Here is a 57,239-nt window from a genome sequence, read left to right on the forward strand (position 1 = left end):
GGTGTGCATCAGGCCCCGGCGCGTCTCCTCCGGCTCGGGGGAGCGGGCGGCGTCGGCGCCCCTCAGCTCCAGCCAGTCGCCCGGATAGCGCACCAGGTGGTCGGTCAGGGCGGTGCTGGTGCCCAGCACCCGGCACAGCCGGGCACGCAGGTCCCGGTCCTCGCGCAGCGCCCCCAGGACCTCGGCTGGGTCGGGGGTGAACTCCAGGATCCGGAGCAGGCCGAGCAGGGCCTGGTCGGGGTCGGGGGCCGCCGCGAGGGCGCCGATGATGTCGGTGTCGGTCCGGGCGTCCAGACCGGCCTCCTCCACCAGCCGCAGGGCCCGGGTGCTGTCGCTGAAACCGCGCCTGGCGAGCGCACCTGCCGTCATATTCGTTCTTCCGTCCCTTGCCACGCGTCAACGGTAACCGTGCGGTCGGCGGGTGGGCGTTCGCGGCCGAGCCCGCCGCTCCCGTCCCCGGCGACCGGTACAGGGTCCCGGCAGCGGGTCGGGGCCGGTATCCGAACGGATACCGGCCCCGAGGGGGAGGGCGCGCGGGGCGCGCCGCTCCGGGGAGCTACCGGGTACGCCCCGGCGGCCGGGTGCTGCTTAGACGTCGTAGTAGAGCTCGAACTCACGCGGGTGCGGACGCAGACGCAGGGAGTCGATCTCCTCGGTGCGCTTGAAGTCCACGTAGGTCTCGATGAGGTCCTTGGTGAACACACCGCCCTCGAGCAGGAACTCGTGGTCGGCCTCCAGGGCCTCCAGGGCCTCGTCCAGCGACGCCGGGACGGTCGGGATGGCCTGGGCCTCCGCAGGGGGCAGCTCGTACAGGTCCTTGTCGATCGGCTCCGGCGGCTCGATCTTGTTCTTGATGCCGTCGATGCCGGCCATCATCATGGCGGAGAAGGCCAGGTACGGGTTGGCCGACGGGTCCGGCACGCGGAACTCGATGCGCTTGGCCTTCGGGTTCGAGCCGGTCAGCGGCAGGCGGATGCAGGCCGAGCGGTTGCGCTGGCTGTAGACGAGGTTGATCGGGGCCTCGTAGCCGGGCACCAGGCGGTGGAAGGAGTTCACCGTCGGGTTGGTGAAGGCCAGCAGCGCTGAGGCGTGCTTGAGCAGGCCGCCGATGTAGTAGCGGGCCGTGTCGGAGAGCTGGCCGTAGCCGGACTCGTCGAAGAACAGCGGCACGCCGTCCTTCCACAGGCTCTGGTGGCAGTGCATGCCCGAGCCGTTGTCACCGAACAGCGGCTTGGGCATGAATGTGGCCGTCTTGCCCGCGGCGTTGGCGACGTTCTTGACGATGTACTTGTACAGCTGTACGCGGTCCGCGTGCTGGAGCAGGGTGCCGAACTTGATGCCGATCTCGGCCTGGCCCGCGGTGCCGACCTCGTGGTGCTGGAGCTCGACCTCCACACCGGCGTCGATCAGGGCCCGGGCCATGTCCGAGCGCAGGTCGCTGTAGTGGTCGACCGGCTCGACCGGGAAGTAGCCGCCCTTGTAGCGGGGACGGTAGCCGCGGTTGCCGCCCTCGATGGTGGAACCGGTGTTCCAGGCACCCTCGATCGAGTCGATCTCGTAGTAGCCGGTGTTGGACCGGGTCTCGAACTTGACGTCGTCGAAGATGTAGAACTCGGCCTCGGCACCGAAGAAGGCGGTGTCGGCGACGCCGGAGCCGCGCAGGTAGGCCTCGGCCTTGCGGGCGACGTTGCGCGGGTCGCGGCTGTAGGACTCCAGGGTCAGCGGGTCGTGGACGAAGAACGTCATGTTCAGCGTCTTGTGCTTGCGGAACGGGTCCAGCACGCCGGTGCTCAAATCCGGGAGCAGCAGCATGTCGGACTCGTGGATGGCCTGGAACCCGCGGATCGAGGAGCCGTCGAACATCTGGCCATCGGTGAACGTCGACTCGTCAACGTTCTCGGTCGGGAGGGTAACGTGGTTCACGCCTCCGAACAGGTCCGTGAAACGGACGTCGAGGAACTTGACGTCCTCTTCTCGGATATAGGCGAGCACCTCGTCGACGCTGCTGAACAAAACGAACCTCCGTGCAGTGGCTGAGACGGTGGACCGGGGCCCGCCCCATCGCGGACACGTCGGATCGTGCGCCGTCTCCCGGCTTCGTTATCGAAGCTAGGAGGGGGTGGTTTCCGCGCCATGTCTCGATTGTTTCCTGCATGTTACGGAGCTGGTCGTTTTTGCAGACCAAGGCATCTGACCCGGTGATTCCGCCCCGTACGTGCGAAAACAGGACGCTCTGCAACGCTGGTCGTGACCCCCGGCACCTGCCCGCGGGCGAGGCGTCATGCCCGACCGACCGGCCCGAGCGCGGGTGTGCCGGGTGCCCGGATACCGTGGAGGTATGAGCGACGAGAGCCGGGGCGCCACCACCGCCCCCGGGGACGAATTCCAGTACCGGGGCAACCGGCTCGGCCTACCCGAGGACGGCACGGGCTCGGTGCCCGGGATCCTCCGCCGCCTGGTCGGCCTCGCCCTGGACTGGGCGCTGGCCCTCATGCTGGCCTGGGCGGCCTACAGACTGGGTCTGGTCGGCTCCGGCCTGTCCTCCCAGGAGGAGGTCGTCCCCATGGTCAGCAATACCGCCCTCATCGTCTTCGCGGTCATGAGTATTCTCCTGCTCACTCTTTTCGGCACCACCGTCGGCCGCCGCACCGTCGGGGTCGGGATCCGCGCCACCGGCGAGCGCTCCTGGCCCTGGTTCGTCTCCATGACGGTGCGCACCCTGCTGTTGTGCCTGGTCATCCCCGCTGTCGTCTACGACCGTGACACCCGTGGACTGCACGACCGGGCGGCGGGAACGGTCGCCACCCGCTACTGAGGCTCGACGCCGGTGTCCCCGGCGCGTGCGGGTGTGCCGCACACGTGTGCGCACCCCTTTCGAGCTGCTGTTAGCATCCGTTCATCGTCGGGCGTGTTCCGTGGGAGCCGTCTGTCGCCTGGAAACCACTGCGCCGCAGGCGTGGACCGAGAGTGGCGGAGGGCGGTGGGAGGGCGTGTATCCAAGGGACACATCCGGGGCCGGGGCGGACCGAAGCCCCCACGGCCTGATCACCGCCCCGAGCACATCGCATCCGTCCGAAGGTTCGCATGGCTGGAAAACGCTCCGCCCCCCGCCCCTCGGGCGCACTCGACGCCATGCGGATGTCCGCAGGGCAGTGGGTCGCCTGCGCCGTCACCGCGCTGGCCATCGTCGCCAGTCTCGGCGGCTACGGCTGGTACCAGGGCATCGTCGGCAACATCACCACCACGCAGGTGGACACCGACACCTGGGACCGGCCCACCAGCGTCGAGGGCATGATGAACCTGCTCATCATCGGCTCCGACGTCCGCTCGGGGGAGAACGCCGACTACGGCGAAGCCGAGGGCGAGCGTCCCGACACCATGCTCATCGCCAGCATCAACGTCGACAACGGCGCGGCCACCCTGGTCAACCTGCCCCGCGACCTGGTCGTGGACCTGCCCTCCTGTGAGGCCACGGAGGGCTATGAGGGCATGAACGCGCACAGCGGCATGATCAACTCGGCGATGACCTTCGGCGGGATCGGCTGCCAGTGGCAGACGGTCGAACAGGTCACCGGCGTGCACCTGGACCACTTCGTCATGATGGACTTCACCGGGTTCAAGGACATGGTGGACGCCATCGGCGGTGTGGAGATGTGCGTCCCCCAGCCGATCGACGACCCCAAGGCGCACCTGACGCTGGACGCGGGGAAGCAGACGCTCAACGGTGAGGACTCGCTGGGCTTCGTGCGCTCCCGCTACGGCCAGGGCGACGGCAGCGACCTGTCCAGGATCGACCGCCAGCAGGAGTTCATGGGCGCCATGCTGCGCCAGGTGCTCAGCAGCGAGGTCATGACCAGCCCGGTGACCATCACCAACTTCCTCGGCGCCGTCACCGACTCGGTCACCACAGACGAGGAACTGACCGTCGACACCATGACCGACCTCGCCATCTCCATGCGCGAGGTCGACCTCCAACGAGTCCAGTTCGTCACCGTGCCCAACGGCCAGCACCCCGATGATCCGAACCGGCTGGCCATGAGCGCCGATGCTCCCGCGCTGTTCGAGGCGATCAACTCCGGCGCCGCCCTCGCGGACGGCGACGAGGAGGAGGAAGAGGACGCGGAGGGGGACTCCGGCGAGTCCGCTCCCGCCCCTTCCGAGATCTCCGTGCAGATCATCAACAACGCGGGCATCAACGGCCTGGCGGGCGAGGTCGAGACCGTCCTGCTCGGCGAGGGCTACAACGTCACCGGAAAGGGAAACCCGGTGAACCGGGCTCCGATCAACACCACGGTCTACTACGCGCCCGGCCAGGAGGCGGCGGCCGACCTGCTGGCGGGTTCGCTGGAGAACGCGGTCACCGAGGAGGTCGCCGACCTTCCCCAGACCCTGGAGCTGGGCATCGGACAGGACTGGGGCGGTTTCACCGGAGGCGGGGGCTCCTCCGAGTCCGAGGTCTCGGTCACCGAGGACCTGGGCGGCATCACCGCGAAGAACGAGGAGAGCGCCTGCTGACCGGAGTCTGACGGTCGAGTGCGATCTGACACGGTACGTACCTTCCGGTACGATCCGGCCGTTACGTCCGTGTCGCCGTACGCGTTGCGCGCGCTGACCCTCCGACCGGACCTCCCCAGTCCCATACCGGATCGCAGGTGCCTCTTGGCTCCCATAAACGTGTCCCCGGCCCCGGCCAGGAAGATGAGTCCCGGCCAGTGGGTGGCGTGCGGGGTGACCGGTCTGCTCATCGCGGCGAGCCTGACCGTCTACGCGGGATACCGCGACACCCTCAGCATCGACACCGAAGAGGTCAACACCGATGCTTGGGGCGACCGCCCCGAACAGGTCGCGGGTATCCACAACATCCTGTTGCTGGGCGGAGACGAGGAGTCGGGCGGCGAACGCCCCGACGTGCTGGTCATCGTCAACATCAACGTGGACAACGGCGCGGTGACCATGGTCAACCTGCCGCGCGACCTGATCGTGGACATCCCCCAGTGCGACCCGGTCGGCGATTCCCCCGGCTGGCCCGGCGGACTACAGCAGATCAACCACGCCGCGACGTACGGCGGCCTGGACTGCCTGGGCAACACCGTGGAGGAGACCACCGACATCCACCTGGACCACATGGTGACGGTGGACTTCTCCGGGTTCGAGAACATCGTGGACACCATCGGCGGCGTCGAACTGTGCATCCCCAAGGATCTCGAAGACGAGAAGGCACACCTGGAGCTGGACGCGGGGACGCAGACCCTCAACGGCGAGGAGGCACTCGCGCTGGCCCGCTCCCGCCAGAGCACCGAGAACAGCGACGACATGGGGCGCATCAAGAGTCAGCAGCGGCTGATCGGCGCCATCCTGCGCGAGGTCACCAGTGGTGACACCCTGTCCAGCCCCACGACGCTCTACGACTTCCTGGGCTCGGTCACCGACAGCATGGTGACCGACGACGGGTTCACCGTGGACAAGATGGCGGAGCTGGCCATCGCCATGCGCGAGGTGGACCTCAGCCGGGTCAACATGGTGATGGCGCCGGTCGTGCAGTCCCAGACCCACGAGTACAAGGTGGACCTCCAGCGGGGCCCCGCCGAGGAGCTGTTCGCCGCCGTGGCCGCCGGTGAGGTGCTGCCCGAGGAGGAGAGCGGGGACGGGGGCGCCAAGGGGGAGTCCGAGGAGTCTGAGGAGCCCGCCGTCGAGCCCGGCGACGTGTCCGTGCGGGTGCTCAACGGCACCTTGGAGACCGGTCTGGCCGAGACCTTTCAGGGGCTCCTGGCGGACCGGGGCTTCACGGTCACCGGTTTCGGCAACCCCGGACCGCGTAACCCGCAGCAGAGCACCATCTACCACGCTCCCGGCCAGGAGGCCGAGGCACGGACCCTCGCCGCCGCCCTCGACACCGTACGGACCGAGGAGGTGGCGGGCCTGGGGGAGGAGCTGGAGCTGGTGATGGCGGAAAGCGACTGGGAAGGTCTGGCCGGCGACGGATCCGACACGGCCGCCACCGGCGCGGACGACGCCCTGACCGGCCTGGAAGCCGCCTCCGCCGCCGAGGACGAGGTCTCCTGCGAGTAGTCGCCCCGCAGCGGTCCGAAAGGGCCCGTGAGCACCCCGAGGTGCCCGCGGGCCCTTTTCGCGGCCCGGAGAGGCCTGGGGCCGTGACAGGCCGGGGCGGGGCGGAACCCGGACCGGACATGACGGACTGCGGCATATCGTTTATCGTTATTATCGATAAGCGATATGCGAAAGGTATGTCATGTCCAGGTGGAACCAGCTCCGCTGGAGCCGGTCCGACAGCGTCCTCGTCCAGCTCCTCCTCATCGTCTGTACCGGGCTCAGCGGTCTCAGCATGGTCCTCGCCCTCACGTGGGTCGCCTCGCTCCTCCCCGTGAGCGGAAGCGCGGTGCCCAACACCATCACCGTCTGGGCCCCGGACGAGGCGTCCGAGCCCCGGGCCGACGTGGCCACCGCCAGCGATGACTACGAGGCCGCCCCGGGCGGAACACTGCAACTCACCTTCCACGACCCCACCGCCCTGGAGCGGTTCCTGTTGGCCGTGCCCGTTCTGCTGGGCGCCACCGCGGCCCTCGTGGTGATGGTCATGGTGCTGCGCGTCCTCCAGAGCCTGGACAAGGGGGACCCCTTCGTCCCCGCCAACGTGCGCCGCGTCTACACCATCGCCTTCACGGTCCTGGCGGCCTCCGTGCTGATCCCCGTGGCCAGGACTGCCTGCGAGGGGGTCCTACAGACCCGGGCCTTCGGCATCGACGGTTTCGTCTTCGCGTTGGGCGTCCCCGGCGGAAACGGAGTCTCCCTCGCCTACGTCTTCGTGGGCTTCGTCCTCACCGCGCTGGCCGAGGTCTTCCGCCGGGGCACCCGGCTGCGCGAGGACGTCGAAGGGCTCGTCTGATGCCGTCCGAGGAGGCCGCCGGGGTGCGCGTGCACCTGGACAAGCTTTTGGCCGAACGCGAGATGACCCTGACCCGGCTGGCCGAGCGGGTCGGCGTCACCGTCGTCAACCTGTCGGTGCTCAAGAACGGCCGCGCCAAGGCGATCCGCTTCTCCACCCTGGCCGCCCTGTGCCGCGAACTCCACTGCCAGCCCGGCGACCTGCTCGGCTACGGCCCCGGAACGGAGCCCGGGGAGCCCGGCTGAGCACGGGACGCGCACGCGAAGGGGGCCGTCGCACCGGTGGGTGCGACGGCCCCCTCACGCGTGTTCGGCCCGCGGGCTAGGGAGTGTTTTTAGAAGGCTTTCGGGTCAGCGAGCGGCCGTTTGGGCCATCTCTCGCAAGACGATGTGCGAAGTTCAGCCCGGTCGTGCTTCACGAGCGCAGAGGCGTAGCGAGAGGCAGCCCGGTGGACGCGAGCCCGAAATGATGCAAAAAACACGACCTAACCGCCCGCCTGGCCGCGCATGCCCCTGGGCATCTTCGCGCTCTTGGGCATGGGGCCCTTGGGCATCTGCATCTTGGAGGGCAGCGCCTTGAGCCGGTAGTTCAGCTCGGCGGTCCCGGCCTTGTCCAGGTTGCGGGGCAGCTTGACCAGCGTGCGCTGGAGCTTGGAGACCGGCACCTGGCCCTCGCCGTTGCCGACCTTGAAGTCGTAGATGGGGGTGTCGTAGGACACGCGCGCGACACGCTTCTTCTCACCGGCGATCAGCGGCTTGAGGCGGCCGGGGTCGCCCTCGCCGACCAAGACCACGCCGGGGCGGCCCACCACGCGGTGCACGACGTCCATCTGCTTGTTGGCCGCCACGCCCGGCTCGACCACCCAGTTGCCGCGCATGTTCTCCAGGATCGCCATCCCCGCCCCCAGGCGCCCGTCCAGGACCTTGTACTGGACGCGCTGAGCGGAGCGGGTGAAGATGATGAAGCCGACCAGGAAGGCGACCGGCAGGCCGGTCAGCGGCCACAGGATCCACGAGCCGGTCCAGATACCGATCCCGACGAAGGCCGCGAGGATGACCACCGCCACGGTGACCGCGATCGGGATGCTGCGCGGGCTCTGCTGGTGGACGACCTTGGCGACCATGCCGATCTGCTTCAGCCGGCCCGGCTGCTTCTCGGCCCCGCCCTTGCCCTGGGCCGTGTTCTGTGAACCCTTTTTCGCCATCGTGCTCTCAGGCAGCGCACGCCGACACCGGATCGGCGGGGAAGGAGATCCCTGGGCTGCCTTGCCTCCTCTTCGCGGTCGACCTGGGTGCGGCGCCTTACGGCGCCACCAACGGGGCGCCTCTCCTCACCAGGATATGTGGACGTGCTCCTGTATGAGGAACGGTGGCCCGCGGGCCACCGTTCCAGGTTGGTCACGACTCGGGCGAAAAACCCGTTACGCGTTGTTCGCCAGAGCGGCGTTCTCGGCGTCACGCTTCTCCCGCGCCTGCTTGTACAGGCGGCCCGCGCGGTAGGAGGAGCGCACCAGTGGACCCGACATGACACCGGCGAAGCCGATCTCCTCGGCCTCCTCGCTCAGCTCCACGAACTCCTCCGGCCGTACCCACCGGTCGATCGGGTGGTGCAGCTTGGAGGGGCGCAGGTACTGGGTGATGGTCAGCAGGTCGCACCCGGCCTCGTGCAGGTCGCGCATCGCCTCGCTGATCTCCTCACGGGTCTCGCCCATGCCCAGGATCAGGTTCGACTTGGTGACCAGGTTGTCCGCGCGGGCCTCGGTGATCACCTTGAGGGAGCGCTCGTAGCGGAACCCCGGACGGATGCGCCTGAAGATCCGCGGCACCGTCTCGATGTTGTGCGCGAGCACCTCCGGACGTGAGCCGAACACCTCGGCCAGCTGGTCCGGTTCGGCGTTGAAGTCGGGGATGAGCAGCTCCACGCCCGTGTCCGGGTTGAGCTCGTGGATCTTGCGGACGGTCTCGGCGTACAGCCAGGCGCCGCCGTCCTCCAGGTCGTCACGGGCCACACCGGTGACGGTGGCGTAGCGCAGCTCCATGGTCTTCACGGAGTTGGCGACCTTGGTCGGCTCCATACGGTCCAGGGGACTGGGCTTGCCGGTGGCGATCTGGCAGAAGTCACAGCGCCGCGTGCACTGGTCGCCGCCGATGAGGAACGTCGCCTCGCGGTCCTCCCAGCACTCGTAGATGTTGGGGCACCCGGCCTCCTGGCACACCGTGTGCAGGCCCTCGCTCTTGACCAGGGACTGGAGCTCGGTGTACTCGGGCCCCATGTGCGCCTTGATCTTGATCCACGGCGGCTTCTTCTCGATGGGGGTCTCGCTGTTGCGTGCCTCCACGCGTAGCAGCTTGCGGCCCTCAGGAGCGATGGTCAACGTGAACCCGTTCCCTTCTGTGCCCCGTGACGGGGACCCTTCCGCCCCTTGTGGGGGCGCTTCGTCCCTGCGGGGACTGGCTCATGATGTGGTGTGTCATCCACGGGCGGTGGTGTCGGAGAGCAGTTCGGCGCCGTCGGCGTGGCTGTACCCCTCCGCGCCGAGAATGTCCGCCAGGTGGCGTTCCATCCGCGGTCGCACGTCGGCCACGGTCACGTCGCGCCCCAGCTCGGCGGAGAGCGAGGTGGTCCCGGCGTCGGTGATACCGCACGGGATGATCCGGTCGTACCACGACAAGTCATTGTTGCAGTTCAACGCGAGTCCGTGCATACCGACCCCGCGGGCGATCCGGCAGCCGATGGCGGCCACCTTGCGCTCGACCAGGCCGCGCTCGGGATCGGCGTCCAGCCACACCCCGGTGCGCCCCTCCACCCGCCTGCCGGTCAGGCCGTACTCCGCGATGGTTCGGATGATGGCCTCCTCCAGCATCCGCACGTAGGCGATCACGTCCACGGGGTCCGGCATCCGGACGATGGGGTACACCGTCAGCTGTCCGGGGCCGTGCCAGGTGATCTTGCCGCCCCGGTCGATGTCCACGACGGGCGCCCCGGGATCGGTGATGGGACGATCCCACCTCCCGGTGCGCTTTCCGGCGGTGTAGACGGGCTCGTGTTCCAGGAACAGGACGGTGTCGGCCACCTCATCGGCGACGCGGCGCTCGTGGAGCCACTTCTGTAGATCCCAGCCCTGGTGGTACGGGACGGGAGTGTCGCCCAGCCATGCGTAAACGAGATCACTCACACACCCACCTTACGCCCCGGTTGAGGGCGCGGGTCTGGCCAGGATGTCGGATAGCGCACTGTCGAGGGAGGGCAGGGCGAAGGAATATCCGGCCTTGGCCAGGCGTTCGGGCACGGTCTTCAGGTCGGTCAGCGCCGTCTCCTCCGCGAAGTCCCCCAGGGTCGCGCGCAGCACCGCCGCAGGGACCGGCAGGAGCACCGGGCGCCTCAGGACCCTGCCCAGCGCCTGGGAGAAGGCCGTGTTGCTCACCGGTTCCGGCGCACACATGTTCACCGGTCCGGTGACCTCGGGGTGCTCCAGCAGGAAGCGCACGGCCCCGATGTGGTCGCGCATGGCGATCCAACTCATGTACTGCGTGCCTGTTCCCAGGCGGCCGCCCAACCCGGCCCGGTACAGCGGCAGCAGCGTGCGCAGCAGGCCGCCCGAGCGGTCGAGCACCACCGCGGTGCGCATGTGGGCCACCGACAGGCCCGCTTCGCGGGCAGGGGTGGTGGCCTCCTCCCAGTCCTGGCACACTCCGGCCAGGAACCCGGCGCCCGGCGGGCTGTCCTCAGCGGCCGCGTGCCCGCCGGTGTCGCCGTAGTAGTGCGTTCCCGACGCGGCCAGCAGGCGCGGGGGAGGGCTGTCCATGCCAGCCAGCGCCTGGCACAGCGTGCGGGTGCCGCGTATCCGGCTGCGCCGGATGAGGCTGCGCCGGTGCCGTGTCCACAGGGCCGGGCCGATCGGAGCACCGGCCAGGTGCACCACGGCGTCGGTCCCGTGCAGGGCCACGGTGTCCACCCGTCCCTGTTCGGGGCGCCACTCCGCCTCCTCCACGCCCGGCGGGTGCTGCCCCCGCGGCAGGTGTCGCACCATGCGCACCACCGTGTGTCCGTCGTCGAGGAGGGACGCCTCCAGAGCCCTGCCGATGAGTCCTGATGCCCCCGTGATAGCCACTCTCATGGTCCAGGGTCTACCCGCAGGATCCCGTGACTCGCTTGAAGGGGGCCACCGAAGGCGTCTCCCGGGGCACCCGCCGGTTTTTCTTCGGCTTTTTCCGCGAAAGAGCTGCGGAGGAGCACCCGGTTCTTCTACCTTGAAGGTGGGACAGGAACTCCGCGTCACCGCGGAGATACTGTGGGCGACGCGCTGTCGGGCTGGCTGCCGCGCGCCCGACCACAGACCTTTGATGATGGGGATCATCAGGGGATGGTGATTGGTGGGGTAGAAAGGCGGGGCGGTGCCGTGAGGCACCGCCCCGCTGTTTCCGGCTTCGCGGCCGGGGCGTGTCCGGTGGGTGTGCGCCGAACCCGAGCTAGCCCGGGTAGGGGCGCCGCTCCCGGGCCTCGCGCAGGGCCAGCGCCCACCACGCCAGTTGGCGCAGCATCCGCTCCACGGCCGCCTCCGCCGCCGACATGTCCATCACCGGCTCGCCCCCGGCGCCGAACATCGTCTGCGCGTTGTGCAGGCTGACCGTGTCTCGGACCGTGGCGGTGTGCAGCTCCGAGAAGACCGACCGCAGCTGCTCGATGGCCCGCAGCCCTCCCGACATCCCGCCGTAGGAGACGAACCCGACCGCCTTGCCGAACCACTCCTGGCGCGCGGCGTCGATGGCGCTCTTGAGCTCACCGGGGTAGCCGTGGTTGTACTCGGGGGTCACCACCACGAACCCGTCGGCGGCGTCCACCGTCCGCGCCGACTCCGGAGCCATCGGTCCCCCGTGGCCGTCCGCCGGGCTGATGTCGTCCACGTCCAGGAAGTCGAACTCCACGTCCGGGTCCGGGTACTTGACGGCGCGGTCCACGAACCAGCGCGAAACGGCGGGTCCGGTGCGGCCTCTGCGGTTACCACCGAGGATGACCGCGATCCGAAGGTTGTCCATGTGGGTCCTTGCTTCTTGGTGCCGTCTCGGCCCACGGGAGAGCGGGCACGTCGGGCGGGCACGCGCGGACCGGCTCTGCCCTGGCGGGAAAGGAGCCGCGCGGCGCACCGTCGGTTCTTCGGGACGGGCCAACGCTAGAACCTCAACAGTGCCTGAGGTCAAATCGGGCCAGTCCAGGAGGGCTGCCTGGAGAAGCGGTCCCCGAAGGACGACGCCGGGCCGGGTGCCTCGGGACGGCACCCGGCCCGGCGGGGTCACGCGGGAGGGGTCAGGCCAGGCCCACCTCGTTCTCGAAGGCGCCCTCCTCCAGGCGGCCCTTCAGCGCCTGGAGGAAGCGCCCGGCGTCGGCGCTGTCGATCAGGCGGTGGTCGTGGGCCAGCGACAGGTACACCATCGAGCGCACCGCGATCACCTCGTCGCCCATGGACCGGTCCTCGACCACGACGGGACGCTTGACGACCGCGCCGGTGCCCAGGATCGCCACCTGCGGCTGATTGATGATCGGAGTGCCGAACAGCGCGCCGGTGCAGCCGGTCTCGGCGATGGTGAACGTACCGCCGCCCAGCTCGTCCGGGCCGAGCTTGCCGGTGTGGGCGCGCTCGGTCAGGTCCGTGATACTGCGTGCCAGGGGGCTCAGGCCCAGCCTGCTCGCCTCCTTGACCACCGGGGCGAGCAGGCCGCGCTCGGTGTCCACCGACACGGCGAGGTTCTCCACGTCGTGGTAGGTCACCTCCTGCTTGTCGCTGTCGACCACCGCGTTGAGCTTGGGGTGGGACCGCAGGGCCTCCACCGCGGCCAGCGCGAAGAACGGGAAGAAGTCCAGCGAGATGCCCTCGCGCTCGGCGAAGCGGTCGGCGGCCTGTTCGCGCAGGCGGGCGATCTTGGTGACGTCCACCTCGATGACCTGTGTGGTCGTGGCCGAGACGTGCAGCGACTCCACCATCCGGTCCGCGATGGACAGGCGCAGGCGGCTGAGCTTCTCGGTGCGGCCGCGCAGCGAGGCGTCGTCCCCCACCTTGCTCGGGGTCGAGGACGGGGCCGGGGCGGCGGCGCGCGCGGCGTTCTGCTCCTCGGCGGCCCTGAGCACGTCCTGCTTGCGCACGCGTCCGCCCACGCCGGTGCCCTCGACACGGCCCAGGTCCACGCCGTGCTCGGCGGCGAGCTTGCGCACCAGCGGCGTCACGTAGGCCTCGGTCCCGGAGTCGGTGCCCGAGGCCTGGCCGGTGCCGCTGAGGGTCCCGATGTCCACGGACGGCGCGTCGTCGGTCTGTTCCTTACGCGCGGCGGGTGCGGCCTTGGGAGCGGGCGCGGGCTTCTCCGCGGCGGGCTCCGGCGCGGGCTTCTCCGCGGCGGGCTCGGGCTGCGGTTCGGCCCTGGGCGGCGCGGGCGCCTCGGAGGTGGCCGGGGGCTCGTCACCGGTACCACCGATGACGGCGATCTCCGCGCCGATCTCCACGGTCTCGTCCTCGTCGACGAGGACCTTGGTGAGTACACCGGCCGCCGGTGATGGGATCTCGGTGTCCACCTTGTCGGTGGAGACCTCAAGGAGCGGCTCGTCTACCTCGACGGTGTCGCCGACGCTCTTCAGCCACTGTGTGACAGTGCCCTCGGTGACGCTCTCACCCAGGGCCGGCATGGTCACCGACGTCTTGGGGCCGTCGGAGGAGGACTCGGACGGCGCGGACGGGGCGGGCTCGGGTTCGGGCTCGGGTTCAGCCGCGGGCTCGGGCTCGGGTTCAGGCTCGGGGGCGGGTTCCTCGGCCGCCTCCGGCTGGGATGTCTCGGCGGCGGGCTCGGCGCCCCCCTCGTCGGCACTCTCGCCCTCGCCGCCGATGATGGCGATCTCCGCGCCGATCTCCACGGTCTCGTCCTCGTCGACGAGGACCTTGGTGAGTACACCGGCCGCCGGTGATGGGATCTCGGTGTCCACCTTGTCGGTGGAGACCTCAAGGAGCGGCTCGTCTACCTCGACGGTGTCGCCCACGTTCTTCAGCCACTGGGTAACGGTCCCTTCGGTGACACTCTCACCCAGGGCGGGCATGGAAACGGAAGTCGGCATGGGTTCCTCGTTGGATCTGGGCGCGGTCTCTGCCCAACCCCTTGACTGGTGGGCAGCGCGGATATGTGCGGGGGCGGGCCTTGGTGGCCCGCCCCCGGATGGTGCGGTCAGTCGTGAACGTGAAGCGGCTTGCCCGCCAGCGCCAGGTGTGCTTCGCCCAGCGCCTCGGACTGGCTTGGGTGCGGGTGGACCAGTTGCGCCACCTCGGAGGGCAGAGCCTCCCAGTTGTAGATCAGCTGGCTCTCGGCGACCAGCTCGCCGACACGGCTGCCGACCATGTGGACGCCCAGTACCCGGCCGTCCTTCTCGGCGATGACCTTCACCGCGCCCTGCGTTTGCAGGATCTGGCTCTTGCCGTTGCCCGCGAGGCTGTAGTCCATCTCCACGATGTCGTGGCCGCGCTCCTTGGCGACCTCGGAGGTCAGGCCCACGGACGCGACCTCGGGCTCGCAGTACGTGACGCGGGGAACACCGTCGTAGTCGATCGCGGGCGGGTTCTGCCCCGCGATGTGCTCGGCGACGAAGATGCCCTCGGCGAAGCCCACGTGGGCGAGCTGGAGGGTGGGGATGAGGTCGCCCACGGCGTAGACGTTGCCCACGCCGGTGTGCAGGTTCTCGTTCACCTGGACGAAACCGCGGTCCAGGGTGACGCCCTGCTCCTCATAGCCCAGGCCCTCCGAGACGGGTCCGCGGCCGATGGCGACCAGCAGGATCTCGGCGTCCAGGGTCTTGCCGCCCTTGAGGGTGACGGTCACGCCGGAGTCGGTGGTCTTGACCGACTCGAACGGGGTGCCCAGCTCGGACTTGATCTTGCGCTTGCGGAAGGCGCGCTCCAGCAGCTTGGAGCTCGACTCCTCCTCCACGGGCACCAGGTGGGGCAGGGCCTCGACGATGGTGACGTCGGCGCCGTAGGAGCGCCACACACTGGCGAACTCCACACCGATCACGCCGCCGCCCAGGACGATGACCGACTCTGGGACACGGTCCAGGTTCAGGGCCTGGTCGCTGGTCATGACCTTCTCGCCGTCGATGTCCAGGCCCAGGGTCTTGGGCTTGGAACCGGTGGCCAGCAGGATGTTGCGGCCCTTGTAGACGGTGCCGCCGACGGTGACCTCGTCCTTGCCGGTGAGCTTGCCCTCGCCCTCCACGACGGTGATCTTACGGGACTTGACCAGGCCGCTCAGGCCCTTGAACAGGCCGCTGACCACCTTGTCCTTGTACTTGTGCACGGCCTCGATGTCGATGCCCTCGAAGGTGGCCCTGACACCGAAGTTCTCGCTCTCCTTGGCGGAGTCGGCGACCTCGGCCGAGTGCAGCAGGGCCTTGGTGGGGATGCAGCCGCGGTGCAGGCAGGTGCCGCCGAGCTTGTCTTTTTCGATCAGGACGACGCTCATGTCCAGCTCAGCGGCGCGCAGTGCCGCCGCGTAGCCGCCGCTGCCGCCGCCAAGGACGACGAGGTCGAAGGTGCCGCCGCTCTCACTCACGGGAACGAACTCCTTGTTGTGGCTGGTGATGGGTGGTGGGACCACGGCCGGGAACTGGGGAAACGGGGGGCGGTGTCCGCGGCCGTGGCGCCGGGGAGGAGCGGGTGCTCTGGCTCACAGGGCCCCCGCCCCGTCCACGGGGACTACCTGGCGTACTCCTCGGCGATGCGGACCAGGGTGCGTGTGCCCGCGCCGGTGCCGCCCTTCGGGGTGTAGCCGTGCGGGCCGCCATGGTTGAAGGACGGACCCGCGATGTCGAGGTGCGCCCACTTGACGCCGTCCTCGACGAACTCCTTGAGGAAGATGCCCGCGGAGAGCATGCCGCCCCACCGCTCGCCCGCCACGTTGGCGATGTCGGCGACCGAGGAGTCCAGACCCGAGCGCAGCTCCTCGGGCAGGGGCATCGGCCAGGAGGCCTCGCCCGCGGTGCCCGCGGCGGAGACGATCTCGCCGCGCACGTCATCGTCGTTGGACATGACCGCGAACACGCGGGTGCCGAGCGCGACCAGCTGGGCGCCGGTCAGGGTGGCGATGTCCACGACCAGGTCGGGCTCGTCCTCCTGCGCACGGACCAGGGCGTCGGCCATGACCAGGCGCCCCTCAGCGTCGGTGTTGAGGACCTCGACGGTCTTGCCGCCGTAGATGCTCAGCACGTCGGAGGGGCGCTGGGCGGTGCCGCTGGGCATGTTCTCGGCCACGGCCAGGTAGCCGATGGCGTTGACCTTCAGGCCCAGGGCGGCGATGGCGCGCATGGCGGCGAGTACGGAGGCGGCACCGGCCATGTCGGACTTCATCCAGTCCATCGAGCCCGCGGGCTTGAGGGACAGGCCGCCGGAGTCGAACGTGATGCCCTTGCCGACGAAGGCGATGGTTCGGGTGGCTTCCGGATGGGTGTGGGAGAGGCGGACCATGCGAGGCGGATTGACCGAGCCCTGGCCGACACCGGTCAGGCCGCCGTAGCCGCCCTCGGACAGGGCGCGCTCGTCCAGGACCTCGATCTGGAGACCGTTCTGCTGGGCGATCTCCTGGGAGGCGGAGGCCATGTCCTCGGGGACCAGGTCGGCCGGGGCGGTGTTGACCAGGTCGCGCGTGAGGTTGACGGCATCGGCCAGGACGGCGGCGCGCTCGGCGGCGTTCCCGGCGTCGGAGGCGGAGGAGGCCAGGACCAGTTCGGTGGTCGTGTCGGCCTTCTTGCCGTCACCGGTGCGGTACCGGTCGAAGCCGTAGACGCCCAGCCGGGCACCGAGGGCGACGGCCTCGGCTTCGGCGGCGGTCTGCGCGGGCAGGGCCAGGACGACCCGGCCCGCGCCCTCGGGGCGCGAGTTCAGGGAACGCAGCGCGGCACCGGCCGCGCGGGACAAGGTATCGGAGTCGACAGGGCCCTCGGCGGGCGCCGGGCCGAGACCGACCGCGACGACGACCGGGGCCTTGACGGCTCCGAGGGAGGCAATGGTGTGCACCTCCTCGGGTGCGCCGCTCGCTCCCAGGAGCGACAGGGTCTGGCCGAGGCCGCCGGAGAAGGCGGCGTCGACGTCATGCGCGCCCGACGCGGGTTCCGGAGCGTCGCCTCCGGAGTGGTAACCGACGACAACTGCGTCGGCGTCGAGCGAACTGGGGGTCTCCGTATTTACTGACAACGACGTGCTCACATCCCTGATGCTAGTCGCCCCGCGCGCTCGGCAGCGACGCGGCGCCCCGGGGTGAAAGGGGCTCTGACGCGGCGCTGTGCGCGATCACGGAATGCGGGGGTTCCCCGGGGCGGCCCCGGTCCGCTCGGGCGGGGAGGGGGGCTCTGGCCGCCGGTGGAGCGCGTCGTGCGCCCTCTGCCGGGGGCGGCGATTCCCCGCACGTGGAAAGCATGAAACCCGATGTGAAAAAATGTGATGATGACGACACCGGGGTTCCCGGAGACTACCCGCTGGTAGGAAACCGCCTGGTGAGAACCGTCTCCCACGCCGGGACCGGGATTTCACCCCCAGGCGGAGGCCGCTGCGGCCACCACGAGTACCATCGTCGCCGCCGACTCCACCAGTGCGCCCAGCACGTCTCCGGTGACACCGCCCAGCCGCCGTACCGCCCTGCGCAGCACGCCGCCCGCCACGAGCAGGCCCGCGGCCGCCGCGAGCACGCACGCCGGCGCGAACGCCGGTGCGTGCGCCCAGCCCGCCAGGCACACCGCGACCGTGAACGCACCGGCCACCAGCGCACCCGGCCAGCGCACGGTCCCCGCCACGAACGCGCCCAGTCCCTCGGGCCGTGCCGACGGCACGCGCGGCGTGCACGCCAGCGTCACCGCGAGCCGTCCCGCCGTCCCGGCCGCCGCCGCGCCCGTCAGAGCCGCCCAGGGCGAGGCCGCCGCCAGTTGGCCCAGTGCCAGCACCTGCGCGCCCAGCACGACCACCAGGGTGATCACGCCGAACGGACCGATGTCGGAGCGCCTCATCACCTCCAGGGCACCCTCGGCCGGTCGGCCGCTACCCAGTCCGTCGGCCAGATCGGCGAGCCCGTCCAGGTGCAGCCCCCGGGTCAGCAGCGCGGCCAGGCCAACGGCGAGCACCGCCGCCAGCGGCCCGGACAGCCCCGCCGCCGCACCGAGTACGGCCACCGCACCGGTCAGGCCGCCCAGGAGCGCGCCCAGCACGGGTGCCCACACCATCGCCCATCCGGCGGCGGGGAGGTCCACCCGCTCCACCCGCACGGGGAACACGGTGAACGTCCCCAACGCCATCCGTGCGCCGGCGGCCGCGTCGGCGGGGCCGGAGCCATGGGCGGGGTCCGGGGGGCCGCCGTGGGCCGCACCGGTCACGGAAGCTCCATGACACGGCCCGCGGTCACCAGCGCGACCTCCTCGGACTCGGCGCCCACCCGCTGGTTCAACCGGCCCAGATGGTCGCGGAACAGTCCCCCCGCGCGTGTCGCGGGCACCACGCCCGACCCCACCTCGTTGGTGACCGCCACGACGTAGGCCTGGGTGGAGCGCCAGGCCTCCAGCAGTTCGCGCACCTCGGCCTCCACCCGCTCCTCGGCGTTGGGGGGAGGGGTCTCCTCCCACAGTCCGGCCTCGCCCATCACCCAGGTCAGCCACGTGCCCAGGCAGTCCACCAGTACCGCGCCCCGGGACCGTTTGAGCACCCCTGCCAGGTCGGTGGTCTGCTCGGTACGCCACCACCACGGGCGGCGCCTTATGTGCCGGGCCACGCGGTCGGCCCACGCGGGGTCCTTCACCGCGTCCGGTCTCGGACCGGTCGCCGCGTACAGCACCTTCGGCTCGGCCATCAGGCGCAGTTCGGCCTCGGTGGACTTGCCCGAGCGGGCGCCCCCGGTCACCAGCGTCCTGTGCGGGCCGTGCGGCCGCGACTCCGGCCATACGACGGGCGGGCACGACAGGACCTGCCCGTCGCCCGGTACCAGGGCGCCCCACAGTCGCGCTCGCCGGGCGAACTCCGCGGGGGAGCGGACACGGTGGTCGCCGCCGACCGCCACGACGGCCGTGGTCACCCCGATCACCCCTGAGCGGCGCAGCTCGCCGATCACCTCCGGGCGCCGCGCCGCGTCCACGATGACCATGTCCACCTGCTGGTCGGGGCGGATCGAGGAGTAGCCGGAGGAGCCCTCCGCCCGTGCCTCCACCGGCGGGACGCCGGGCAGGGGACCGGGACCCGTGCGGGCGCACAGCAGCCTGCCGCCGTCGGGGCCCTCCACCAGGACGCCGTCGGGTGTCGGAGCCACTGAGTACCCCGGAGGTACCGTGCCCACCGCACCCGCCTCACGGATACGGAAGCGGTCGTCCACTGTCACGCGCAGGGGCAGACGCCGCTCCGCGAGGGCCTTTTTACAGGAGGCGCAGGTGCACTGCGGGGCGGGCCACCCCGCGTGACCGGCCGTCCCGGGAAAACGGATACGCACCCAAAGAGTAAACCGCATGCTCCACCAAGCCTTGGTCAGCTGCTCGGCCCTGAAGGACCGGGCTCGCTGGTAGAGGCCCGGCTGGCTGCCGGACCGACCTCCCGCGTCCAGACAGTTCCCAGGAACCGTCGTTCGCGCAGACCCCGGTAGGTGAGCTCGCGCAGACCATGGTCGCTCATCACGTCCTGTTCGTGGGCCAGGCGCGCGGCCTGAGTGGCGTGGTGGTTGGGCCCGCTTCCAGCGCCGTCGCCTGCTCGGGCGAGGGCGTGAGCTTGAGCCGCACCACGATCGTCGGCACGCCCACCATCGTGTCCCGGGCCAGTGACGGAACGAGACCGCATACGCTCCGGCCAGAGTGACGTACACCACTTTTCGCTCGATACGGCCCGCGTTGGCGATTCCTCCCGGGTCTGAAGGCCCGGGGCTCCTCACCAAGGCAAGCTGAAGGGGCATCCTGGACCCAGGACGCACTCCCGATCAGTCTTTAGGAACGGTGGTCGAACATGGCGTGGACCTGGCGGTACTACGGAGCCGAGGGTTCCGGCCCGGCGGGGCGGGGCCTGCCCTCCGAGTCGTTCACCTCGCGGGGAGACGCGGAGAGCTGGCTGGGTGAGAACTGGGAGGAGCTCGCCGAGGGCGGCGTGAACCGGGTCGCCCTGTGGGAGGGCGACAAGGAGGTCTACGCGATGTCCCTGGAACCCGTCGAGTAGGTCGGCCCGTCGGGGACGGACGCGAAGGGCCCCGGCCACCCCGGGTGGCCGGGGCCCGACGCGCGCAAGCGCGACGGCCGGGTGCGTCCGGGCGGTGCTTTCCCCGGGGCTCCGCCCCGCCCCGTGTCCACGACCTAGCCGCGGATGTTCTCCGGGCTCTTGGTCAGCGCCGGGTCGCGCTGGACGCTGTCGCCGAGGACCTCGTCGATCCTGGCGAGCAGCCCTTCGTCGAGCTTGACCCCGGCGGCCTTGACGTTGTCCTCCACCTGCCCGGGGCGGGAGGCGCCGATGATCGCGGTCGACACGTTCGCGTTCTGTAGCACCCAGGCCACGGCCAGCTGGGCCAGGGACAGGTCCACCTCGGCGGCCAGCGGCTCCAGCTTCTGCACGCGTTCCAGCAGCGTCTGGTTCTCCAGCGGGCCGCGCAGGAAGTGCCCGCTGTTGGGGTCGGTGGCGCGCGAACCGGCGGGCAGTTCCTGGCCGGGCTTGTACTTGCCGGTCAGGACTCCGCCGGCGATCGGCGACCACACGACCTGGCCGATGCCCTCGCGCTCGGAGAGCGGGACGACCTCGGCCTCGATGACCCGCCACAGCATGTTGTACTGCGGCTGGCTGGAGACGATCCGGTCGAAGCCCATCTCGTCGGCGATCTTGAGCGCCCGCTCGATCTCCTCGGCACGCCACTCCGACACACCGATGTAGAGGGCCTTGCCCTGGCGGACCAGGTCCTCGAAGGCCCGCATGGTCTCCTCCAGCGGTGTGGAGTAGTCGAACCGGTGCGCCTGGTACAGGTCCAGGTAGTCGGTTCCCAGACGGCGCAGGGAGTCCTCGGCGCCGCGGATGATGTGCTTGCGGGACAAGCCCTTGTCGTTCCTGCCCTCGCCCATGGGCCAGAAGACCTTGGAGAAGATCTCCAGCCCGTCCCGGCGCTCGCCCTTCAGGGCACGGCCGAGCACCTCCTCAGCCCTGCCCTGGGCGTAGACGTCGGCGGTGTCGAACGTGGTGATGCCGGCGTCCAGTGCCGCGCGGACACAGGCCTTGGCCGTGTCCTCCTCCACCTGGGAGCCGTGCGTGATCCAGTTCCCGTAGGCGATCTCGCTGACCATGAGACCGCTGTTGCCTAGATGCCGAAAGTCCATGTCAAGCACTCTAATAGGGAATTGCGGCGCTTCGCGAGGTTTTCCGTCGCGTGTGCGAGCTCGGGTGGGAACGCTCCCGTAGGGAGGCGAAGTGAAGGGCCGGTGCGGACACCGGCCCTACTCACACTGATCGGTTCGGGGGACGGGGAAGAGGGACCGCGTCTCGTGCTTGACCGCGAGCTCGCGACCCCGGGCTGCCTCAGCATCCGGGCGGACACTTCCTAGCGCGCGCCGCGCGGGGTGGGGTCCTGGCGGACCTTGATCCGAGGCTTGGGCAGGCGCAGGCGGCGGAACTGTATCTGGCGCATGACCGAGTACCATCCGATCCCCTTGACGGCCGGGTCGTTGGGGAAGTACTCGGCGGCGCGCTTCTTGACCGTCCGGGATATCAGGACTCCCTCGGTCACCATCGTCACCATCATCACCGGCCACATCACGTAGATGACGACGGTCTGGAAGACCGGGTTGTTGAAGAGCACCAGGACGAGGAGCAGGACCGAGAACGGCAGGAAGAACTCGCTGGCGCTGCGGCGGGAGTCGACGAAGTCGCGGGCGAAGGCCCGGGCCTCACCGAGGTCCTGCTGGCGGTAGTAGCGCGCTTCGTCCTTGGGCACGCCCTTGGGGGCGTTGGAACCCCGGGCGCTTGACCCGCGTTGACGTTCAAGACGTTCCCGGTAGGCCCGGTAGGCCTCCTTGCGGGTCTCGGGCGCCTTCAGCGGTCTGCGCGGGGACGTCTCAGATTCCCTGCGCTTTGGGGTGGGGACACCCTTCTTGGGGGTATATCCCTTAGGTTGGGTGGCCTCAGTGGCCTCAGGGCTGGCGGATTCGGCAGTGGCCGAGTCCGGGGCTGCGGAAGCGGAGCGACGTCGGAACACACCCACAGGGTAGCCGCTCGTCGCATTATGGCGACCGCGGGCCAGAGCGCGTAGGGTTGGGCAAAGCGCCCGCTGGGAACAGCCGATGTACGCACCGAGAAGGGGACGGCCACGCTGATGAGCGTGTTTCAGCGACTTTCGATGGTCTTCAAGTCCAAAGCCAACAGGGCTTTGGACTCGGTCGAGGACCCCAGGGAAACACTCGACTACTCGTATCAGAAACAGCTTGAGCTCTTGCAGAAGGTACGTCGTGGTGTGGCCGACGTCGCGACCTCCCGCAAGCGCGTCGAGCTCCAGATCCAGCAGTTGGAGCAGCAGTCCGGCAAGCTGGAGAACCAGAGCCGGGCTGCCTTGACCCAAGGGCGGGAGGACCTCGCCCGCGAGGCCCTGAGCCGTCGCTCCGGCCTGAGCACGCAGATCGAGGGTCTGCGTGAGCAGCACGCCAACCTCCAGGGCGAGGAGCAGAAGCTCACGACGGCGGCGCAGCGTTTGCAGAGCAAGGTGGACTCCTTCCGTACGCGCAAGGAGACCATCAAGGCCAACTACACCGCTGCCCAGGCCCAGACGCAGATCAGTGAGGCCTTCTCGGGGATCTCCGAGGAGATGGGCGACGTCGGCATGGCCGTCCAGCGTGCTGAGGACAAGACCGCCGACATGCAGGCCCGCGCGGGCGCCGTCGACGAGCTGCTCGCCTCCGGCGCGCTCGACGACGTCACCGGCACCGCTCGGGACGACATCCAGGGCGAGCTCGACCGCATGGCCAGCACCACCGGCGTCGACGCCGAGCTGGAGCGCATGAAGATGGAGCTCGGACAGGGCAGTGGCGACTCCGCCCCGCAGATCGAAGGCGGCAACGGCGCTGGCAACACCGGCAACAGGGAGGGCGCGTGATCGTCCGCATCATGGGTGAGGGCCAGCTCGACCTCACCGACGCTGACCTGGAACTGCTCAACTCCTTCGACTCCAAGCTGGAGTCGGCCATTGAGGCGGACGACGAGGCCACGTTCCGAGAGGCTCTGCACGACCTGTTGGAGAAGGTGCGCGAGGACGGCAGCCCGCTGCCGGCCGACGCCCTGGAACCCTCGCAGTTCATCCTCCCGCACGCTGACGCCAGCATGGAGGAAGTGCGGGAAATGCTGCGGAACGACGGGCTCATCCCCGGCTAGAACCGGTCCAGGCGCACTGTTTCCGTCCAGGTGTGCCCGGACAGGATGAGCGGACCCCGACAGGCCAGGCCACGGCCGGTCGGAGTCGCGCTCGGTGCCTGCGCGCGCATGTTTCCAGGCCGCCGTGACCTTGGCAGGGTCACGGCGGCCTTGTCGTGTGCGGGGCCGTTACACCGGTGGCCGCTGTGCGGGTCCGTGGGACGCGGCGGACGGGGACGTCCGGCCGTCCGTGAATCGTGTCCGGCCGTCCAGGAACCGGGACCGGTGCCCCTCCCGTTGGAGTGGTAGGGGAGATGTGGTTCGGGGGACCACAGGTGCCGCGGCGGAGGAAGAGACCGAGAGGACAGCGGGGGCGGAACACGCTGTGAACCGCTTTAACCCCTTTCTCACCTGAGAGAACTAGACTCCGAGACAGTCGACGTGTCGGCGGAGAGGACTACGGCATGGCCGGTTCCAAGTTCAGACCTGACCGAGGGCTGACGACTCGCATGGTGATGACCATGAGCCTCCTCGCCCTGGTCTACATGGCCTTCATCGCCGGGCTGGTGCTGGTCGGACTCAACGTGTGGCTGGTCCTGCTCATCGTCGCCGGATTCGCGCTGTTCAGCTACTTCGCCTCCGACAAGATCGCCATGTTCTCCATGGGCGCCAAGGAGGTCACCCCCCAGCAGGCACCCGATCTGCACGCCGTGATCGACCGGCTGTGCGCCATGGCGGACATGTCCAAGCCCCGCGTGGGGATCGCCGACACCGACGTCCCCAACGCCTTCGCCACCGGGCACAACGAGAAGTCCGCGGTCATCTGCGTGACGACCGGCCTCGTGCGCCGCCTGGAGACCTCCGAACTGGAGGCTGTCCTGGCACACGAGCTGTCCCACGTAGCCCACCGCGACGTCATGGTGATGACCATCGCCGGCTTCCTCGGCATCGTCGCCGGGTTCCTCACCCAGGCCGGGCTGCGCTTCGCCATGTTCAGCGGGGGAATGCGCGGCAACAACAACGGGCCGGCCCCGGCCGTGGTCGCCCTGCTCGTCGTGTTGGTCAGCGCGGTCGCCTGGGTGCTCAGCTTCCTGCTCACCCGGGCGCTGTCGCGCTATCGTGAGCTGTCCGCGGACCGTGCCGCCGCATACCTCACCGGACGCCCGTCCATGCTGGGCAGCGCCCTGACCAAGATCTCCGGGGACATGGCCCGGATCCCCACACGCGACCTGCGCCAGGTGGAGCCGTTCAACGCCTTCTTCTTCGCCCCGGCCTTCTCCCGCAAGGGGTTCAGCTTCAGCCAGCTGATCGCGACCCATCCGCCCATGCAGCAGCGCCTGTCCCAGCTGTCCGACATCTCCCGGCAGCTCGGCCAGGGCGGCTGACCCCGGTCGGCCCGGCCGATCCCATACTCCGAAGGCAGCAAGGGAGCACGATGAGTTTCTGGCGAGCCCTGCTGGGGCGTTCCGCACCGGCCAAGCCCGACCTCGACGCCCTGTTCGGACTGCCCTCGGCATCCGTCACCCTGCGGGCCGCCGCGGGCTTTCGACCCACCGGTACCGGCTCCGTCGCCTTCCGCGCCACGGAGGGCGCCGCCTTCGCCGACCTTCAGAGTGACGTCACCGAGCTGCTCAACACCGGCGAGGGCCCGCCCGTCGACCAGGTCACCGACTCCTACGGCTACACCTGGCTGGTGGTCCGCTCGCAGAACCCTACGGACGCCCAGGGCGGGACCACCGACCCCGACATCACCGGCCTGGTGACCGACCTGCACGCCGTCAACTCCACGCTGGAGGCCAACGGGTACGGGCCCTCCCTGCTGTGTTCCCTGGTCGGCTTCACCGACGGCAGCCGCTCCCTGGGACTGGTCTACCTCTACAAGCGCGGCACCTTCTACCCCTTCGCGCCCGCCGGCGGCCAGCGCAGGGACAACGCTCTCGAGCTCCAGGCCGAGGCAGCCATCGGCAACGACCTGCCCCTGGAGAAGGACCGCTCCCGTTGGTTCCCGGTCTACGGGGCTCCTGGGTTCTGACCAGGGATTATGCGGACTCTGGCCAGGGGTGCCCAGCTCTGACCAGGGGCGCCCCGATTCCGGACGAATGTGGCCTGGCACACTAGTGCCCGTGCGTATCCTCATCGCTCCTGACAAGTTCGCCGGTACTCTCTCCGCGCTCGAAGCCGCCCAGGCCGTCGCAGACGGCTGGCACCGAACCGACCCCTCCGCCCAGGCGGAGCTGCTCCCGCTCTCCGACGGAGGCCCCGGGTTCGTCGAGGTGCTGCACACCGCCCTCGGCGGTGAAGTGCACCGCACCGAGGTGACCGGCCCCCTCGGTGCGCCCGTGGCCGCGGAGTACCTCCTCGACGGCGACACCGCCTACGTGGAGAGTGCCCAGGCCTGCGGCCTCCACCTGGTGCCCGCCGACGACCGCGACCCCGGCCGCACCACCACTTACGGTGTGGGCGAGCTGATCGCCCACGCGGTCCGCGCCGGTGCCCGCACCGTGATCGTCGGCCTCGGCGGCAGTTCCACCAACGACGCCGGCGCGGGGCTCCTCGCAGCCCTCGGCGCCACCCCCGCCAGCCACCTCAGCCACGGCGGCGGCCCCCTGGCCGAGCACGTCGACGCCGTCGGCCTCGAAGCCGCGCACCGGGCCCTGGCCGGGGTCCGCCTCATCGCCGCCACCGACGTCGACAACCCCCTCCTCGGCCTTCACGGCGCCAGTGCCGTCTTCGGTCCGCAGAAGGGCGCCGACTCCGACCAGGTTCAGCGCCTCGACGCCGCCCTCACCGCCTTCGCCGACCGTGTCGACCCCGACAAGGCCACCCGGGACGCCCCCGGTGCCGGTGCCGCGGGCGGCCTGGGCTTCGCCCTGATCCTCCTCGGCGGCACCGTCGAGTCCGGCATCAGCCGCGTGCTCGACTCCGTCCGCCTCGCCGAGCGCCTCGACGGTGCCGATCTCGTCATCACCGGAGAGGGCTCCTTCGACTCCCAGTCCCTGCGCGGCAAGCTTCCGCACGGTGTCGCCCAGGTCGCCAACCAGCACGGCGTCCCCTGCATCGTCACCGCCGGAGCTGTGAAGGTCGGCCGCGCCGAGGCCGCCGACGCCGGGATCACCGAGACCTACTCCCTCGTGGAGTCCGCCGGTTCGGTGGAGGCCGCCATGGACCGCTCCGCAGAGGAGCTGCGCGACCTGGCCGCCGACATCGCCCGCCGCTGGTCCCGGTGAGGACCTGCCCCAGCGCGTAGTCCCCTCGTGCCGGACACGGGCGCTGGGTGCGCCGTCGGCCTGATCCGGACACGAGAACGGCGCCCCGGGAAACTTCCCGGGGCGCCGTTCGTGACCGTGCCGGGTGAGGGCCGGGCAGGCGCTCACCGAGCAGGATCAGTCCTGGAGGGAGTGCTCCTCGTAGTCGAGGACCTCGTGGCCGTCGTCTCCGTAGTGGAAGATCTCGAAGGTGGCGGCGGTCGGGTCGCCGTTGTCGTCGAAGTCGACGTTGCCGCTGACGCCCTGGTAGTCGATCTCCTCACCATCGGCCAGCAGGTCGCGGCACTCGGAGAAGGACGTGCACTCGGTGCCCTCGGGACGGCTGATGCTGGGCAGCTCGGCCACGTAGTCGGACGGGTTCACGCTGCCCGCGGCCTCGGCGGCCAGGGCGATCGTGGTGACGCAGTCATAGACCTGCGGGGCGAACTGGAACACCTCCAGGTCATCGTTGAAGCTGGTCAGGCCCTCCGAGAAGTCGGGGTTGTCCGCGCTCGGGGCGATGCCGGTGATGCCGGTGACGCTGTCCGGGTCGTCCTGGTTGACGGTCTCGCCCAGGTTCGGGTCGTTGAGGCCGTCGGTGACGTAGAGCTGCTCGCCGTCGATGCCGCTCTCCAGCATCTGGGCGATGACCTGCGCGCCCTCCTCGAAGGCGATGAGCGCGACGGCGTCCGGCTCCTCGTTGGCGACGCTGCTGACGACCGAGTCGTAGGTGGTGGCCTCGGGGTCGTAGGTCTCGTTGACGACGACCTGGGAACCGAGCGCCTCCAGCTCCGTCTGGAGGGCCTGGGCGTAACCGCCGCCGTAGTCGTCGGCCCGGGCGACGATGGCGACGTTCGCGTGTCCCTCGTCAGCGATCTTGCGGGCCATCACCACCGCGGAGAGCAGGTCGCTGGGCGCGGTACGGAAGTAGTAGCCGTCGTCCTCGATGTTGCTCAGCTCGGCGGAGGTGTTGGAGCCGGAGCACTGGACGATCTCGGCACCGGTGACGGTGTCGTAGGTCGCCTGGGTCATTCCGGACGCGGCGGCGCCGATGACGGCGTTCACCTCGTCGGAGACGAGGCTGTTGGCGGCTTCGTTCGCCTGGGCGTTGTCACCGGCCTCGTCGCCCTCGACGATGTCGGGGACGTCGGAGCCGAGGATGCCGCCGGCCTCGTTGATCTCGGAGATCGCGTATTCCGCCGCGGTGATCTGGGGCGGGCCGAGGAAGGCGAGGTTGCCGGTCTGCGGGTAGAGGATGCCGTAGGTGAACTCGTCACCGCCTCCGTCATCACCGCCGCCTCCTGTGCCGTCCCCGTTGCCACACGCGCTCAGGCCGAGTACAAGGGCCGCGGTTGCGGCAGTGAGGCCTAGGACCTTCTTGCTTGCCATGATCGTGGTCACTCCGTTCAACCGGCGAAGCACGCGCTGCGCGACGCAGCCGTGCACTGGGCATGCGCATCCTGATGTCCGCAATGTGTGGAATGACTTAATCAGGAGCGTTAGCGGAGCTTAATCATGGAAGTTCTGAATCGGAAAGTGCGGAGCGGCCGTTGGTGCCGACTCGCCGTCATGCTGTTATGGCTCTGTAGTCATCACGGCGGTCTCAGGTCCGGTGTTTGTACAGTTCGCAGCTATCCGTATGCAGGGGACAGCAAACTGTCGCGATGATCAGGCATGACAAAGCCCGACCGTCAAGAGCTGCGGTCGGGCTGTAGGAAAGCTACAGGAATGCTGTACGCGGGTGTGAAGCCTACCTTCTTCGCAGTGGGAAAACCCTTGACCGCTATACGCGTCCCGCCTCTGCCGGACGCCTCCGGGCATCCCTGCCGCCTCCTACGCCTGGGGCATCTCGCGCAGCATGCACGTGAGCCGGGAGGTGCACACCTTGCGGTCCCGCTCGTCGGTGATGGCGATGTCCCACGTGGCCAGGGTCCGGCCCAGGTGGACCGGGGTGGCCACGCCGGTCACGTACCCCTCGGTGGCCGACCGGTGGTGGGTGGCGTTGATCTCGATGCCGACCGCGACCCTGTCGAACTGGGCGGCGTGAGCGGTGGAGCCGATCGAGCCCAGGGACTCGGCCAGCACGCACGACGCGCCCCCGTGCAGCAGCCCGAACGGCTGGACGTTGCCCTCCACCGGCATCCGCCCCACCACGCGTTCGGCGGAGACCTCGGTGATCTCGATGCCCATGCGCTCGCCCAGACCGCCCGCCAGGGCGCCTGTGTCGAGCATCCGGCGCATCGCCTCGGAGTCCGTCGTCATGTTGTGTGCCTTCCGATCCACTGGGATTGTCACCGGCCCGAACAGCGGAGAGGACCTCCGGCCCGGGTACGGTGTCCTCCGGTGTTCTCGCGGTGTGGCCGCGAAGTGTCCGTGTTGCATCCTAGGATTTGTCTGTGGTGACCAAGCGAGAGACCCCCGACCAGACATCCCAGGCCAGCGCCGGGGCGGGCGGCGCAGCCCCCTCCAGCGGCGGCCAGCGCCCCCGACTCCTCCTCCTGGACGGCCACTCGATGGCCTTCCGCGCGTTCTTCGCGCTTCCGGTGGAGAAGTTCGGCACGAGTACCGGGCAGTCGACCAACGCCGTCTACGGCTTCGCGTCGATGCTGGTCAAGCTGTTGCGTGACGAGGAGCCCACCCATATCGCGGTGGCGTGGGACCTGTCCGGCCCCACCTTCCGGCACGAGGAGTACGCCGAGTACAAGGACGGCCGTTCCGAGACCCCGCCGGAGCTCCCCTCCCAGGTGCCGCTCACCCAGGACCTCATGCGCCTGGTCGGTGTCACCAACCTGTCCGCGCCGGGCTTCGAGGCCGACGACGTCATCGCCACGCTGGCCCACCAGGGCTGCGAGGCCGGGATGGAGGTGCTCATCGCCTCCGGCGACCGCGACGCCTTCCAGCTGGTCACCGACTCCTGCACGGTCCTGTACCCGGGTAAGAGCCTGTCCGACCTGCGGCGCATGGATCCCGCGGCGGTCGAGGACAAGTACGGGGTCTCCCCGGAGCGCTACCGCGACCTGGCCGCCCTGGTGGGGGAGAAGGCCGACAACCTGCCCGGAGTGCCCGGAGTGGGCCCCAAGACCGCCGCCAAGTGGATCACCAAGTACGGGTCCCTGGACGAGCTGGTCGCCCGCGCCGACGAGCTCACCGGCAAGGCGGGCCAGAACTTCCGGGACCACCTGGACGACGTGCTGCGCAACCAGCGTCTGAACCTGTTGGCCACGGACGTGGCCCTGGACGTGGACGTCAAGGCCCTGGGCCTGGGCGAGGCCGACAGGGCCGGGATCGACGCGCTCTTCGACAACCTGGAGTTCGCCTCCAACCTGCGCGAGCGCCTGTACGCCGTGCTCCGGCTGGCGGAGGGCGGCACGGAGGCGGCCGACGTCGCCTCCGCCGAGGGCTTCCGGGTCGACCTGACCGTGGCCGGGACCGGGGAGCTGGCCTCCTGGCTCGTCGAGCACGCCGCCGGCGACGCCCTCACCCCCACGGCGCCCGCCGGGCTGGCCATGGACGGCACCTGGGGCCGCGGCACCGGCCGGGTGGACGCGCTGGCCGTCAGCGTGCCCTCGGGGGAGGCGGTGTTCGTCGACCCCACCGCCCTGGACCCGGACGACACCGAGGCGCTGGCCGCCTTCCTGGCCGACCCCGAGCGGCCCAAGGCGGTGCACGAGTACAAGGGCACCCTGCTCGCGCTGGGCGCGCACGGGTGGACGCTGGGCGGTGTGGTCAGCGACACCGCGCTGGCCGCCTACCTGGTCCAGCCGGGGCAGCGCCGCTTCGACCTCACCGACCTGTGCCGTAGGTACCTGGGCCGGGAACTGGAGGAGGACTCCTCCGGCGACCAGCTGACCCTGGACCTGGGCGGCGACGGCGACGCGGGTTCGGGACGCCAGCACCTGCTGGCGGTGCGCGCGAGCGCCACCCGCGACCTGGCCGGGGTGCTGTCCGCGGAGCTGGACAGGCGGGGCGGCACCCATCTGCTGCACGAGGTCGAGCTGCCGCTGGTGGACGTACTGGCCCGGCTGGAGCGGGCGGGGATCGCCGCTGACCAGGAGTACCTGGAGGGCCTGCAAGGCGAGTTCGCCTCCGCGGCCCGCGGAGCCGTGGAACGGGCGCACGAGGTGGTGGGCCGCGAGTTCAACCTCGGCTCGCCCAAGCAGCTCCAGCAGGTGCTGTTCGAGGAGCTGGGCCTGCCCAGGACCAAGAAGATCAAGACGGGCTACACCACCGACGCGGACGCGCTGGCGTGGCTGGCCGCGCAGACCGACAACGAGCTGCCCGCGGTGCTGCTGCACCACCGCGACCAGACCAAGCTGCGCACCACGGTCGAGGGGTTGATCAAGACGGTCGCCGACGACGGCCGTATCCACACCACCTTCAACCAGACGGTGGCCGCGACCGGCCGCCTCAGCTCCACCGAGCCCAACCTCCAGAACATTCCGGTGCGCACCGACGTGGGTAGGCGCATCCGCCGGGCGTTCGTGGTGGGGGAGGGCTTCGAGGAGCTGCTCACCGCCGACTACAGCCAGATCGAACTGCGCATCATGGCGCACCTGTCGGGCGAGCAGGCGCTGATCGACGCCTTCAACAGCGGCTACGACTTCCACGCGCAGATGGCCGCGCGGATCTTCGACGTCGGGGTCGAGCAGGTCGACGGAGAGGCGCGCTCCAAGATCAAGGCGATGAGCTACGGCCTGGCCTACGGGTTGAGCGCCTACGGCCTGTCCCAACAGCTGGGGATCGCGCCGGATGAGGCCAAGCGCCTGATGGAGGACTACTTCGCCGAGTTCGGCGGGGTGCGCGACTACCTCGACGCGGTGGTGGAGGAGGCCCGCAAGGTCGGCTACACCGAGACGATCATGGGGCGTCGCCGCTACCTGCCCGACCTGACGAGCGACAACCGCCAGCGCCGGGATATGGCCGAGCGGATGGCGCTCAACGCGCCTATCCAGGGGTCCGCGGCCGACATCATCAAGGTGGCCATGCTCCATGTGGACGCGGCGCTCGCCGAGGGCGGTTTCGCCTCGCGGGTCCTGCTGCAAGTGCACGACGAACTGGTGGTGGAGATCGCCCCGGGCGAGCGCGAGGCGGTCGAAAACCTCGTGACGCACCGGATGAGCTCCGCCTATGATCTGCGTGTCCCGCTGGCCGTCTCGGTCGGCAGCGGGCAGAACTGGCACGACGCCGCGCACTGAGCGCGACGTACGAAGGCGCGAGACGACGCGAGGAGGCGGGAACGGTGACGGCGAGTGGTGGAGCCTCCGAAGGGCTGGCCGTGGGGCCGGTCACCGTTCCGGCCGACGCGCTCACGTGGCGGTTCTCCCGTTCCTCGGGGCCGGGCGGCCAACACGTCAACACCTCCGACACACGGGTGTCGCTGTCGCTGGACGTGGCGGCCTGCGCCAGCCTGGGGCACACCAGGCGCCAGCGTGCGCTGGAGCGGCTCCAGGGACGCCTGGTCGACGGTGTGCTGACGGTGACGGTGCAGACGCACCGGTCGCAGGTGCGCAACCGGATGGAGGCCAAGGAGCGGATGGCGGCCCTGCTGGCGGAGGCCATGGCCCCGCCCGCGCGCGAACGCCGCGCGACCCGCCCCAGCCGGAGGGCCAAACAGCGCCGCCTGGACGCCAAGCGGCGACGGAGCGACGTCAAACGGTCCCGCTCCCGTCCTCCGATGGACTGAGAGTCACCTGCCGCAAATTTTTTTCGCGTGCTCCGGAGGCTCCCCGCCGGTGTGCGCGCGGTTTCCTGCCAGGAGGCGGTACGCCCGCGCGGACATGGGAGTACCCACCAGTTGATCTTGTCCGCCATGCTCGGGTAAATTGCCGCCATTGTGACCTAAGTCGGGTTGGCGGGTCCGGGTTCCGATTGACCAGGACGCCCTTGTCTCATATTCTGGCGGAAGCGTTGTGGGTTCGTGCGGGCGTCACCTGTCTCCGATGAGGGGCTGTAGGTCTCCGATGAGGGACCGCAAGGATGGCGCCGCTTCGGTCAGGACTCTGGACCCGGCGGTTGGTGCTCAGGCGACTCTGTGTCGTCGTGGCCCTGCTTCCCACCTCTGGACGACGGATCGACGAGCTCGAACCTGCGATGTGCCCATCTTCTGAATCTGTCCGTATCCGGAGTCCACCCACAAATGACGAGCAGCACCGAGGCCACCTCGACACCCCAGGTAGCGGTCAACGACATCGGGTCCGAGGAAGCCTTCCTCGCGGCGATCGACGAGACCATCAAGTACTTCAACGACGGTGACATTGTCGAGGGCACCATCGTGAAGGTCGATCGAGACGAGGTCTTGCTCGACATCGGCTACAAGACCGAGGGTGTGATTCCCTCACGGGAACTCTCGATCAAGCACGACGTCGACCCCGGCGAGGTTGTTGCCGTCGGCGACCAGGTCGAGGCCCTCGTCCTCCAGAAGGAGGACAAGGAGGGTCGCCTGATCCTGTCCAAGAAGCGCGCCCAGTACGAGCGCGCCTGGGGCACGATCGAAAAGATCAAGGAGGAGGACGGCGTCGTCACCGGCACCGTCATCGAGGTCGTCAAGGGCGGTCTCATCCTCGACATCGGCCTGCGCGGCTTCCTGCCCGCGTCCCTGGTCGAGATGCGCCGCGTGCGTGACCTGCAGCCCTACGTCGGCCGCGAGCTCGAAGCGAAGATCATCGAGCTGGACAAGAACCGCAACAACGTGGTCCTGTCCCGTCGCGCCTGGCTGGAGCAGACCCAGTCCGAGGTCCGCCAGACCTTCCTCAACACCCTCCAGAAGGGTCAGATCCGCAAGGGCGTCGTCTCCTCGATCGTTAACTTCGGTGCGTTCGTGGACCTGGGCGGCGTTGACGGCCTGGTGCACGTCTCGGAGCTGTCCTGGAAGCACATCGACCACCCGAGCGAGGTTGTCGAGGTCGGCCAGGAGGTCACCGTCGAGGTTCTCGACGTGGACATGGAGCGCGAGCGCGTCTCCCTGTCGCTCAAGGCGACCCAGGAAGACCCGTGGCAGCAGTTCGCCCGGACCCACCAGATCGGCCAGGTCGTTCCCGGCAAGGTCACCAAGCTGGTTCCGTTCGGTGCGTTCGTGCGTGTCGAGGAGGGCATCGAGGGCCTGGTCCACATCTCCGAGCTGGCCGAGCGCCACGTCGAGGTGCCCGAGCAGGTCGTCCAGGTCGGCACCGAGATCTTCGTCAAGATCATCGACATCGACCTCGACCGCCGCCGCATCAGCCTCTCGCTGAAGCAGGCCAACGAGAGCGTCTCGCCGGACCAGGTGGACTTCGACCCCACCCTGTACGGCATGGCCGCGGACTACGACGAGCAGGGCAACTACAAGTACCCCGAGGGCTTCGACCCCGAGAGCGGCGAGTGGCTCGAGGGCTTCGAGGCTCAGCGGGACGAGTGGGAGCGCAGCTACGCCGAGGCGCAGGCCCGCTTCGAGGCGCACCGCAAGCAGGTCGAGGAGGCCCGCGCGGCCGAGGCCGACGCTGCCAACGCGCCCGCCCCCGAGGAGGAGGAAGAGTACACCGGCGGCGGTGGCGGCACCCAGAACGCCGCTCCGGCCAGCTCGGAGTCCTCCAGCGGCGCCCTGGCCTCGGACGAGGCCCTGGCCGCCCTCCGCGAGAAGCTCGCGGGTGGCGAGGCCTAGCCAGTAGGTCCGCAAGGATTCGCTGACAGCCACGAAGGGTCGTTCCCTCTCCGGAGGGGACGGCCCTTCGTCATGTCCGGGCCCGCTTCCGGGGCTCCGGCATGTCGGGGCACTAGTGTCGTGGCGTGTCCCCGAGGGCGGGGCTCGTTGAGGAGGCGACGTGTTCGACATCCACCCGGCCACCCCCGCTGACGCGGGCGAGGTCTTCACCCTCCAGCGGGCCGCGTTCGTCGACGAGGCCCAAGCCTTCGGAGATCCGTTCGTACTACCGCTCACAGAGAGTCTGGAGAGAGTGGAGAGGCTGCTGGGGCAGGAGGAGACCCTCATGCTCAAGGCGGTCTCCGGGACCCGCCTGGTCGGAACGGTCCGGGGACGGGTGATGGGCACCAGCGCGGTGATCGGCCGCTTGGCGGTGGTCCCCGACCTGCGCCGCCGGGGGATCGCTCGGGCGCTGCTCACCGAGCTCGAGGGGCGCCTGTGCGAACGCCACCCGGACCTGGCCGCGCTCACCCTCTCCACCGGCGCCCAGGACCCCGGGCAGCAGCGGCTCTACCGCGGGCTCGGGTACACCGAGACCTCCCGTGAACGGGTGGCCGAACACCTGGTCATGGTGCACATGCGCAAGGAAGTCGGCCCGGGCCGTCCCGGCGGGGGCGGTATGACGGAGCGGAAGGCGGCGGTCTAGGGTTTTCGGCATGCTGAAAGTGGGACTCACCGGCGGGATCGGCTCCGGCAAGAGCGCGGTCTCGACCGAACTGGCCGCCTACGGTGCCACCGTCATCGACGCCGACGCCATCGCCCGGGAGGTGGTCGAGCCCGGTACACCCGGTCTGGACACGGTCGTCGCCGAGTTCGGGGAGGAGGTCCTCACCCCGGAGGGGCGGCTGGACCGGCCCAGACTGGGTGAGATCGTCTTCGCCGACGAGGAGCGCCTGGCCCGGCTCAACGCCATCGTGCACCCCCTGGTGGGCGAGCGCAGCGCCCAGTTGATGGAGGAGGCGGTGGCCTCCGGGGTGAAGGTGGTGGTCTACGACGTCCCGCTGCTGGTGGAGAACGGCCTGGGCCCGCTCTACGACGTGGTGGTCGTGGTCGACGCCCCCGACGAGGTACGGGTGGAACGGGTCGCCCTCAACAGGGGGATGCCGCGCGAGCAGGTGCGGGCCCGCATCCGGGCGCAGGCCGGCCGCGAGGCCCGTCTGGCCGCCGCCGACCTGGTGGTCGACAACTCCGGGACCCGAGAGGAACTGGGGGATCGGGTCGCCGAGCTGTGGAGAGAGCTCCTCGCACGCGCCGGGTAGTGTTCTCCGGAACCTCCTGCTCCGCTTCGCCCACCCGAGCCCGTACGGCACTCCCGAGAGGCAGGGCAAGCGTTCGCCGCACGGTCAGCCGCTCTGGTCCCCGCCTTCGTCCGGTCCTCGGCGCAGGGACGCGGACAGGGACGAACCGGCGTCCACGGCCTCACGCACCAGCTCCTCCCGGACCGAGCGCGCGGCCTCCACACTGAGCAGGCTGTCGTCGATCTCCTCGGTGCTCACCGTGTCCTGGGAACGAGGAAAGCGCCAGGTCGGCGTAGTCCGCGGCGCGGTCGGCGATCTCCTGGCACTGCTCCCACTCGCGGTGCGCCGTCACCGCCGCGCGCACGCGCTCGCCGTAGCCGGTCAGTACCCCGATCTGCTCGGCGAGCGACGTGTGGGCGCTGTCCACAGCCTCTCCCTGCGGTTCAAGCGCCCGGGTGACCTGATCGGACACCGCCTCGCGCCTGCGCCGCACCAGCTCCTTCCGTAGGGCGCGCAGACGCAGCAGCTCCTGGGACATCCGCCACTCCTCCTCGCGCAACAGGGACAGGGCGTGGCTGGCGTCGAAGGATCCGCCCAGTATCCGGGTGCCCTCCTCCACCCGGTCGGTGGCCTGCTGGAGCTGGGCGAACAGATGCGCCTCGGGCTCCTCGTTCCGGGTGGCGTAGCCGTAGGGGCGGCCGAAGTCCTCTGGCAGCACGTAGTGGTCGGCGTTCTCCGAGGCCAGGCGGGCGGCCATGCCCGGGCGCATGACGGCCCCGGTACCGCCCGCGGCGGCGGCCAGGTAGGGGGCCGCGGTCGCGGGATCGCCGGGGGCGGCCGCGCCGAGCGGGCCGACGGCCTGTTCGAGCAGCAGCCGGGCGCCGAGGACTCAGGCCACGGCGGCGGGCAGCGCCCAGAAGGCGTGCATGACCAGGTCGGCCCAGTCATCGGTGAAGGAGCCCTTGAGGGAGACCAGGCCGAGGACGGCCATGGTCGCCAGCACGCAGCGGCCGCGGTCGGTCCGGGCCCCCTACATCGCTCCCGCGCCGACCGGGGCCGCCACCCGCGACCGGCTCAAGCACCCCTCACCGCCCGGGACGAGAAGGTGCTGCACCTGGTCGGCGCGCACCTCGGCTCGCTTGCGTCGAAGGACCTCAAGGCCCGGTGCCGTGACGGCCTGGAGCACTCCACGAACACGTGGGCGGCCCGTAAGCGGGAGCTGACCGCCGCGTCCTCGTCCAGGTGGGCCGGGGTGATCACCAAGAGCTCCAATGAGCAGTGGGCGCTGGCCCGGCGCGGCCAGGCCGCGCACCTTCAGTCCCTTGAGGCGGCGATCAAGACGATCGCGTGCCGCTTGTCGTTGCCGGTCGGTTCGAAGGGCACCAAGCGTGCTCCGGGCGGCTACCGCAGCAGGCAGGAGTGGTTCGCCAAGGCCCGGCGCCCGCACTTGCTCGAGGACCACCTCGCCGCTGTGCGTGCCGACCGGTAGGCTTCGCGCCCGGCTCACCTCGATGGCCGCCGCCACCGGCATCGCGATCATCGCCATCGATCCGGCCTACACTTCCGCATGGGGCGCCCAGCACTGGCAGAAACCACTCACCAGCACCAGCCAGGAAGATCTCCCGTCACGATGCGGCCAGCATCGCGATCGGGCGACGCGCCCAGGGCCGCCCGATCCGGCGACGGACGACACCGCCCCGTGCACACCAGAGTGATGTGCACGGGCATCGGACCGTCCAGACCGGACCGGATGTCCTTGGGCGTGAGGAAGCCCGCCCCCGCATCCCCGGACCACGCACCGGATGCGTGCATCCGGAAGCGGAGAGTACGCGGGCGACCAGGACACCCACAACCGTTCGGGATGTCCGCAGTGACCAGGTATGGGTACAAAACTCACTCCTGCTCACTGATGAGGAACGGTGTGACACGGCTGGCACCCCGCTTCGGACACAGGGCGCTGAGTTCGACGACAGCTACGTACCCGCGACCGGGCGGGGATGTCACAGGCGGTCGGTACCGTTGGGAACGGAGGGACACGCGGGCGCGGGGGCGGCCCGCCGTTCGATGGGAGAAGAGGCGACGTGCGACCGGTCAGCGACATCAAACGCAGTGAGGCGCCCTTCGAGGTGATCTCGGAGATGACCCCGGCGGGGGACCAGCCCGCCGCGATCGCCGAGATCGGCAAGCGGGTACGGGCGGGGGACCCGCACACGGTGCTGCTCGGCGCCACGGGTACCGGTAAGACGGCGACCGTGGCCTGGACGGTGGAACGGCTCCAGCGGCCGACCCTGGTGATGCAGCCCAACAAGACACTGGCGGCGCAGTTCGCCAACGAGCTGCGGCAGATGCTGCCGAACAACGCGGTCGAGTACTTCGTGTCGTACTACGACTACTACCAGCCCGAGGCCTACGTCCCGCAGAGCGACACCTTCATCGAGAAGGACTCCTCGATCAACGACGAGGTGGAGCGGCTGCGCCACTCGGCGACCAACTCGCTGCTCACCCGTCGGGACACCATCGTGGTCGCGTCGGTCTCGTGCATCTACGGTCTGGGCACCCCGCAGGAGTACGTGGACCGGATGGCGCAGCTGGCGGTGGGCATGGAGGTTGACCGCGACGATCTGCTGCGCCGTCTGGTGGAGATGCAGTACTCCCGCAACGACACCGCGTTCACGCGCGGCACGTTCCGTGTGCGCGGCGACACGATCGAGATCATCCCCGTCTACGAGGAACTGGCGATCCGCATCGAGATGTTCGGTGACGAGATCGAGCGCCTGCTCACCCTGCACCCGCTCACCGGCGAGGTGCTGGGGGAGAGCCAGGAGATGTTCCTCTTCCCCGCCTCGCACTACGTGGCCGGTGAGGAGCGCACCGAGCGGGCGATCGCCACGATCGAGACGGAGCTGGGTGAGCGGCTGGCCGAGCTGGAGGCGCAGGGCAAGCTGCTGGAGGCGCAGCGCCTGCGCATGCGTACCACCCACGACCTGGAGATGATGCGCCAGCTGGGTACCTGCTCTGGTATCGAGAACTACTCGCGGCACTTCGACGACCGCGAACAGGGAAGCCCGCCCAACACGCTGCTGGACTACTTCCCCGACGACTTCCTGCTGGTGCTGGACGAGTCGCACGTGACCGTCCCGCAGATCGGCGCGATGTACGAGGGCGACGCCGCGCGCAAGCGCACTCTGGTCGACCACGGGTTCCGGTTGCCGTCGGCGATGGACAACCGGCCGCTGAAGTGGGAGGAGTTCACGGAACGGATCGGCCAGGCCGTCTACCTGTCGGCGACGCCGGGCCGCTACGAGCTGCGCCAGAGCGGCGGCGACGTGGTGGAGCAGGTCATCCGCCCCACCGGCCTGATCGACCCGGAGGTGCTGGTCAAGTCGACCGACGGGCAGATCGACGACCTGGTGCACGAGATCCGGGTCCGCGCCGAGCGCCAGGAGCGGGTGTTGGTCACCACGCTCACCAAGAAGATGGCCGAGGACCTCACCGACTACTTCGCCGAGCTGGGCATCCGGGTGCGCTACCTGCACAGTGAGGTGGACACGCTACGCCGGGTGGAGCTGCTGCGGGAGCTTCGGGTGGGCGAGTTCGACGTGCTGGTGGGCATCAACCTGCTGCGCGAGGGCCTGGATCTGCCCGAGGTGTCGCTGGTGGCGATCCTGGACGCGGACAAGGAGGGCTTCCTGCGCTCGGAGACCTCGCTGATCCAGACGATCGGCCGTGCGGCGCGCAACGTCGCGGGCCAGGTGCACATGTACGCCGACAACGTCACGGACTCGATGCGCGCGGCCATCGACGAGACCAACCGGCGCCGGGACAAGCAGCTGGCCTACAACGCCGAGCACGGAATCGACCCCACGCCGCTGCGCAAGCAGATCGCCGACATCCTGGACACGCTCAACCGGGAGGACGTGGACACCGAGGAGCTCATGTCCACCGGTTACCGCAGCTCCGCGGCCAAGGGCGGCCGGGCCCCGGTGCCCGCGCTGGGCGAGCGCTCGGCGGAGGTGTCCGACATGCCGCGCGCGGATCTGGCGGGGCTCATCGAGCAGCTGAGCGAGCAGATGCACCAAGCCGCGGTCGATCTCCAGTTCGAGCTGGCGGCCAGGTTGCGCGACGAGATCAGTGAGCTCAAGCGTGAGCTTCGCGGCATGGACGCGGCCGGTGTGAAGTGACGCCGGCTCCTGCGGGACAGCGGTTCCGGCCTCGCGAGCCCGGGGCCGGAGCGGTCCGGCGGTATCGGAACAAGAACGTTTCAAGAACGATTAGGTCGCATAGTTACCTTCGCGTGACATATCCTTGGCTTTGCATAAGCCGTATGTCGCAATTGCCGGTTATCTGGCTATGGGGGAAACATGAGGGTTCGGCTCTTGGCGGCCGCAGGTGGTGGTCTGCTGTTCACCTCCCTGCTGCCCGGCTGTGGACCGGCCCTCGGGCATGAGGACGTCGATGAGCCCAAAGGCGCCCCGGGTACTGAGGACGTCACGGGCGAGTTCGCCATGCCTGATCACAACGTCAGCAACGGTGACACGCTGATCGTCGTCGACAACGGCGCGGAGGTCAGCGAGGACTGCGGGGGCCGCGAGGTCATCGTCACCGCGGACGACGCCGCCGTGATACTGCACGGTGACTGCGGACTGGTGCGGGCCACCGGCCGCGGGACCACCGTCGACGTGGGCGCGGCGGACAAGATCGTGCTGGTCGGAGTGGACAACACCGTCTCCTTCGCCTCAGGCGACCCCGAGGTGATCAACCACGGCCGCAACACCACGGTGACCGAGGGCGGCGTTGCCGGGGAAGAGGCCGGAAGCACCGCCGGGTAGGGCGGTTCCGTGTCGGTGCGTTGACCGCCCCGGCATCCGAGAGTGACCTTCGATCCGTTACCGTGGTGCGCGTCCGCCCGCACCGCACCGTGGTGCGCGGATGCCAAGGCCGGGCGGGTGTGGCGACGCGGAGTGAAATATCGGTTGCAATTGGCGGTTTCGTCCTCCCAGCCGGCTCCGAGGCGGTACGGTCGATTCGTCCCGCCCGCGGTACGCCCGGTCCCGTCGGGGCGGCACGACGGTCAGGGGCGCCGCGCGCGCCATCCGGTACCGGTCCGGGGTCGCGCGTTCGACGTGAGGACCCGCTAGGGGAGGGGTGGATGAGCGGTTATGTCGCGCGGGTGCGGCATGATGAGTCGCCCGGGGGCGACGTCGGCCTGGAGCCGCTGGTACGGTCGGCCGCCCAGCGCTGGGCCGCCGCGGACCCTCTGCTGCCCGAACCCGTCAACTTCGCTTCAGGTTCTTATCCCCTCCTGACCGTCAGCGACGAGGACAGCCGCACCGTCGCCGCCGGCACCATGCACTACACCTGGTACCAGCCCGGTGAGGTCGGCCGGATCTGGGGCGTGCCCGACCAGCACTGGCTGACCCCCATCGTCGGTGGTCCCGACCCCAGCCGTGCCCTGGACTCCCTGCTGACCAGTTGGCGCGACCAGTTGGAGGACCTGCCGACCGGTACCGGTTCGGAGTCGGCGGCCCTGGTGAGCTGGCCCGCCCGCGACGTGTGCGGCATCATCCCGCTACAGCGCCACGGATTGCAGCCCTACACCGTGCTGGCCGCACGTCAGCGCCGCCGCGGGGTGCCCCCCTCGCTGCCGCCGCGCGACGTGACCATAAGGCTGGCCGACCGCAGCGACCTGACCCAGGTGGTTGGCCTCTTGATGGAGGAGCACCGCTACGAGCAGCACTTCGGCGGGGTGTTCCTGCAACCGGACACCGCCGAGCAGACCCGAAAGGTCGCCGCCCGGGCGCTCAACCGCTCCCGTTCCTGGATCTGGCTGGCCGAGCGTCGCGGCCGCGCCGTGGGGCTGCTGTGGGTGTCACCGCCCGAGCGCTCCCGCTGGGCCAAGTCGCTGGTCAACGCGCGCCCGGTCGCCCACATCGGTTACGGCGTGGTGATCGCGGATGAGCGCGGCAACGGAATCGGTACCGCACTGGTGGGCCAGGCACACCAGGCTTTGGACAGCCACGGGGTGGGCGCCTCCGTGCTCAACTACGCCGCGATGAACCCGCTGTCCGGTCCGTTCTGGCACCGCATGGGCTACCGCCCCGTGTGGACGACCTGGGAGGTCCGCCCCGCCCTGGCCCTGCGTTGAGCCCTGGTGCCGGACCCGTCCCAGTCCGTGCGTGGAACGCGACGGTGGGTGGAAGGTGAGGAATGATGGCCGCGAACGACCTCGGGCCCCAAGGCGCCGAACACGTGGAGATCGTCGAGGTGGGGCCGCGCGACGGCCTCCAGAACGAGGACAGGACGCTTTCGGTCGACGACCGTGTCGAGTTGATCGACCGCGCCGTGGCCTCCGGTGTGCGTCGGATCGAGGCGGTCAGCTTCGTCAACCCCAAGCGGGTGCCGCAGATGGCCGGGGCCGAGGAGATCATGGCAGGCGTCACACGCGCTCCGGGGGTCTCCCACATCGGCCTGGTGCTCAACCGGCGCGGCCTGGACCGCGCGGTGGCGGCCGGGGTCTCCGAGGTCAACGTGGCGGTGCCCGCCACCGACGGTTTCTGCGTCCGCAACCAGGGCTGCACTGTCGAGGAGATGCTCGGTACCCTCGCCGGCATCGACTCAGCGCTGGCCGGGACGGGGATCCCGCTGAGCGTCACCGTCTCCACCGCGTTCGGCTGCCCCTTCGACGGCGAGGTGCCGCCCGAGCAGGTCGTCGAGGTGGTCCGCCGTATCGCCGACACCGGCGCCGTGGAGATCGCCCTGGCCGACACCATCGGTGTGGGCGTGCCCCGTCAGGTGAGCGACCTCCTGGCCAAGGTCGGGAAGGTTGCCGACGGCCGTAGGCTGCGCTGCCACTTCCACAACACCCGCAACACCGGTTACGCGAACGCGCTCGCGGCCGTGGACGGGGGCGTACGGGTGCTCGACGCCAGCCTGGGCGGCTTCGGCGGCTGCCCGTTCGCGCCTGCCGCGACCGGCAACATCGCCACCGAGGACCTGCTGTACATGCTTCATCGCAGCGGCCTGCACACGGGCGTGAGCCTGTCCGGGGCCGCGGCCCTGGGCGAGTGGATGGGGGAGCGCCTGGACAAGCAGCCGCCCGCCTACCTGGGCCGTGCGGGCGCCTTCCCGGCCTGACGCACCGCAGGTCGGGCTTCGACCGAAGCCCGGGGGCCGGACTCTCCCCCTCCGGAGCGTGTGGCGGCCACCCCCGCTGTGCGCACGGCGGCTCGGTGCCGCACCGCTGCACCGGAACCGGCCTCCGGCGCTCTCCGACCGGGAGCGGGGCGCGGCCGTGCGGGCCCGGTCAGGAGAGGGCGCCCAGGACCCGGGCCGCCTCCTCCGCCCGGCTGCCGGGAACCGGGTGCCTGTCGGGCAGCAGACCCACGCGCAGGCGCACGTGCGGCCCCTGGCCCTCGACACGCAGGTCCAGGAAGGTGCAGCAGTTCCGTTCGGCGGCGACCAGATCCGCCAGTGCTCCTGCGCGTTCGGCGGTGAGCTCCCAGACGAACCATTCCGCCACCCGGCGTCCCCGGGCACCCCGCAGCAGCTCCCGCCAGGCGGTGATCCGCTCTCGGTAGCCGTCCTCGTCCAACGAGCACGTCCGGGCCGTCCGCACAGTGATCACATCCTATTGTTCAGGTTTTCCTGGATTCACGACCTTATGTACCGTGGGTGGCATGCTGCAAGTAGCCACAGGGATCGACGCCCTGGCCCGTTTCGGCCGTGCCCTGGCCGACCCCGTCCGCTGCCGGGTGCTGCTGGTCCTGCGTGATGGCCCAGCCCACCCGGCCGAACTGGCCGAGGAACTCGGCATCAGCCGTACCCGGCTGTCCAACCACCTGGCCTGTCTGCGCGACTGCGGGCTGGTCGCCACCGCGCCCGTCGGCCGCCGTATCCGCTACGAGCTCGCCGACCCCCGCCTCAAGTACGCCCTGGACGACCTGCGCTCCGCCGTGCTGGCCGTCGAGACCGGCCAGGCCTGCGTCGACGGCGGGGAGGAGGGCCGCTGCTGATGTAGGCCACCCGATCGTGTGGCGTTCGTCGCTCGTCGCACCCCTCTCCGTTTCCCGGGATCCGGCGACGGGTCCGTCAGAAAAGATTTTCCGCGGCCAGGTGCCGGGCCTGGCGCGTGCCGCCGAAGTGGCGCCATGACAGCTCTCGCGGGCTGACCGCGCTGGTGGTGCGACGGGAACAGCTGGATGTACGGAGGCGTTCCCCGGTGTGTACGGCCGGGGGGCCTGTTATCCTGGTGCCCCGTGGAGTCCGGCGGCCGGAGCGACGACCCAACCGCCCGCAACCGGACCGCCGCACGGCCACTCAGTCCAACCCGAGCCGGCCGTAGCCACTCAACCCACGGGAGCATCACTTTGGCATCCGCCGCGAGTACCAAGCACCTTTTCGTTACTGGCGGCGTCGCCTCCAGTCTTGGCAAAGGTCTGACAGCTTCCAGCCTGGGACGACTTCTCAAGTCGCGCGGCCTGCGGGTCACCATGCAAAAGCTCGACCCCTACCTCAACGTCGACCCGGGGACGATGAACCCCTTCCAGCACGGAGAGGTGTTCGTCACCGACGACGGGGCCGAGACCGATCTGGACGTCGGCCACTACGAGCGCTTCCTGGACACCGAGCTGTCCGCCACGGCCAACGTCACCACCGGCCAGGTCTACTCCAGCGTCATCGCCAAGGAGCGCCAGGGCGCCTACCTCGGTGACACCGTGCAGGTCATCCCGCACATCACCAACGAGATCAAGGCGCGCATCTACGCGATGGACGCCTCTGACGTCGACATCGTCATCACCGAGATCGGTGGCACGGTGGGTGACATCGAGTCGCAGCCCTTCCTGGAGGCGGTCCGCCAGATCCGCCACGAGATCGGCCGGGACAACTGCTTCTTCCTGCACGTGTCCCTCATCCCGTTCCTCGGCCCGGCCGGGGAGATGAAGACCAAGCCCACCCAGCACTCCGTGGCCGCCCTGCGCAGCATCGGCATCCAGCCCGACGCGATAGTGTGCCGCTCGGACCGCCCCATCACGCAGAGCCTGAAGTCCAAGATCAGCCTCATGTGCGACGTGGACGAGGCCGGTGTGGTCTCCACCCCCGACGCCCCCTCGATCTACGACATCCCCAAGGTCCTGCACCGGGAGGGCCTGGACGCCTACGTCGTCCGCCGTCTCGGCATGCCCTTCCGCGACGTGGACTGGACCGAGTGGGACGAGCTGCTGCGCCGCGTGCACCAGCCCGACCACGAGGTCACCATCGCCCTGGTCGGCAAGTACATCGACCTGCCCGACGCCTACCTGTCGGTCAGTGAGGCGCTGCGCGCGGGCGGTTTCGCCACCGACACCCGGGTGAACATCCGCTGGGTGGCCAGCGACAACTGCGCCAGCCCCTCCGGTGCCGCCTCCGAGCTGGACGGCGCGGACGGCGTCCTCATCCCCGGCGGCTTCGGTGTGCGCGGTATCGAGGGGAAGCTCGGCGCCATCCGCTACGCCCGTGAGAACGGGGTGCCGCTGATGGGCATCTGCCTGGGATTGCAGGCCATGGTCATCGAGTACGCCCGTGACGTGCTCGGCCTGGAGGGCGCCAACAGCACCGAGTTCGACGACAAGGCCAAGGACCCGGTCATCGCCACCATGTCCGACCAGACCGACGTCATCGCCGGTGAGCGCGACATGGGCGGCACCATGCGCCTGGGCATGTACCCGGCCGAACTGGGCGAGGGCACCGTGGTGCGTGAGCTCTACGCCGGACGGGGCGAGGCCTCCGAGCGCCACCGTCACCGCTTCGAGGTCAACAACGCCTACCGCTCCCAGCTGGAGGAGGCAGGTCTGGTGTTCTCCGGGCTCTCCCCTGATGGCAAGCTGGTGGAGTACATCGAGCTGCCCCGGGACGTCCACCCGTTCTTCGTGGCGACGCAGGCGCACCCGGAGCTGCGGTCCCGTCCGACCAAGGCCAACCCGCTCTTCCGCGGACTGGTCTCGGCGGCCTTGGAGTACCACAACTCCTGACACACGCCGGGCCGGGCGGGGCACGACTCCTGAGAGGCGGGATCCATGCCCAGTGACATCCACCCGGCCCGGTCTCGGACCACGGGGGCGGACGCGAAGATCGCGGACGCCCCCGAGTCGTGGCCGGTGGAACGGTCCGAGGACCGCTTCCGCGGCGCCAAGTGCGGGATGCGCACGGACTGGGTGCGTATGCCTGAGGCGGGCGGCGAGGGCACGACCGTGGCCAAGCGCGACTACATGTACCACCCCGGCGCCGCGGCGGCCCTGGCCCTGGACGAGGACGGCAGGGTGCTCCTACAGCGCCAGTACCGTCACGCCACCCAGCACACCCTGTGGGAGCTGCCCGCGGGGATGATCGACGTGGAGGGCGAGGGGGCGCTGCCCACAGCCCAGCGTGAACTGGTCGAGGAGGCGGGCCTGCGCGCCGAACGCTGGCACGAGCTGGCCGACTTCTTCCCCAGCCCCGGATTCTCCGACGAGCGCATCCACGTGTTCCTGGCCCGAGACCTGTCGGTGGTGCCCGACGAGGAGATCGGTTTCGAGCGCGAACACGAGGAGGCCGACCTGGTCGCCGAGTGGATCCCCCTGGAAGAGGCGGTCGGGCTGGTCATGGAGGGCAGGCTGCACAACGGCATAACCATGGTCGGCATCCTGGCCGCGCGGACCGCGGCCGCCGACGGCTTCACGACGCTGCGCGAGCCCGGCGCGGACTGACCCGTGAGCGAACGACCGGAACCCGCCGGACCGGAGGAGGGGCCGGGGCCGCTGGCGGACATGTGCTCCGCCTTCCTGGACCACCTCAGCGCCGAGCGCGCCCTGGCCGCGAACACCCTCATGGCCTACCGGCGCGACCTGCGCCGCTACCGCGCCCACCTGGCCGCACGGGGGGTCACCTCCCCTGACCCGGTGGGCCCGGGCCACGTGGGCGACTTCCTGCGGGTGCTGCGGGAGGGGGACGAGCACCACCCGCCGCTCAGCGCCGCCTCAGCGGGGCGGGCCCTGGCCGCCGTGCGCGGCCTGCACCGTTTCGCGGTGCGCGAGGGGTGGTCGGCTTCCGACCCGGCCGCCGAGGTCCCCCCGCCGGTTCCGCCGATGCGGTTGCCCAAGGCGGTACCGCTGGAGTCGGTGGAGCGCATCCTGGACTCCGCCGGACCGGCCGACGCCCCCGCCTCCGGCGACCGCGCCGCGCTACTGGCCCTGCGCGACCGTGCCCTGCTGGAGGTTCTCTACGGCACGGGCGCGCGCGTTTCCGAGGCTGTGGGGCTGGACGTGGACGACGTCGCCGACGCGGTGGAGAGCGGCGGCACCGTGGGTCTGGTGCGGTTCCGGGGCAAGGGCGGCAAGGAGCGGGTGGTCCCACTGGGCTCCTACGCCCGCCGGGCGCTCTCGGGCTACCTGGTGCGGGCCCGGCCGGGCCTGGCCACCTCCGGCCACGGCGGTCCGGCGCTGTTCCTCAACGCCCGCGGCGGCAGGCTCACCCGCCAGGGAGGTTGGGGGATCCTGACGGCCGTCGCCGAGCGTGCCGGGGTCGAGGGGGTGTCGCCGCACACATTGCGCCATTCCTTCGCCACCCATCTTCTCGACGGCGGCGCGGACATCCGCGTTGTGCAGGAGTTGCTGGGGCACAGTTCGGTCACCACCACCCAGGTCTACACACTTGTTACAGTCGAGCACCTGCGCGAGGTGTACGCGTCGAGTCACCCCAGGGCAAGGCACTGAGACGGCCGTGCGGAGCGGGAGGTGTCCGCCGCGCGGGCGAAGTGAAACGGCCTGATTCTGCTCTTTTGATTTCCCCCGGGGGCGAAGGCGTGGGATTCTACCCGTACGTTTCGTGGAAGTGCGTCGTGTCGGCGTTCCAGAGTCGCCGCACGGAGGTACGTTGCTGTCGACATATTGAGTTTCCGACGGCGGCCAGGCCCAGGGGCACGGCATCCCTTGGAGCCGTGGCGGTCCGTAGGGGAGGTCAAGGGTTGTGAACTGGGAGAACGACGAGGCTGCGAGCACCGCACCCGTCGGCGAGAGACGATTCGCCGACCCGGTGACCAATCCGTGGGGGACGACACGCAACACGGGGGCTGATCTGCACACCTCAAGACCCGAACGGACGTATCCGGAGCCCGAGCCCGTCGACGAACACGGACCGGCACGGATCGTAGCACTATGTAATCAGAAAGGTGGGGTCGGTAAGACCACCACGACGATCAACCTCGGCGCCGCCATCGCCGAGTACGGAAGACGGGTGCTGCTGGTCGACTTCGACCCGCAGGGCGCGCTCTCCGTCGGCCTGGGCCGACTCGATCCGCGAGAGCTGGACCTGACCGTCTACAACCTGCTCATGCAGCGGGACGTGATGGTCGAGGACGTCCTGCTCAAGACCGACATCGACGGCCTGGACCTGATTCCGAGCAACATCGACCTGTCGGCGGCCGAGGTGCAGCTGGTCGGCGAGGTCGCGCGCGAACAGATGCTCGGCCGTGCGCTGCGCCCGATCATCAACGACTACGACGTCGTGCTGATCGACTGCCAGCCCTCACTGGGCCTGCTCACCGTCAACGCGCTCACCGCCGCCGACGGCGTCATCGTGCCGCTGGAGTGCGAGTTCTTCGCGCTGCGCGGTGTGGCCCTGCTCATGGACACCATCCAGAAGGTCCAGGAGCGGCTCAACGAAAGCCTGGTCATCGACGGCTTCCTGGGCACCATGTACGACCCGCGCACGCTCCACGCGCGTGAGGTGCTGTCCACGATCATCGACGGGTTCGGCGACAAGGTATACGGCACGGTCATCAACCGCACCGTGCGTTTCCCGGACGCCACCGTGGCGGGCGAACCCATCACCAGGTTCGACTCGTCCTCGGCCGGGGCCAACGCCTATCGGGACCTGGCCAAGGAGGTGCTGGCGAGGTGGCCTCTCAGCGGTCACGGCGCGTGACCCTACCCGGGGCGGACGAGTTGTTCTTCCGCTCCAGCGGCGCCGAGGAGGCGCCGGAAGAGACCGAACGCCAGTACACGGCACCGGAGCAGCAGAGCAGGAAGACCGAGACGTCGACGCGCTCCAACGGCAGATCCAAGGGCAGGTCCCGTACGAAGGTGCGGGGCGCGCCCAAGCCGAGCGGGCGCCAGCGCCACGACGAGAAGATCACCGTCTACATCTCCGGGCCCGAGCTGCTGGCCCTGGAACAGACCCGGCTGTCGCTGCGTGCCGAGCACGAGCTGGCCGTCGATCGGGGCCGCCTCGTCCGAGAGGCCGTCGCGGTGCTGTTGGCCGACTTCGAGGAGCACGGATCGTCCAGCATGCTGGTACGCAGGCTGACCGAGGAGTGAGCGGGGACTGAGCGCTCGCACCGGTACCGGAGGGGGTACCGGTTCGGCGACGGAAGGGTCGCGGGTGTCACCGGCGGGTTCGAGCCGGTGACACCCTTGTCGCATGAGTGAGACGACATGGGGTCGGTGCCATGGCGGTTGAGGGGACCCCGGCGGACGCCGAGGCGGAGGCGGACGAGAACGCCTTCCAAGTGCACCTCGACAACTTCGAGGGGCCCTTCGACCTGCTCCTGGCACTGATCTCCAAGCACAAGCTGGACATCACCGAGGTGTCCCTGTCGAAGGTCACCGACGAGTTCATCGCGCACATCCGGGCGCACGGCGAGGCGTGGGACCTGGACCAGGCCAGCAACTTCCTGCTGGTCGCGGCGACCCTGCTGGACCTGAAGACGGCCCGGCTGCTGCCGCGCGGCGACGTCGAGGACGAGGCCGACCTGGCCTTGTTGGAGGCCCGTGACCTGCTGTTCGCCCGGCTTTTGCAGTACCGGGCCTACAAGGAGGTCGCCTCGTTCATGCGCGAGCGGCTGGTCTCGCAGGGGCGCCGCTACGCGCGCGCCGTCCCGTTGGAGGAGCGCTTCGCCGGCCTCAGGCCGGACGTGCTGTTCAAGCTGGGGCCCCAGGAGTTCGCGGCACTGGCGGGGAGGGTGTTCACGCCCAAGGAACCGCCCAGTGTGCCGGTCACCCACATCCACCAGGCCAGGACCTCGGTCAAGGAGCAGGGCGAGCTGATGGCCGCGGAGCTGCGCGAGCACGGACGTCTGACCTTCGCCGAACTCACGGAGGCCTGCCCCGGTACCTTCGAGGTCGTCGCCCGCTTCCTGGCGCTGCTGGAGCTGTACCGGGCCGCCAACGTGGGCTTCGACCAGCCCGAACCGCTGGGCGAGTTGACCGTCACCTGGACCGGCGGCGAGGGCGAGGTCGAGGTGGAGAGCGAGTACGACGACGCCGGCGGGGCCGAGGGCCCCAGGAGCACGGACGGGCCGGGGGAGACGGAGGAGTACGGATGACCGCCGAGGACATGACGGCAGAGGAGACGGCCGCCGGGGACGCGTCCGACGGATCCCCGGCCCCGCCCACCCTGCGCCGTGATCTGGAGGCGGTGCTGATGGTGGTGGACCAGCCGGTGTCGGAGTACGACCTGGCGCGGGCCCTGGACGTGCCCGTTACCGTGGTCTCGCGGACCCTGGAGGCCCTGTCCCGGGAATACACCGAGCAGGGGAGGGGTTTCGACCTTCGGGCGGTGGCCGACGGATGGCGCGTGTACACGCGTCCCGAGTGCGCCGACGTCGTCGAGCACTTCCTCCGGGAGGGGCAGGAGGTGCGGCTCACCCAGGCCGCGCTGGAGACGATGGCGGTGGTTGCCTACCGCCAGCCGGTCTCCCGGGGCAGGGTCTCCGCCGTACGCGGTGTCAACTGCGACGGGGTTATGCGTACCCTCGTACTGAGGGGGCTGATCGAAGAGGCCGGGCACGACTCCGAGTCTGGTGCGCTGCTGTATCGGACCACCTCCTATTTCCTGGAACGGTTGGGCCTACGAGGCCTCGACGAGCTGCCTGATCTGGCGCCGTTCCTCCCCGACGACATCGAAGGTCTAGACGACACCGGTGAGCACACCTAATAACAGATCCCGCGGTGCGCGGGACGACGCCCCGCGCGGTGAGCGCGGCGACTACGACAACCGCGGCGGCCAGGGCCGCCGTGACAGCAGGAACCGCCGGGACGACCGTCCCCGCGGCGGTTACCGGGACGACCACGGCCGGAAGGGCCGTGACGAGAGCCGCTCCTACGGCGGTGGTCGCGGTGACCGTGACCGCCGGGGTTTCCGAGGTGACCGCGACAGCCGCGGCGGCCGTGACGGCCAGCGTGGCGGGAGCCGCTCCTTCGGGGGCGACCGCGGTGGTTCCCGCGGTGGCCGGGACGAGCGCGGCCAGCGCGACCGCGATGCCCGCCGTTCCCAGGGCGGCCGTGAGGGCCAGCGTGGCGAGGCCCCCTCCCAGGACGGCCGCGGCGGCCGTGACTTCCGTGGTTCGGGCGGGCGCTCCTACGGCCGTGGCCGTGACGGCCAGCGTGGCGGGAGCCGCTCCTTCGGAAGCGAGCGCGGCGGCCGCTCCGGGAACCGCGGCGGCGCCGCGGCGGGCGGCCTCAAGAACGAGGACCAGCTCTCCAAGGCGGCCCGAAGCCGGCTCAGCGCCCTGCGCGCCGACTACGACCCCAAGGACGAGGACCGGGCCACCGGTGAGGTGCGTGACACCTACACCGACGTCAAGGACGGCATCCGCCTCCAGAAGGCGCTCGCCGCGGCCGGTGTCGCCAGCCGCCGCGCCAGCGAGGAGATGATCGCGGCCGGGCGCGTCAGCGTGGACGGCCAGGTCGTGCGCCGCTTCGGTGCCCGGGTCAACCCGGAGACCTCCGAGATCCGCGTCGACGACATGCGCGTGGTCACCGCCCCGGACAAGCTGTACTTCGCCCTCAACAAGCCGCGCGGAGTCGTCAGCACCATGTGGGACCCCCAGGGCCGTCCCACCCTGGCCGACTACACCGGCCAGACCGAGGAGCGGATCTTCCACGTGGGCCGGCTGGACACTGAGACCGAGGGCCTCATCCTGCTGACCAACGACGGCGAACTGGCCAACCGGCTCACGCACCCGCGCTACAAGGTCGTCAAGACCTACATCGCCAAGGTGCCCGGTCCGGTTCCGCACCGGACCGTGCGCGAGGTTCAGAAGGGCGTCGAGCTGGAGGACGGCCCGGTCAGGGTCGACTCCTTCCGCGTGGTCGAGAACGAGCCGCCCAAGGCGCTCGTCGAGATCCGGCTGCACGAGGGCCGTAAGCACATCGTGCGCCGCCTGATGGAGGCCGTCGGCCACCCGGTCGCCGACCTCGCCCGCACCCAGGTCGGTCCGATCGACCTGAACACCCTCAAACTGGGCACGATGCGGGCACTGACCTCCCGTGAGGTGAGTGAACTCTACGAGGCGGCTGGCCTGTAGATACAGTTGACGGCGGTCGTCCTCTTCGGGGCGGCCGCCGTTCCCCTTTCCCGGGGGCGGCACGGTGAGCGAGGACAAGGCGGGATCGAACGTGGCGGTACGGGCCATCCGCGGTGCGGTACAGGTCGACGCGGACGAACGGGACCAGGTGCTGGAGGCCACGGCCGAACTGGTCTCGGAGGTGATGCGGCGCAACGCGCTGGAGACCGACGACGTGATCAGTGTGCTGTTCACCGCCACCCCTGACCTGACCAGCGAGTTTCCCGCACTGGCCGCGCGCAAGCTCGGCTTCAGCGATGTCCCGCTGATGTGTTCGACCGAGATCGCCGTCCCGCGCGCCCTGCCGCGCGTGGTGCGGCTCATGGCGCACGTGGAGACGGACCAGCCGCGCTCGGACCTGCAGCACGTCTACCTTCGCGGGGCCCAGGCCCTGCGGCTGGACATCGCGCAGTAGAGCGGCACCGGCCCCGGCCAGGCCATAGGCTGGGGGCAGTACACGGAGGCGGGAGAGCAGTGGGCAACACCAGTGGCGCGCGGGGGACCGGAGAGCGGCCTGCGGTGCGCCGGGTCGCGGTGATCGGGACCGGGCTCATCGGTACGTCGGTGGCGCTCTCCCTGCGCTCGCGCGGCGTCGACGTCGTCCTCTCCGACCCCGACGGCGCCTCCCTGCGCCTAGCCCGCGACCTGGGCGCCGGACGCCTTCTGGAGGAGTCCGCCGACCCGTCCTCGGCTCCCGTGGACGTCGCGGTCATCGCGGCGCCGCCCGCCGTCGTCCCCTCCGTCCTGCGCTGCGAACAGGACCGGGGCCTGGCCCACGTGTACACGGACGTGGCCAGCGTGAAGACGAGCGTGCTGGCCGAGGCCGAGCGGGCGGGCTGCGACATGGCCACCTTCGTGCCCGGGCACCCGATGGGAGGCCGGGAGAAACAGGGACCCGGCGCCGCTCGGGCCGACCTGTTCCTGGGCCGGTCGTGGGCGCTGTGCCCCACCGGCAAAGCCGATCCGCAGGCCATCGCCGCGGTCGCCGAGATCGCCCGCTTGTGCGGAGCGGACCCGATGGTGCTGGACGCCGAGGCGCACGACCGCGCGGTGGCGCTGGTCTCGCACGCCCCGCACGTGGCCTCCTCGGCGGTGGCGGCCCGGCTGGTCTCCGGAGACGGAGCCGCGCTGACCCTGGCGGGACAGGGCGTGCGCGACGTCACCCGTGTGGCGGGCGGAGACCCCGCCATGTGGTCCGAGATCCTCACGCACAACGCCGCCCCGGTCGCGGAGGTGCTGCACGCGATGGCCGCCGACCTGGCGGAGACGGCCGACGCCCTGCGCGAACTGGCGGGAGGGCCGCCCGCCCCTTCGGCGGACGCCCTGACCCCGGTACGCGACCTGCTGGAGCGCGGGCGGTCCGGGCACGACCGCATCCCCGGCAAGCACGGCGCGGTCAGCGGGCCCGGCTACACGGTGATCCCTGTGGTCATCCCCGACGAGCCCGGTTCGCTGGGCCGTCTGTTCGCCGCCGCGGCGGAGGCCGGGGTCAACATCGAGGACGTGCGCATCGAGCACACCCCCGGGCTGCCTCTGGGCGTGGCGCAGCTGCACGTGCTGCCCGCCGCTGTGGACACGCTCTCACGGGCGCTGGCCGCCGACGGCTGGTCGGTCCACCCCGGGGTGTGACCGCTCCCCGTGGCCGGAGGACCGTGCGGTCCACCGACACCCGGGTCACCGGTAGGGTTGGGCGTCGGCAACAGTGAAGCAAGCGGGAGTCAACGGCAGTGAGCGCGCAGGGCAGCACCGAGGGCATCGTCATCGCGATCGACGGTCCCTCCGGGTCGGGCAAGTCGAGCACCTCCAGGGGTGTGGCCAAGGCACGGGACCTGCGCTACCTCGACACCGGTGCCATGTACCGGGCGCTCACCTGGTGGATGCTGGACAACGGCGTGAACGTCAACGACGCCGGGGCCGTGACCGCCCTCGTCGACCGCCCCGCCATCGCCATGGGCACCGACCCGAACGCCCCCACGGTGACCGTGGACGGCCGCGACGTGGCCGCCGAGATCCGCGAGAGGGACGTCACCACCAACGTCAGCGCGGTCTCGTCCGTGCCCGCCGCGCGTGAGCGCATGGTGCGCTCCCAACGCGAGATCATCGCGGCGGCCAGGGCCGAGAGCACGGGCATCGTGGTGGAGGGCCGCGACATCACCACCGTCGTCGCCCCCGACGCCCCGGTCAAGCTGTTCCTGACCGCCAGCGCCGAGGCGCGCGCCCAGCGGCGCAGCAAGGAGGTCCGCACCAGCGACGTCGCCGCCACCCAGGCCGACCTGGCCCGCCGCGACAAGCTGGACTCCAGCCGGACCCACTCGCCGCTCAGGCAGACCGCCGACGCCACCGAGCTCGACACCACCGGCCTGACCCTGGACGAGGTCATCGCCCTGGTCGCCAAGCTGGCCGACGAGGCCCGCGGCCGGTAACACCGGCCACACCGGCCGACAACGACCCCTTCGGGGGAACACACGAACATCCACGGTGGTTCTTCCCCGTGGCCAGTACACGGGTGCCGTCGGTGCCCGTGGCCGACCCGCATGGCCCGGGACCACCGGGGCGGGTCACCCCACGCATCCTCGCGGCACGCTTCCTGGGCGCGCGGGGACCAAGAACCGGGAGCAGTACATGAGTGACTTCGACATCTCCGACGTCGGCCACGAGGGCACCGACGACGCCGAGCCCGCCGCCCTTCCCGTGGTGGCCGTGGTCGGCCGCCCCAACGTGGGCAAGTCCAGTCTGGTCAACCGCATCATCGGCCGTCGTGAGGCCGTGGTGGAGGATGTTCCGGGCGTGACCCGTGACCGGGTCGCCTACGACGCCGAGTGGCAGAACAACAGGTTCACCCTGGTGGACACCGGCGGCTGGGAGACCAGCGTCAGCGGCATGGCCGCCATGGTCGTCCGGCAGGCCGAGTACGCCGCACAGACCGCCGACGTCGTCCTGTTCGTGGTGGACGCGACAGTCGGCGTCACCGACGCCGACGCCGCCGTCACCCGAGTACTGCGATCCACCAAGCACCCCGTGGTACTGGCCGCCAACAAGGTCGACGGCAGTAAGCAGGAGGCCGACGCGCTCGACCTGTGGCAGCTGGGTGTGGGCGAGCCGTACCCGATCAGCGCCCTGCACGGCCGGGGTACCGGTGACCTGCTGGACGCGCTCGTGGCGGAGTTCCCCGAGCAGCCCCTCGGAGAGGACGATGACGAGGGCGAGGACGGCCCGTCCCGCATCGCGCTGCTGGGCCGCCCCAACGTGGGCAAGTCCAGCCTGCTCAACCGGCTGGCCGGTGAGGACCGGGTGGTCGTTGACCCGGTGGCGGGCACGACCCGCGACGCGGTGGACGAGCTGGTCGAGCTGGGCGGCCAGACCTGGAAGTTCATCGACACAGCCGGTATCCGCCGTCGGTTCCGTTCCTTGCAGGGGGCCGACTACTACGCCACCATGCGTACCGGAACCGCCCTGGAGCGGGCCGAGGTCGCCGTGGTGCTGATGGACGTCAGCGAGCCTCTCGCCGAGCAGGACATCCGGATCGTCGAGCAGGTGCTCGAGGCCGGCCGCGGCCTGGTCCTGGCCTTCAACAAGTGGGACATCCTGGACGAGGAGCGCCGGACCTACCTGGAGAAGGAGATCGACCGCCAGCTGTCGCGGGTCTCCTGGGCGCCGCGAGTGAACGTCTCGGCCAAGACCGGACGCCACATGGAGAAGCTGGTCCCGGCGATCGAGACCAGCCTGAACGGGTGGAACCAGCGCGTATCGACCGGGCAGCTCAACAACTGGCTCAAGGAGCTGGTGGCCGCCACCCCGCCGCCGGCGCGCAGCGGTAAGCAGCCCAAGATCCTGTTCGCGACGCAGGCGGGTGCGCGCCCGCCGCACTTCATCCTGTTCACCACCGGGTTCCTGGAGGAGAACTACCGCCGCTTCATCGAGCGGCGCCTGCGCGAGGACTTCGGTTTCGAGGGCTCCCCGGTGCACATCAGCATGCGGATCCGCGAGAAGAAGGCCGGTACCCAGGGCCGCGCCTCCAAGGGCAGCGTGCGTCCCGACCGCAAGCAGCGCCGCCGCTGACGCGCTGACCGCGAACGCTGCCGGCGAGACGGACGGGCTGGTGGGCCTTTCCGGCCACAGCGTGTCCGGCCCGGTGAAGGGGGTGCCTCCCAGGAGGCACCCCCTTCGGTGTTCGCGCGCGGGGTCACGGGTCCGAGGGCAGTCGGCGCACGTTGCTCCGCGGCGGGGAGTCGTCCGAGGGGCCGCGCTCCGGGACCGGGATGGAGGGGGCGCCGGGCAACGGCCGGTTCGCGCTCTCCTCCATCCGCCACACGACCACCAGGCCCACCACCCCCGCGATCATCATCAGCCACGCCGGTGCGTACAGGTTTCCGGTGGACTGCACGAGCGACTCGGCGATCAGCGGGGTGGTGCCGCCGAACAGGGCCACCGCGACCAGCATCAGCACCATGGCGGCCAGGGTCATCACCAGCGCCGTCGTGGAGCCGTAGCCCAGCTCGGCCTCCAGGTAGGTGGGCATGTACGCCGTCAGCATGTAGTTGTTGACGTTGAAGACCATCACCAGGCCCACGCACAGGAGGATGCTGCGCCACTGGTCCACGATCGTCGCCCGGAGCTGGCCCCCGCGTCGCCCGCAGCCGGAGTCCTCGCCGAAGCCCTCGGTGCTCTGGGTGAAGACCGGGGTGTCCTCCAGCTTCACCCGCAGGTAGGGGCCGACGGCGCCCAGCGGCAGGGCGAGCAGGAACGGAACGCGCCACCCCCAGTCCTGCATGGTGTCCGCGCCGAGCAGGAGGGTCATCCCCGTGACCATGGTGGCGCCGCCGACGTAGCCGCTGACCGTGCCGAACTCCGGCCAGGAGGCCAGGTAGCCGCGCCGCCTGTCGGGCGCGTACTCGGCGATGAAGGTGGTGGCGCCGCCGTACTCGCCACCCGTGGAGAAGCCTTGGAGCATACGGGCGGCCAGGAGCAGCACGGGCGCGACGAGGCCGATGGCGCCGGCGGAGGGGATGAGCCCGATCGCGAAGGTGCTCACCGCCATGAGCAGCATGGTGAAGGCCAGAACACGCTTGCGGCCTATCCGGTCGCCGAGCGGACCGAAGAACAGGCCGCTCAGCGGGCGCACCAGGAAGGCGGCGGCGAAGGTGGTGAAGGTGGCGATGAGCTGGACGCCCTGGGTCCGCGCCGGGTAGAACACCAGCCCGATCGTGACGGCCAGGTAGCTGTAGACGCCGAAGTCGTACCACTCGGTCGCGTTGCCGATCGCGGCGGCCATGACGGCTTTACGCATCGTCTTGTGGTCCGTGGCCAGGGCCGGCCGGGCCCGCGGACGCGGCTCGCTCGCGTGTCTCCCCCGATGGACCACCAAGTATTTCCCCGGGTGTCAATACAATCACTCGGAGTGTGGAAGTGGCGTGGTTCGACCGTGTGCCGCCCCGGTAGCGTGGCAGAGAACGGGCGAGAGGGGGG

General features: G+C 70.1%; 54 protein-coding genes (1 of these 54 cut by a window edge). 35 read left to right on the top strand and 19 right to left on the bottom strand.

Annotation, left to right across the window (positions count from 1 at the left end):
• Together AC0T5L_RS13310 and glnA are read right to left on the bottom strand one after the other, a co-directional pair.
• On the bottom strand, positions 1–369 hold the start of the coding sequence (locus tag AC0T5L_RS13310) for a bifunctional [glutamine synthetase] adenylyltransferase/[glutamine synthetase]-adenylyl-L-tyrosine phosphorylase (protein WP_476165740.1). It extends 2,682 nt beyond the left edge of the window; the window shows 369 of its 3,051 coding nt (coding positions 1–369); its start codon is at positions 367–369; its stop codon lies off the left edge, out of view.
• Positions 370–588: 219 nt separating this feature from the next.
• A complete protein-coding gene (gene glnA, locus AC0T5L_RS13315) occupies positions 589–2,013 on the bottom strand; it encodes a type I glutamate--ammonia ligase (RefSeq protein ID WP_476165741.1) in 1,425 nt (474 codons plus the stop codon).
• Between the two features lie 325 nt (positions 2,014–2,338).
• Here glnA and AC0T5L_RS13320 point away from each other — a divergent pair, with 325 nt between their 5' ends.
• The 5 genes from AC0T5L_RS13320 (at position 2,339) to AC0T5L_RS13340 (ending at position 7,149) form a co-directional block, all read left to right on the top strand.
• Complete coding sequence (locus tag AC0T5L_RS13320; protein WP_476165742.1) at positions 2,339–2,815, top strand: RDD family protein; 477 nt, start codon at positions 2,339–2,341, stop codon at positions 2,813–2,815.
• A 269-nt stretch (positions 2,816–3,084) separates the two neighbouring features.
• Positions 3,085–4,515, top strand: coding sequence for an LCP family protein (locus AC0T5L_RS13325; protein WP_476165743.1), 1,431 nt, complete (start codon positions 3,085–3,087; stop codon positions 4,513–4,515).
• 183 nt (positions 4,516–4,698) lie between these two features.
• A complete protein-coding gene (locus tag AC0T5L_RS13330; RefSeq protein ID WP_476165744.1) occupies positions 4,699–6,069 on the top strand; it encodes an LCP family protein in 1,371 nt (456 codons plus the stop codon).
• 181 nt (positions 6,070–6,250) lie between these two features.
• Positions 6,251–6,904 carry a DUF2975 domain-containing protein gene (locus AC0T5L_RS13335; RefSeq protein WP_476165745.1) on the top strand — a complete coding sequence of 218 codons (654 nt, stop codon included), beginning with the start codon at positions 6,251–6,253 and terminating at the stop codon, positions 6,902–6,904.
• Positions 6,904–7,149, top strand: coding sequence for a helix-turn-helix domain-containing protein (locus AC0T5L_RS13340; protein WP_476165746.1), 246 nt, complete (start codon positions 6,904–6,906; stop codon positions 7,147–7,149). Before AC0T5L_RS13335 ends, AC0T5L_RS13340 begins: the two co-directional genes overlap by 1 nt.
• A 239-nt stretch (positions 7,150–7,388) precedes the next feature.
• On the opposite strand, the gene AC0T5L_RS13345 is transcribed toward AC0T5L_RS13340, so the two are convergent.
• The 10 genes from AC0T5L_RS13345 to AC0T5L_RS13390 all read right to left on the bottom strand — a co-directional run bounded on the left by AC0T5L_RS13345 (position 7,389) and on the right by AC0T5L_RS13390 (position 19,281).
• On the bottom strand, positions 7,389–8,108 hold the full coding sequence (locus AC0T5L_RS13345; RefSeq protein ID WP_476165747.1) for a DUF4191 domain-containing protein: 720 nt from the start codon (positions 8,106–8,108) through the stop codon (positions 7,389–7,391).
• A gap of 216 nt (positions 8,109–8,324) precedes the next feature.
• Entirely contained in the window at positions 8,325–9,278 is a 954-nt protein-coding gene (gene lipA, locus AC0T5L_RS13350; protein WP_476165748.1) for a lipoyl synthase, read from the bottom strand.
• A gap of 96 nt (positions 9,279–9,374) precedes the next feature.
• A complete protein-coding gene (gene lipB / locus AC0T5L_RS13355) occupies positions 9,375–10,079 on the bottom strand; it encodes a lipoyl(octanoyl) transferase LipB (RefSeq protein WP_476165749.1) in 705 nt (234 codons plus the stop codon).
• A 9-nt stretch (positions 10,080–10,088) separates the two neighbouring features.
• Positions 10,089–11,021, bottom strand: a complete 933-nt coding sequence (locus AC0T5L_RS13360; RefSeq protein ID WP_476165750.1) for a TIGR01777 family oxidoreductase — start codon at positions 11,019–11,021, stop codon at positions 10,089–10,091.
• A 352-nt stretch (positions 11,022–11,373) separates the two neighbouring features.
• Entirely contained in the window at positions 11,374–11,940 is a 567-nt protein-coding gene (locus AC0T5L_RS13365) for an NADPH-dependent FMN reductase (protein WP_476165751.1), read from the bottom strand.
• A 268-nt stretch (positions 11,941–12,208) separates the two neighbouring features.
• Entirely contained in the window at positions 12,209–13,999 is a 1,791-nt protein-coding gene (sucB, locus tag AC0T5L_RS13370; RefSeq protein WP_476165752.1) for a 2-oxoglutarate dehydrogenase, E2 component, dihydrolipoamide succinyltransferase, read from the bottom strand.
• 107 nt (positions 14,000–14,106) lie between these two features.
• Positions 14,107–15,483: a dihydrolipoyl dehydrogenase gene (gene lpdA / locus AC0T5L_RS13375; protein ID WP_476165753.1), complete on the bottom strand. Its 1,377-nt coding sequence runs from the start codon at positions 15,481–15,483 to the stop codon at positions 14,107–14,109.
• A gap of 143 nt (positions 15,484–15,626) precedes the next feature.
• Positions 15,627–17,132, bottom strand: coding sequence for a leucyl aminopeptidase (locus AC0T5L_RS13380; protein ID WP_476165754.1), 1,506 nt, complete (start codon positions 17,130–17,132; stop codon positions 15,627–15,629).
• A gap of 320 nt (positions 17,133–17,452) precedes the next feature.
• Positions 17,453–18,211 (bottom strand): adenosylcobinamide-GDP ribazoletransferase, encoded by a 759-nt coding sequence (locus AC0T5L_RS13385; RefSeq protein ID WP_476165824.1) that lies wholly within the window; start codon positions 18,209–18,211, stop codon positions 17,453–17,455.
• Positions 18,212–18,285: 74 nt separating this feature from the next.
• Entirely contained in the window at positions 18,286–19,281 is a 996-nt protein-coding gene (locus AC0T5L_RS13390) for a bifunctional adenosylcobinamide kinase/adenosylcobinamide-phosphate guanylyltransferase (protein WP_476165755.1), read from the bottom strand.
• A gap of 611 nt (positions 19,282–19,892) precedes the next feature.
• Here AC0T5L_RS13390 and AC0T5L_RS13395 point away from each other — a divergent pair.
• Positions 19,893–20,099 (top strand): hypothetical protein, encoded by a 207-nt coding sequence (locus AC0T5L_RS13395; protein WP_476165756.1) that lies wholly within the window; start codon positions 19,893–19,895, stop codon positions 20,097–20,099.
• 134 nt (positions 20,100–20,233) lie between these two features.
• Here the strand turns inward: AC0T5L_RS13395 and AC0T5L_RS13400 are convergent, their stop codons facing one another.
• Positions 20,234–21,238, bottom strand: a complete 1,005-nt coding sequence (locus AC0T5L_RS13400) for an aldo/keto reductase family protein (protein ID WP_476165757.1) — start codon at positions 21,236–21,238, stop codon at positions 20,234–20,236.
• A 221-nt stretch (positions 21,239–21,459) separates the two neighbouring features.
• On the bottom strand, positions 21,460–22,119 hold the full coding sequence (locus AC0T5L_RS13405) for a DUF3043 domain-containing protein (protein ID WP_476165758.1): 660 nt from the start codon (positions 22,117–22,119) through the stop codon (positions 21,460–21,462).
• 111 nt (positions 22,120–22,230) lie between these two features.
• On the opposite strand from AC0T5L_RS13405, the gene AC0T5L_RS13410 reads away from it, so the two are divergent.
• The 5 genes from AC0T5L_RS13410 (at position 22,231) to AC0T5L_RS13430 (ending at position 26,485) form a co-directional block, all read left to right on the top strand.
• Complete coding sequence (locus AC0T5L_RS13410; RefSeq protein WP_476165759.1) at positions 22,231–23,004, top strand: PspA/IM30 family protein; 774 nt, start codon at positions 22,231–22,233, stop codon at positions 23,002–23,004.
• Positions 23,001–23,279 carry a PspA-associated protein PspAA gene (pspAA, locus tag AC0T5L_RS13415; protein ID WP_476165760.1) on the top strand — a complete coding sequence of 93 codons (279 nt, stop codon included), beginning with the start codon at positions 23,001–23,003 and terminating at the stop codon, positions 23,277–23,279. The genes AC0T5L_RS13410 and pspAA overlap by 4 nt, the downstream gene beginning before the upstream one ends.
• Positions 23,280–23,722: 443 nt before the next feature.
• The gene (htpX, locus tag AC0T5L_RS13420) at positions 23,723–24,643 is read left to right on the top strand and encodes a zinc metalloprotease HtpX (protein ID WP_476165761.1); all 921 of its coding nucleotides are present in this window, start codon (positions 23,723–23,725) and stop codon (positions 24,641–24,643) included.
• Positions 24,644–24,693: 50 nt separating this feature from the next.
• Positions 24,694–25,290 carry a PspA-associated protein PspAB gene (gene pspAB / locus AC0T5L_RS13425; RefSeq protein ID WP_476165762.1) on the top strand — a complete coding sequence of 199 codons (597 nt, stop codon included), beginning with the start codon at positions 24,694–24,696 and terminating at the stop codon, positions 25,288–25,290.
• A 91-nt stretch (positions 25,291–25,381) separates the two neighbouring features.
• Positions 25,382–26,485: a glycerate kinase family protein gene (locus AC0T5L_RS13430; RefSeq protein WP_476165763.1), complete on the top strand. Its 1,104-nt coding sequence runs from the start codon at positions 25,382–25,384 to the stop codon at positions 26,483–26,485.
• 156 nt (positions 26,486–26,641) lie between these two features.
• Here AC0T5L_RS13430 and AC0T5L_RS13435 read toward each other — a convergent pair whose 3' ends face one another.
• Positions 26,642–27,892: an ABC transporter substrate-binding protein gene (locus AC0T5L_RS13435; protein ID WP_476165764.1), complete on the bottom strand. Its 1,251-nt coding sequence runs from the start codon at positions 27,890–27,892 to the stop codon at positions 26,642–26,644.
• A gap of 444 nt (positions 27,893–28,336) precedes the next feature.
• Complete coding sequence (locus AC0T5L_RS13440) at positions 28,337–28,765, bottom strand: PaaI family thioesterase (protein WP_476165765.1); 429 nt, start codon at positions 28,763–28,765, stop codon at positions 28,337–28,339.
• Positions 28,766–28,899: 134 nt separating this feature from the next.
• Between AC0T5L_RS13440 and polA the strand changes: the two genes are divergently transcribed.
• From polA to coaE, 5 genes are all read left to right on the top strand, one after another.
• Entirely contained in the window at positions 28,900–31,698 is a 2,799-nt protein-coding gene (gene polA / locus AC0T5L_RS13445) for a DNA polymerase I (RefSeq protein WP_476165766.1), read from the top strand.
• Positions 31,699–31,742: 44 nt separating this feature from the next.
• Positions 31,743–32,186, top strand: a complete 444-nt coding sequence (gene arfB / locus AC0T5L_RS13450; RefSeq protein WP_476165767.1) for an alternative ribosome rescue aminoacyl-tRNA hydrolase ArfB — start codon at positions 31,743–31,745, stop codon at positions 32,184–32,186.
• A gap of 453 nt (positions 32,187–32,639) precedes the next feature.
• Entirely contained in the window at positions 32,640–34,139 is a 1,500-nt protein-coding gene (gene rpsA / locus AC0T5L_RS13455; RefSeq protein ID WP_476165768.1) for a 30S ribosomal protein S1, read from the top strand.
• Positions 34,140–34,299: 160 nt separating this feature from the next.
• Positions 34,300–34,824, top strand: coding sequence for a GNAT family N-acetyltransferase (locus tag AC0T5L_RS13460; RefSeq protein WP_476165769.1), 525 nt, complete (start codon positions 34,300–34,302; stop codon positions 34,822–34,824).
• Between the two features lie 10 nt (positions 34,825–34,834).
• The gene (coaE, locus tag AC0T5L_RS13465) at positions 34,835–35,437 is read left to right on the top strand and encodes a dephospho-CoA kinase (RefSeq protein WP_476165770.1); all 603 of its coding nucleotides are present in this window, start codon (positions 34,835–34,837) and stop codon (positions 35,435–35,437) included.
• 160 nt (positions 35,438–35,597) lie between these two features.
• On the opposite strand, the gene AC0T5L_RS13470 is transcribed toward coaE, so the two are convergent.
• Positions 35,598–36,185 carry a hypothetical protein gene (locus AC0T5L_RS13470; RefSeq protein WP_476165771.1) on the bottom strand — a complete coding sequence of 196 codons (588 nt, stop codon included), beginning with the start codon at positions 36,183–36,185 and terminating at the stop codon, positions 35,598–35,600.
• 336 nt (positions 36,186–36,521) lie between these two features.
• Between AC0T5L_RS13470 and AC0T5L_RS13475 the strand changes: the two genes are divergently transcribed.
• The 6 genes from AC0T5L_RS13475 (at position 36,522) to AC0T5L_RS13500 (ending at position 42,550) form a co-directional block, all read left to right on the top strand.
• On the top strand, positions 36,522–36,905 hold the full coding sequence (locus tag AC0T5L_RS13475) for a hypothetical protein (protein WP_476165772.1): 384 nt from the start codon (positions 36,522–36,524) through the stop codon (positions 36,903–36,905).
• Positions 36,906–36,927: 22 nt separating this feature from the next.
• Positions 36,928–37,131 (top strand): hypothetical protein, encoded by a 204-nt coding sequence (locus AC0T5L_RS13480; RefSeq protein WP_476165773.1) that lies wholly within the window; start codon positions 36,928–36,930, stop codon positions 37,129–37,131.
• A 366-nt stretch (positions 37,132–37,497) separates the two neighbouring features.
• Complete coding sequence (gene uvrB / locus AC0T5L_RS13485; protein ID WP_476165774.1) at positions 37,498–39,597, top strand: excinuclease ABC subunit UvrB; 2,100 nt, start codon at positions 37,498–37,500, stop codon at positions 39,595–39,597.
• Positions 39,598–39,777: 180 nt separating this feature from the next.
• Positions 39,778–40,245 (top strand): DUF3060 domain-containing protein, encoded by a 468-nt coding sequence (locus tag AC0T5L_RS13490; RefSeq protein WP_476165775.1) that lies wholly within the window; start codon positions 39,778–39,780, stop codon positions 40,243–40,245.
• A 320-nt stretch (positions 40,246–40,565) separates the two neighbouring features.
• Entirely contained in the window at positions 40,566–41,561 is a 996-nt protein-coding gene (locus AC0T5L_RS13495) for a GNAT family N-acetyltransferase (protein WP_476165776.1), read from the top strand.
• A gap of 65 nt (positions 41,562–41,626) precedes the next feature.
• Positions 41,627–42,550, top strand: coding sequence for a hydroxymethylglutaryl-CoA lyase (locus AC0T5L_RS13500; RefSeq protein ID WP_476165777.1), 924 nt, complete (start codon positions 41,627–41,629; stop codon positions 42,548–42,550).
• Between the two features lie 169 nt (positions 42,551–42,719).
• Here the strand turns inward: AC0T5L_RS13500 and AC0T5L_RS13505 are convergent, their stop codons facing one another.
• Positions 42,720–43,040 (bottom strand): hypothetical protein, encoded by a 321-nt coding sequence (locus AC0T5L_RS13505; protein WP_476165778.1) that lies wholly within the window; start codon positions 43,038–43,040, stop codon positions 42,720–42,722.
• A 52-nt stretch (positions 43,041–43,092) separates the two neighbouring features.
• On the opposite strand from AC0T5L_RS13505, the gene AC0T5L_RS13510 reads away from it, so the two are divergent.
• The 13 genes from AC0T5L_RS13510 to der all read left to right on the top strand — a co-directional run bounded on the left by AC0T5L_RS13510 (position 43,093) and on the right by der (position 55,832).
• Entirely contained in the window at positions 43,093–43,428 is a 336-nt protein-coding gene (locus tag AC0T5L_RS13510; RefSeq protein WP_476165779.1) for an ArsR/SmtB family transcription factor, read from the top strand.
• A gap of 354 nt (positions 43,429–43,782) precedes the next feature.
• Complete coding sequence (locus AC0T5L_RS13515) at positions 43,783–45,423, top strand: CTP synthase (protein ID WP_476165780.1); 1,641 nt, start codon at positions 43,783–43,785, stop codon at positions 45,421–45,423.
• Between the two features lie 45 nt (positions 45,424–45,468).
• Positions 45,469–46,137, top strand: a complete 669-nt coding sequence (locus AC0T5L_RS13520) for an NUDIX domain-containing protein (RefSeq protein WP_476165781.1) — start codon at positions 45,469–45,471, stop codon at positions 46,135–46,137.
• Between the two features lie 60 nt (positions 46,138–46,197).
• Entirely contained in the window at positions 46,198–47,142 is a 945-nt protein-coding gene (locus AC0T5L_RS13525; RefSeq protein ID WP_476165825.1) for a tyrosine recombinase, read from the top strand.
• 253 nt (positions 47,143–47,395) lie between these two features.
• Positions 47,396–48,352: a ParA family protein gene (locus tag AC0T5L_RS13530; RefSeq protein ID WP_476165782.1), complete on the top strand. Its 957-nt coding sequence runs from the start codon at positions 47,396–47,398 to the stop codon at positions 48,350–48,352.
• A complete protein-coding gene (locus AC0T5L_RS13535; RefSeq protein WP_476165783.1) occupies positions 48,349–48,744 on the top strand; it encodes a hypothetical protein in 396 nt (131 codons plus the stop codon). The genes AC0T5L_RS13530 and AC0T5L_RS13535 overlap by 4 nt, the downstream gene beginning before the upstream one ends.
• Positions 48,745–48,875: 131 nt before the next feature.
• A complete protein-coding gene (locus tag AC0T5L_RS13540; RefSeq protein WP_476165784.1) occupies positions 48,876–49,751 on the top strand; it encodes a segregation and condensation protein A in 876 nt (291 codons plus the stop codon).
• Between the two features lie 11 nt (positions 49,752–49,762).
• Positions 49,763–50,362 carry an SMC-Scp complex subunit ScpB gene (scpB, locus tag AC0T5L_RS13545; protein ID WP_476165826.1) on the top strand — a complete coding sequence of 200 codons (600 nt, stop codon included), beginning with the start codon at positions 49,763–49,765 and terminating at the stop codon, positions 50,360–50,362.
• Positions 50,349–51,734, top strand: coding sequence for a pseudouridine synthase (locus AC0T5L_RS13550; protein ID WP_476165785.1), 1,386 nt, complete (start codon positions 50,349–50,351; stop codon positions 51,732–51,734). Before scpB ends, AC0T5L_RS13550 begins: the two co-directional genes overlap by 14 nt.
• A gap of 91 nt (positions 51,735–51,825) precedes the next feature.
• The gene (aroH, locus tag AC0T5L_RS13555; RefSeq protein WP_476165827.1) at positions 51,826–52,188 is read left to right on the top strand and encodes a chorismate mutase; all 363 of its coding nucleotides are present in this window, start codon (positions 51,826–51,828) and stop codon (positions 52,186–52,188) included.
• A 59-nt stretch (positions 52,189–52,247) separates the two neighbouring features.
• Positions 52,248–53,402 (top strand): prephenate dehydrogenase, encoded by a 1,155-nt coding sequence (locus AC0T5L_RS13560; RefSeq protein WP_476165786.1) that lies wholly within the window; start codon positions 52,248–52,250, stop codon positions 53,400–53,402.
• Between the two features lie 98 nt (positions 53,403–53,500).
• A complete protein-coding gene (gene cmk, locus AC0T5L_RS13565) occupies positions 53,501–54,196 on the top strand; it encodes a (d)CMP kinase (RefSeq protein ID WP_476165787.1) in 696 nt (231 codons plus the stop codon).
• A gap of 199 nt (positions 54,197–54,395) precedes the next feature.
• A complete protein-coding gene (der, locus tag AC0T5L_RS13570; protein WP_476165788.1) occupies positions 54,396–55,832 on the top strand; it encodes a ribosome biogenesis GTPase Der in 1,437 nt (478 codons plus the stop codon).
• Between the two features lie 124 nt (positions 55,833–55,956).
• On the opposite strand, the gene AC0T5L_RS13575 is transcribed toward der, so the two are convergent.
• Positions 55,957–57,060, bottom strand: coding sequence for an MFS transporter (locus tag AC0T5L_RS13575; RefSeq protein WP_476165789.1), 1,104 nt, complete (start codon positions 57,058–57,060; stop codon positions 55,957–55,959).
• Positions 57,061–57,239 lie beyond the last annotated feature (179 nt).

Source organism: Nocardiopsis sp. TRM 82005, assembly GCF_056312425.1.

What these genes read in the sequence shown, in the direction of transcription:
- AC0T5L_RS13320 (WP_476165742.1), top strand. Translation starts at nt 2,339, where the DNA reads ATGAGCGACGAGAGCCGGGGCGCCACCACCGCCCCCGGGGACGAATTC.
- AC0T5L_RS13325 (WP_476165743.1), top strand. Translation starts at nt 3,085, where the DNA reads ATGGCTGGAAAACGCTCCGCCCCCCGCCCCTCGGGCGCACTCGACGCC.
- AC0T5L_RS13330 (WP_476165744.1), top strand. Translation starts at nt 4,699, where the DNA reads ATGAGTCCCGGCCAGTGGGTGGCGTGCGGGGTGACCGGTCTGCTCATC.
- AC0T5L_RS13335 (WP_476165745.1), top strand. Translation starts at nt 6,251, where the DNA reads ATGTCCAGGTGGAACCAGCTCCGCTGGAGCCGGTCCGACAGCGTCCTC.
- AC0T5L_RS13340 (WP_476165746.1), top strand. Translation starts at nt 6,904, where the DNA reads ATGCCGTCCGAGGAGGCCGCCGGGGTGCGCGTGCACCTGGACAAGCTT.
- AC0T5L_RS13345 (WP_476165747.1), bottom strand. Translation starts at nt 8,108, where the DNA reads ATGGCGAAAAAGGGTTCACAGAACACGGCCCAGGGCAAGGGCGGGGCC.
- AC0T5L_RS13360 (WP_476165750.1), bottom strand. Translation starts at nt 11,021, where the DNA reads ATGAGAGTGGCTATCACGGGGGCATCAGGACTCATCGGCAGGGCTCTG.
- AC0T5L_RS13365 (WP_476165751.1), bottom strand. Translation starts at nt 11,940, where the DNA reads ATGGACAACCTTCGGATCGCGGTCATCCTCGGTGGTAACCGCAGAGGC.
- sucB (WP_476165752.1), bottom strand. Translation starts at nt 13,999, where the DNA reads ATGCCGACTTCCGTTTCCATGCCCGCCCTGGGTGAGAGTGTCACCGAA.
- AC0T5L_RS13385 (WP_476165824.1), bottom strand. Translation starts at nt 18,211, where the DNA reads ATGGCGTTGGGGACGTTCACCGTGTTCCCCGTGCGGGTGGAGCGGGTG.
- AC0T5L_RS13395 (WP_476165756.1), top strand. Translation starts at nt 19,893, where the DNA reads ATGGCGTGGACCTGGCGGTACTACGGAGCCGAGGGTTCCGGCCCGGCG.
- AC0T5L_RS13400 (WP_476165757.1), bottom strand. Translation starts at nt 21,238, where the DNA reads ATGGACTTTCGGCATCTAGGCAACAGCGGTCTCATGGTCAGCGAGATC.
- AC0T5L_RS13410 (WP_476165759.1), top strand. Translation starts at nt 22,231, where the DNA reads ATGAGCGTGTTTCAGCGACTTTCGATGGTCTTCAAGTCCAAAGCCAAC.
- htpX (WP_476165761.1), top strand. Translation starts at nt 23,723, where the DNA reads ATGGCCGGTTCCAAGTTCAGACCTGACCGAGGGCTGACGACTCGCATG.
- pspAB (WP_476165762.1), top strand. Translation starts at nt 24,694, where the DNA reads ATGAGTTTCTGGCGAGCCCTGCTGGGGCGTTCCGCACCGGCCAAGCCC.
- AC0T5L_RS13435 (WP_476165764.1), bottom strand. Translation starts at nt 27,892, where the DNA reads ATGGCAAGCAAGAAGGTCCTAGGCCTCACTGCCGCAACCGCGGCCCTT.
- AC0T5L_RS13440 (WP_476165765.1), bottom strand. Translation starts at nt 28,765, where the DNA reads ATGACGACGGACTCCGAGGCGATGCGCCGGATGCTCGACACAGGCGCC.
- rpsA (WP_476165768.1), top strand. Translation starts at nt 32,640, where the DNA reads ATGACGAGCAGCACCGAGGCCACCTCGACACCCCAGGTAGCGGTCAAC.
- coaE (WP_476165770.1), top strand. Translation starts at nt 34,835, where the DNA reads ATGCTGAAAGTGGGACTCACCGGCGGGATCGGCTCCGGCAAGAGCGCG.
- AC0T5L_RS13470 (WP_476165771.1), bottom strand. Translation starts at nt 36,185, where the DNA reads ATGCGCCCGGGCATGGCCGCCCGCCTGGCCTCGGAGAACGCCGACCAC.
- AC0T5L_RS13480 (WP_476165773.1), top strand. Translation starts at nt 36,928, where the DNA reads ATGGCCGCCGCCACCGGCATCGCGATCATCGCCATCGATCCGGCCTAC.
- AC0T5L_RS13490 (WP_476165775.1), top strand. Translation starts at nt 39,778, where the DNA reads ATGAGGGTTCGGCTCTTGGCGGCCGCAGGTGGTGGTCTGCTGTTCACC.
- AC0T5L_RS13495 (WP_476165776.1), top strand. Translation starts at nt 40,566, where the DNA reads ATGAGCGGTTATGTCGCGCGGGTGCGGCATGATGAGTCGCCCGGGGGC.
- AC0T5L_RS13500 (WP_476165777.1), top strand. Translation starts at nt 41,627, where the DNA reads ATGGCCGCGAACGACCTCGGGCCCCAAGGCGCCGAACACGTGGAGATC.
- AC0T5L_RS13510 (WP_476165779.1), top strand. Translation starts at nt 43,093, where the DNA reads ATGCTGCAAGTAGCCACAGGGATCGACGCCCTGGCCCGTTTCGGCCGT.
- AC0T5L_RS13520 (WP_476165781.1), top strand. Translation starts at nt 45,469, where the DNA reads ATGCCCAGTGACATCCACCCGGCCCGGTCTCGGACCACGGGGGCGGAC.
- AC0T5L_RS13525 (WP_476165825.1), top strand. Translation starts at nt 46,198, where the DNA reads ATGTGCTCCGCCTTCCTGGACCACCTCAGCGCCGAGCGCGCCCTGGCC.
- AC0T5L_RS13540 (WP_476165784.1), top strand. Translation starts at nt 48,876, where the DNA reads ATGGCGGTTGAGGGGACCCCGGCGGACGCCGAGGCGGAGGCGGACGAG.
- scpB (WP_476165826.1), top strand. Translation starts at nt 49,763, where the DNA reads ATGACGGCAGAGGAGACGGCCGCCGGGGACGCGTCCGACGGATCCCCG.
- der (WP_476165788.1), top strand. Translation starts at nt 54,396, where the DNA reads ATGAGTGACTTCGACATCTCCGACGTCGGCCACGAGGGCACCGACGAC.
- AC0T5L_RS13575 (WP_476165789.1), bottom strand. Translation starts at nt 57,060, where the DNA reads ATGCGTAAAGCCGTCATGGCCGCCGCGATCGGCAACGCGACCGAGTGG.